The sequence below is a fragment of the Mesorhizobium sp. M0715 genome (assembly GCF_040320355.1).
GTDB lineage: Bacteria > Pseudomonadota > Alphaproteobacteria > Rhizobiales > Rhizobiaceae > Mesorhizobium.
In genome coordinates this window covers 1-57,671 of sequence record NZ_JAMYPL010000010.1, presented here as the reverse complement: position 1 = coordinate 57,671, position 57,671 = coordinate 1, and the positions used below count along the sequence as shown (strand labels likewise).

Below are 57,671 nucleotides of genomic sequence, written 5' to 3'. Positions count from 1 at the left end.
TCCACCATGCGCAAGCGGATTTCATCGCCAAGGATTTCGTCGGCAAGCTGGTGGTGGTGCCGGATGCCATGTGGGGTTCGGCTATCTGAACGACCGATGTCTCAACCCTGCTGGGCCGCCCGCAGCAGCATGCCGAACAGGTCGCGCGGCTCGTCGGGGTCGGCCAGCATGTCGAGTTCCTGATAGAGGCCGGTCGAGCGCAGTTGATCCCTGACGTAACGCAGTGCCGAAAAATCCTCGATGGCGAAACCGACCGAATCAAACAGCGTGATCTGGGTCGCATCGCGCCGGCCTTGTACGGCGCCCGACATCACCTGCCACAGCTCGGTCACCTTGTGATCTGGTGCAAGCTGCTGGATCTCGCCCTCGATGCGCGTCTGCGGCGGATATTCGACGAAGATGTCGGAGCGCAGCAGGATATCGCGGTGCAGTTCGGTCTTGCCGGGACAGTCGCCACCGACGGCGTTGATGTGCACGCCGGAGCCGACCATGTTGTCGGTGAGGATGGTGGCGCACTGCTTGTCGGCGGTGACGGTGGTGATGATGTCGGCCCCTTCTACCGCCTCTTGCGCGGTGCCGCAGGCGACCATGTCGAAGCCGAGGCCGGCCAGATTGCGGATGCATTTTTCGGTGGCCTTGCGATCGATGTCGTAAAGCCTCAGCCTGTCGACGCCGAGCAGCGCCTTGAAGGCTACCGCCTGGAATTCGGCCTGAGCGCCGTTGCCGATCAGCGCCATGCAGTCGGAGCCAGTCGGCGCCAGGTACTTGGCGGCCAGGGCCGACATCGCCGCCGTGCGCAGCGCGGTCAGGATGGTCATTTCCGACAGCAATACGGGGTAGCCATTGTGGACATCGGCGAGCATTCCGAAGGCGGTCACCGTCTGGCGGCCCTCGCGCATGTTCTTGGGGTGCCCGTTGACATATTTGAAGCCATAGACCTCGCCGTCGCTGGTCGGCATCAGCTCGATGACGCCTTCGGCGCTGTGCGAGGCGACGCGCGGCGTCTTGTCGAACAGTTCCCAGCGGCGGAAATCGTCCTCGATGTAGCCTGAGAGTTCGACGAGGAAGCGCTCGACGCCGATCTTCAGCACCAGCTTCATCATGTGGTCGACGCTGACGAAGGGGACGATGTTGAGATTGGGAATCATTTTTTCTTGTCCTTGCCGCATGCAGCCGGTCAGTCCTGGCGATGCGCGTTGTGCGTCTTCATCATCGTTGCCAGCGCAGGGTCATTTTGCTCCAGCGCCCTGATGGCTCCGCCTGTGTCGTAGAGGCGCTCATCCTGACCCATCTTGAACTTGGCCTCGAGCCGATCGATCGGCAGGTCAAACCCTATGACACCAGGTATGCGCCGCTCCATGCCGCCAGGGCCGAGCTCGCGCATGCGCCAGCGATCCTCGCGATCTTTCTCCAGCACGTCGACAAGCTGCAAGAGATGCCGGGCGGTGGCATGATCGTCGAGCGGAACCGGATGCCCATGGCAATGCACGACAGCAAAATTCCAGGTCGGCGCGCTGTCGCGCACCGGGTTGCGCGGATACCAGGACGGCGAGATGTAGCCATGTGGGCCGTGGAAGATAGCGACCGTCTCCCAGCCTTCGCTGATCAAGGTGCTGTGCGGATTGGCCCTGGCGAGATGCGAGACCAGCGTTCCGTTTTCACCACGCGCGCGATCGAGCACGAAGGGAAGATGCGAGACGACAAGGCCCTGCGGTCCCGCTGTCACCACCGTCGCGAAGGCCGCAGCCTCGATCAGGCCGAACACCTCGTCCGACGACAGCGGCGCAAATTCAGGCTTGGTATACATCAGGTCAGCTTCGCTGAGCGCGAACCGCCGGGATCAGGCCTTGCGGGCGAACCAGCAGTACCGCGATGACCCCCGACAGCACGATGGCATCGCGGTAGGGCGCGATCGCTCCCGGAAGCGTCGCCTGCAACAAAACCTCGATGATGCCGAGCAGAAAACCGCCGGCGACAGCACCGGGCAAGCTGCCGAGCCCGCCGACGACGGCGGCGATGAAGGCCTTCAGCACCGGCGTAAAGCCCATCAGCGGATCGACTGAGGCACGCTGCGCCACCCACAGCATGGCCGCCAGCCCGGCAAGCAGGCCGGAGAGCAGGAAGGCGGTGGCGATGATGCGGCTGGCCGGAATGCCCATCAGGCGCACGACGTCGAAATCTTCCGCCGCGGCGCGCATCGCCGTGCCGGTCACCGAGCGGCGAAGGAAGACTTCCAGCGCAATCAGCGCCAGTGCGGAGACGACGATGGAGATGCTGGGACCGACGCCGATGGTGAAATCGCCGAAGGAGAAGGCGCCGGTCATCCAACCGGGCATGGCGACAGCTTGCGGCCGCGCCGAAATGCCGTTCTGGAATACGACCTTCAACAGGCTGGAGACGGCAAAGCTGGTCAACAGCAGGCTGGTGACGCTGGCGCCGCGCATCGGCCTGAAGGCGATACGCTCCATGGCGACAGCGGCGAGCGCGCCGCAGGAGACGGCGACAAGCACGGCTACCGGGAAGGGAAAGCCGAGCACCAGCGAGGCCAGAAGCGCGTAGCCCGACAGCGTCATCAGCTCGCCATGGGCGAAGTTGATGAGGCCGACGATGGAAAAGACGATCGCCAGCCCGAGCGCCAGCAGCGCATAGACGCCGCCGAGGCTCACCGCATTGATGATCTGCTGCGCGATCATGCTTCTCAAGCTCCCAAATAGGCCTGGCGGACGAGGTCCGAGGAGGCGAGTTCTTTTGCCGTGCCGGCCAGCACCACTTCGCCATTGGCGAGCACGACGGCGCGGTCGGCGATTTCGAGCGCCAGCGCCACATTCTGTTCGACCAGAAGGATGGTCAGGCCCTTGCGGCGCAGTTCGGCGATCAGGTCGAAGACGGTGTCGATCAGTTGCGGGGCAAGGCCGAGCGAGGGCTCGTCGAGCAGGATCATGCGCGGCTTGCCCATCAGCGCGCGGGCGATGGCCAGCATCTGCTGTTCGCCGCCCGACAGATTGCCGCCCTTGACGCGATGGTAGCGGCGCAGGATCGGGAACAACTCCAGCATCTCCTCCTCGCGCAGCCTTGCCTCGGCCGCCGGCTGATGCACCGCGCCGCCGAGACGCAGATTGTCGGCCACCGTCAGGCTGGCGAAGATACGGCGGCCTTCGGGAACCAGCGCGACGCCCTTGCGGGCTATCGCCTCCGGCGCCAGGCCGGTGATGTCGACACCGTCGAAGACCACCTTGCCGGATGCCGCCGGCACCAGCCCGGCGACGGCGCCGAGCGTCGAGCTCTTGCCGGCGCCGTTGGCGCCGACCAGCGCGATGATCTCGCCGCTGCCGACGGTGAGGTCGACGCGGCGCACCGCCTCGACCTCGCCGTACCGGATTTTCAGGGCTTCGACGCTCAGCATGACATCACGGCGCGGGAACGTCGGCAGCGTCGGGGATCAGTGTCTGGACATGCTTGCCCTCGCCGCCCTCGTAGCGCATCAGCGCCACTGGCCGCAACGGCATGCGATCGGTGCCGGCATAGGTGATCTTGCCGGTGATGCCTTCGAAATCCTTGAGGCCGGCGATGGCGTCGCGGATCGCCTTCGGGTCGTCGGAGCCGGCCGTCTTGACCGCCTGGTCGAGGATCAGGCCGATCTCGTAGCCATTGACCTCATAGGTCGATTCCGGTGCGTGGCCGGCATATTTGGTGAAGGCGGCGTTGAAGGCCTCTAGCTTGCTGCCCGGCTCGGCATAGCCGGCCGCGGTGTAGACGACGCCGTCGACCAGCTTGCCGAGCGCCTTGATGGTCGGCGTGCCGATGGCATCGGCGCCATAGACCGGGATGGTGACGCCGGCGCCGCGCAATTGCTGGATGAAGGCCGGGAAATCCGGCTCGTAGGCCGCCGTCATGATCAGGTCGGGCTTGTCGGCCAGGCCCTTGATGTTGGTGATCTCGGCGGAAAAGTCGGGCTGGCCCATGCTGAAGGTGCCGCGGCCGACAATGGCGCCGCCCTTCTTCTCGAACACTTTGCCGAAATATTCCGGCAGATTGGCGGTGTAGGTGGAGTCCGGCGAGGTCAGCAGGAACACCTTCTTCTTGCCTTCGGAGACGGCAAAGTCGGCGACCGCCGTCGCCTGCACATTGTCGGCCGGATAGGTGCCGAACATGACGTCGCCGACCGCGCCGGTCAGCACCGGGGCGGAGCCGCACAGCGTCAGGGTCGGAATGCCGAGCGGCTGGGTGAGCTGGCCGGCGGAAATCGAGGGATCGGCATCGCACGGCGTGATCATGATCTTGGCGCCGGCGTCGATCAGCTCCTGGGCGACGGTGGCGGTCTGCGCGGTATCGGAGCGCGTGTCCTTGATCAAAAGCTTGACGGTGTATTTGCCGCCGAGCCCGCCCTTGGCGTTGAGTTCGTCGAGCGACATGCGCAGGCCGGCAAGTGCCGGCTGGTCGTAAGGGGCAAGGCCGCCGGTCTGCGCGGTCGCGGCACCGATGATGATCTCCTCGGCGCTGGCCGTCGAAATGGCGGCGATGCCGAACACGGCAGCGCACAGGGCGGCGCGATGGAGGCGATAGAGGCTTGGCATGTCGGTTCTCCTTCTGGATTTTTATGATTGGTTGTCGTTGCAGGTCATGCGGTCTGGTTTTCAGCTGTTGCGGTCTTGGCACGCGCCGTGCGGCTGCCGAGATAGGCGGCGATCACGGCGGGGTTCTTCTGGACGTCGCCGGGCGTGCCGTCAGCGATGACGCGGCCATGATCGATGACGACGATGCGCTCGCACAAATTCATCACCAGCCGCATGTCGTGTTCGATCAGCACGACGCCGATGCGGCGCTCCGCGCGAACCGTCGATAGAATCGAGACCAGTTCGGCGGTCTCGACGGCGTTCATGCCGGCGGCCGGCTCGTCGAGCAGCAGGAAGCGTGGCCTCAACACCAGGGCGCGTGCCACTTCGAGCCGGCGGCGCTGGCCATAGGCAAGCCTGGCGGCCGGCTGATCGGCAAATCTCTCCAGCCCCATGCGCGCAAGCTCGCTCATCGCCGCCGCCTCGGCATGGCCGAGATCAGGTTCCACCTGGCGTGCTGCGACAACGACATTTTCGAGCACCGTCATGTGCGGAAAAACGCGGATGTTCTGGAAGGTGCGGGCAACGCCGGAGCGGGCGAAGCGAAAGGCCGAAGCCTGCCGCACCGCGCCGCCGACAGACACCGTGCCGGTGCTTGGCTGGACATCACCGGCCAGCATGTTGAGCAGCGTGGTCTTGCCGGCGCCATTGGGACCGATAATGCCGGTGATGCTGTCTGTCCCGAAGCTCAAACTGACGTCATCGACGGCAACGACGCCGGCATAGCGGCGCGACAGATGGTCGGCGGTGAGCCGGTCACTCTCGACATGCTGCGGAGGTGCCGCCGAAGCCGTCACGGCCTGGCGTCCCGGCCGGCGCAAAAGGTTGAGCTCACGCTCGCCGAACAGACCGGTCGGGCGTCGCCAGATGACCAGGATCATGGCGATGGCCAGCACGCCCTGGGTCAAGCCGAACAGGACAGGCAGATGCAGGCCGAGCACCTCGCCGCCGCCCTCGAAGCGGCGCACCACTTCGACCAAAACGATGGTGACGATGACGCCGGCGAAAGCGCCGAGCGACGAGGTCATGCCGCCGACGATCAGCATGGCGAGCATGGTGAAGCCGAGGTCGAAATAGAAATCGCGCGGCGAAAACGCGCCAAGGAATTGCGCCATCATGGCGCCGGCGGCCATGGCGGCGACGACGCCCGCCACCCAGGCGGCCAGACGCGCCGTGCGCTGGTCGACGCCGACGGCGGCCGCACCACGCTCGTCATTGGCGGCGGCGCGGGTGGCAAGGCCGAAGGAGGTTTCGCGAAACAACCTCGCCGCCACCAGCGCCACCGAAGCGACAGCGGCAGCCGTCCACAGCCCGACCTCGCGCGGCACGCCGTAAAATGGCTGGCTGCCGCGGGTGATTTCGCGTCCGGCGACCAGCAGCGTGTAGACGATGATCAGCATGGCAAGCGTTGCGATCGAAGCGCTCGATCCGGAAAGCCTGAGCAGCGGCGTGCCGGTCAACAGGCCGACGATGACCGCGAGAGCAAGGACGACGGCCAGCGCCGCGACAAAGGAGAGTTGATGGCCTGCGAGGAATTGCGGCAGGTCGCGCAGCGCCGTTCGCTGCAATGCGGTCGGCATGGTGAGGATGCCCGTAGCGTAGGCGCCGAGGCCGACAAAGGCGGCCTGGCCGAACGAGACGATGCCGCTGTTGCCGGAGAATATCTGCAGGCCAAGCACCGCCGTCAGCATGATCGCTGCATAGGTGACCACACGTTGCATGGCGGCGCTGCCGAAGACAAAGGCGGCAAGCGCCACCAGCAGCAGCACCGCGACCATGCACAGGGCATCGGCGGTGGCGTTGCGAAACGCGGCCGGCATGAGGCCGCGTGAGTTGCTCTCGCTCATCGTCGGCGACGCCATCACGCGGCCCTGAAGCGATCGGGCGAAAACGGCGCCAGGATCGGCTGTGCTCCCTCGGTGACCAGCCTGGCCACGGCCTCGCCGACGGCTGGACCGGTCTTAAAGCCGTGGCCGGAGGATCCGGCAGAAACGACCAGCCCTTCGACCCCAGGCATGGCGCCGATGACAGGCAGATCGTCGGGGCTCATGTCGTAGAGCCCGGCATAGCCGGGGCGGATGCCAAGTTCGGCCATGGCCGGCAAGCGGGTGGCGAAGGTCTCCAGGATCTCGACCGATTCAGCTTCCTCGACACCTTCCATGTAGTTGTCGGGATTTTCGACAAGGCGCGGACGGCCTGCATGCTCATGGCGCAGGCCGGTGCCGCCGCCGGCCCAGGTGCCGGCCAGGATGACGCCGTCATTGTCGGGCCGTGCATAGTTGCAGGAAATGTCGTCGCACCAGGCGAACGGCATGACCTGCCTTGCCTTGCCGGCAGCGTCCAGCACGGCCATCGGATGGCGCTCGACATGCAGCGGCAGATCGAGGCCCACTGTCGCCAGCAGCCGGCGCGTCCATGGCCCGGCGGCCAGGACGACGGTACCGGCTTCCAGCACCGTTCCATCGGTCAAGGTGACGCCGGTGATGCGGTCGCCCTGCCGCTGGAGGCTCTCGACCAACGTGTTCTGCATGATCCCAGCACCGTTGGCGCGGGCGGCACGGGCGATGGCGTTGGTGGCGCCGAAGGCATCGGCGTAGCCATATTCCGGCTCCCACAGCGCCATTGCGACATTGTCCAGGACAAAGCCGGGTGCCGCGTCGGCAAAGGCCTGCGGCGACAATGTCTCGATGCGCGCGCCCTCGCCGCGGATGCGTTCGGCTGCCGCCGTCCAACTCACCTTGTTGTCGTTGCCGCAGACCCACATCATGCCGATTTCGGTGACAAAGGATCCTTCGCCCGCGATTTCCGGCAGCGACACCAGGATCTCTCGGCCACGGATGGACAGCTGCGACAGTTCCGGCATCAGGTAGAAGGCGTGCAGCAGCGCCGACGATTTGCCCGACGGGCCGCCGGCGGGGTGGGTCTGCTCGACCAACGTGACCTTCACACCGGCCTTGGCCAGATGATAGGCGGCGCTCGATCCGACAATACCGGCACCGACGACGATGACGTCGCTTCCGTTTCGCATGGCTGTTCCCCACAGTCTCTTGGCTGCTTTCCGACAAGGTAGGGCCAGCGATCACACAATGTCAACATCTCTTCATTGTTGACCAAGATTTAAATCTCTGTAATAAACTCGACAAAACAAGAGAACATGGATTTCGGGGAGGCCCATGGCGATACGCGATGTTCTGATGCGCGGGGATCTTGCGCTGACGCCGTCGGAAGAGAAGATCGTCCGGCTGCTGTTGACGGACTATCCGACCTCCGGCCTCGGCACCGCTTCGTCGCTTGCGCGGCGCGCTGGCGTCAGCGATCCGACCGTGGTGAGGCTGGTCGTAAAACTCGGCTATGAAGGGTTTCCGGATTTCCAGGCGAAGCTTCTGGCCGAAGTCGAGGCAAGACTGCACTCGCCGCTGCTGATGATGGAGGCCAAGCGGCAGAGCGGTTCCAACGACAGCGCCGTGCTGGCCTATCTCGATAGCGTCACCACGGCCTTGCAGAAAGCCACCGCCGCGACACCCATCCAGACATACGAACGGGCGGCCCGCCTGCTGATGGAGGTCAAGGGCGAGGTCGTGCTGGTTGGCGGCCGGTTCAGCCGCCACATCGCCGGCATGCTGGCCGGCTATCTCGTGCAGTTTCGCTCCGGGGTTCGCGATCTTGGTGTGCTCTCCCCGCAGACCTTCGACACGCTCGCCGACCTCGACCGCCGCGACGTGCTCGTCGTGTTCGACTATCGCCGCTATCAGCTTGATGTGATGGCCTATGCGAGCCAAGCGGCGGCGCTCAATGTGCGCATCGTCCTGTTCACCGACCAATGGCTGTCGCCGATATCAGATCTCGCCGAAGTCACCATCGTCAGCCCGCTCGAAGTCGCCTCGCCCTACGACACGCTGGCGCCGGCGATCGCCCAGATGGAGGCGCTGGTCGCCCATATCGTTTCGACGCTGGGCGACGAGGCCCGCGCCCGCATCGAGCGGCTCGAAAGGGTGCGACATGCCAATGCCGTGACGCTCGACAGCGACCCGCAAGAGAACGGCGCGCGCAAGATACCCGGACCCCGCAAGACGCCGGGACCCAAATCAGCAAAGCAGGACGACAAAGCATGACCCAGGCCCTACCCAAACGAGACGAAGCCTTCCGTGCCGGCGAAACGGCACTGCTGCTCGTCGACATGCAGCGCATCTGGCTGGAGCCGGGCGCCGATCCGTCGCATCCGGAGCGTGGCCCCGATCACTATTTCTACCGGCAGACATCCTCGCGGACGATCCCCAACCAGGAGCGCCTGCTGGCCGCGGCGCGGGCCAATGGCGTCGAGGTGCTGCACACCATCATCCAGAGCCTGACCGAAGACGGCCGCGACCGCTCGCTCGACCACAAGCTGACGCCGATCCATATTGCACCCAGCCTCCCCGAGGGACTGCCGGTGGCATCGCTGGCGCCGGTTGGCGACGAGATCATGCTGCCGAAAACGTCGTCGGGCATCTTCAATTCGACCAATGTCGACTATCTCCTCAAGAACCTCGGCATCCGCTATCTCGTCGTGGTCGGCGTGCTGACCGATCAATGCGTCGACATGGCGGTGCGCGACGGCGCCGACCGCGGCTATCTCGTCACCTGCGTATCGGATGCTTGCGCCACCATCACCCAGGAACGCCACGACATCGCGCTCAAGGCCTTCGGCGGCTACTGCTGGGTGGCCGACACCGACACGGTCGTCGACCGCTTCAACGCTTTGGGAAAACCGGCATGACATCGACCGTCGAGCCTCTGGTTGCCGTCGTCACCACGGATCTCTCCGCCGTCACGCGGGGCCGTTTCGTTGCCGAAAGCAAGTTGCAGAAGACCGCCACGACCGGGGTCGGCTGGCTGCAGGCCAATCTGTCGCTGACGCCGTTCAACTCGATCGTCGATCCCAACCCCTGGGGCTCGTCGGGCGACCTGCGGCTGATCCCCGATCTCAAGGCGCGCTTTCGCACGACACGCACCGGATCGGCGACGCCGTTCGACATGGTCGCCGGCGACATCGTCGAGCTCGACGGCAGCCCATGGCTCGGCTGCACCCGCACGATGCTCAAAGAGGCGTCGGCCGATTTGAAAGCCGCGACCGGCCTGTCGGTCATCGCCGCCTTCGAGCATGAATTCAACGTCGCCGACGGCGGCTTCGCGCCGGCGCATTCGATGTCTTTCGCCGCGCTCAGGCGAACCGACCCCTTCGCGCCCAACCTGATGGCGGCGCTGGAGGAGGCCGGCGTCGCACCCGAAGTGGTCATCGCCGAATTCGGCGACGAGCAGTTCGAGGTGACGCACGAGCCGGCGGACGCGCTGACGGCAGCCGACCGCGCCGTCGCCATCCGCGAAATCACGCGCGAACTGGCGCGCAATGCCGGCTGGCGTGCGAGCTTCGCGCCCAAAACCGCGCCAACTGCCGTCGGCAACGGCGTCCACATCCATTTCAGCTTCGTCGACGAGGCCGGCAAGCCGGTGACATACGATCCGGCACTGGCGGGCGGCCTTTCCGCCAAAGCCGGCGCCTTCTGTGCCGGCGTGCTGCGCCATCTGCCTGGAATGACCGCGATGACGGCGTCGAGCGTGTCGTCCTTCTACCGGCTGAAGCCGCACAGCTGGAGTTCGTCCTATACCTGGCTCGCCGACCGCGACCGCGAGGCGTCGCTGCGCATCTGCCCGACAGTGACGATGGGGGGGCGCGATCCGGCGCGGCAGTACAATATCGAGTACCGGGCGGCGGACGCCACCGGCAATCCCTATCTGTCGCTGGCGGCGATTATCCGCGCCGGGCTGGAAGGGCTGAAGGCGGGCCTGCCGTCGCCACCTTTGGTCACCGGCGACCCGACGCTGATGAGCGAGGCGGAGCGCGCAAGTCTCGGTCTAGTGCGCCTGCCCGAAACCCTGCCCGCGGCACTGGACGCGTTGCTGGCCGACGGCACCGTGACGGGATGGTTCGCGCCTGTCTTCATCGACACTTTCGTCGGCCTCAAACGACATGAAGCCGAGCGTCTTGCCGGTCTCGATCCGGCCTCCATCTGCGATCTCTACCGGACGCTCTATTGATGACCGCACGGACCGAAAAAGATTGGCCGGAGGCCGTCGAGGTCCTCAACGAGCACGGCCGTTCCGATATCGTGCTGTTGTGCGAGCATGCCTCCAACCACATGCCGGCCGAGTATCGACAGCTCGGCCTCGATGCCAATCATCTGCAGCGCCACATCGCCTGGGATATCGGCGCCGCCGAGGTGACCCGCCTGCTGTCCGCGAAGCTCGATTCACCAGCTTTCCTCAGCGGCTACTCCCGGCTGCTGATCGACCTCAACCGGCCGCTCAATACCCAGGGCAGCATTCCGGTGCTGTCGGAAGATACCGGCATTCCCGGCAATGTCGGCATCGACGCGACGGAGCGGACCCGGCGTGCCGAGATCATCTTTTCGCCGTTTCATGACCGGGTGACCGCGCATCTCGACTGCCGGGCACAGGCAGGCCGGCGGACGCGGATCGTGACGATCCATTCCTTCACGCCGGTCTTCCTCGGTGTCAGCAGACCCTGGCATGCCGGCGTGCTGCACGACCAAGCAAGAGATCTCGCCGAAGCGATCCTTTCGGGCCTGCGCACCGACGCCGGGCTCAATGTCGCGGCCAACGTGCCCTATGTGATCAGCCGTGACGCCGACTACGCCGTGCCCATCCATGGCGATGATCGCGGCATCGCCGCCGTCCTCATCGAGATCCGGCAGGACCTTTTGTCGACACGGCGCGGCATCGAGGAATGGGCGGACCGGCTGGCGGCGGCACTGCCGGCACAGAAGGCGGAGAAAGTGTCGTGAGCAATCTCAGCTTGCGCGAACGTGACGCCGCGACCATCGCCCAGATCGGCAAGCTGCGTTTCTCGCCGCTCAGCGTCATCGGCGGCCGGGGCAACCGGCTGATCGAGGAAGACGGCCGCTCCTTGCTCGACCTTTCGGGATCGGCCGGTCCGGCGGTGCTCGGCTACGGCCATCCGGCCATCGTCGAAGCGGTCGAGACGTCGATCCGCGACATGGCCGGCGCCAGCCTGCTGCTCTACCCGAACGAGCCCGCCGTATCGCTGGCGGAGCGGCTGCTGGCGATTACGCCCGGAGAAGGCGAACGGCGCGTCTGGTTCGGCCATTCCGGGTCGGATGCCAACGACTGCGCGGTGCGCGTGCTGCAGGCGGCCACCGGCCGTTCGCGCTTCATCTCGTTCATCGGCTCCTATCACGGAAATCTCTCCGGCTCGATGGGCATCAGCGGCCATACCGCCATGACCCACACGCTACCCCGGCCGGGCGTGCTTCTGCTGCCTTATCCCGATCCGTTCCGACCGAATTTCAGCAGCGACGACGTGCTTGCGCTGCTCGACTACCAGTTCGAGACCACCTGCCCGCCGCATCAGGTCGCGGCGGTGTTCATCGAGCCGTTGATGTCGGATGGCGGGCTGATCGTGCCGCCGCCTGGCTTTCTCAAGGCATTGCAGGAGCGTTGCCGCAGGCACGGCATCAAGATTGTCGTCGACGAGGTCAAGGTCGGGCTCGCTCGCAGCGGCATGATGCACTGCTTCCAGCATGAAGGACTGACGCCGGACCTCGTCGTCTTCGGCAAAGGCATCGGCGGTGGCTTGCCGTTGTCGGCCGTGATCGGCCCTAAGGAGATCATGGACCATGCGCCGGCCTTCGCGCTGCAGACAACCGCCGGCAATCCGGTGGCGACATCGGCCGGCAACGCGGTGCTGAAGACGATCGAGACGGACGGCCTGGTCGAGCGCTCGGCGCGGATCGGCATGCTGTTTTCCGACGCGCTGCGAGCCCTTGCCGCCAGGCATGAGATCATCGGTGATGTGCGCGGGCGCGGCCTTGCCATCGGCGTCGAACTGGTCAAGGGCCGCACGACACGTGAGCCGGTTGCGGCGGCGACCACGGCCAAGATCATCTATCGCGGCTATGAGCTGGGTGCAGCCTTCACCTATGTCGGGTTGAAGGCCAATGTGCTGGAGTTCATGCCACCGCTGACGCTGACGGAAGACGAAGTGGCGGAGGGCGTGGCGATCGTCGACCAGGCGATCGCCGACGTCAACGCCGGCGAGGTCTCGGACGCGGACGTCGCCTCCTTCATGATGTGGTGAACAGAAAGGCGCGGCCACGGCTGCGGCAGAAATTGCCTAGAGCAGTTCACCGTTTCACGGAAACGGCGACCCGCTCTAACTCCTTGTTTTTACGCAATCCGGACGGAAAAGCGTTTCACACTTTTCCTGAAATTGCTCGAGGCAGCCCCGACTGATTGTTGCGCAGCAACTATTCCGCGATACGCACGATCAGCTTGCCGAAATTCCTGCCTTCGAGAAGGCCAAGAAAGGCCTGTGGCGCATTTTCGATGCCATCCACGATATCTTCCCTGTATCGAACCCGGCCGGATGCTATCCAGTCGGCCATCTCGCGGTAGAAGGCCGGGCGCTGGTCGACAAATTCGCGCTGGATGAAACCCCTGATCGTCAGGCTGCGGTGCAGCACTTGCTGCATCAATGTCGGCAACCGGTCGGTGCCGGCATCCGCGATGACGTTGTACTGCGCGATCAGCCCGCAGACCGGCACACGCGCAAACTCGTTCAACAGCGGAAACACCGCGTCCCAGACAGGACCGCCGACATTCTCGAAATAGATGTCGATGCCGCCGGGGCAAGCTGCCTTCAACTGCTCTGCAAAATCGTCGGCCCGGTGATCGACGACCGCGTCAAAGCCCAGCTCGTCTCGCACGAAGGCGCACTTTTCGGCACCGCCGGCAATGCCGACGGCACGCGCTCCCTTGATGCGCGCGATCTGGCCGACGGCCGACCCGACCGCACCGCTGGCGGCCGCCACGACGACCGTTTCGCCAAGCTTCGGCTGTCCGATGGTGAGCAGACCGGCATAGGCGGTGAAGCCCGGCATTCCGAGCACACCCAGTGCGGTCGTGATGGGCGCCGCCGCGGGATCGAGCTTGCGCAGCCCAACACCGTCGGACAATGCAAAACTCTGCCATCCGGAGTGGGACAGGACGATGTCGCCTTCAGCAAATTCCGGATGGCGAGAGATCATCACACGCGCGACGGTGCCGCCCTCCATCACACCGTCGACGTCGACCGGCCTGGCATAGGATTTGGTGGCGTTCATACGACCGCGCATATAGGGATCGAGCGACAGATAAAGGATCTGCAACAGCAGTTCGCCCTCTCCCGGCTGGTCAAGGTCAACCGTCTCGATGCGGAAATGATCCGGCTTCGGCCGGCCTTGCGGTCGCGCCGCGAGCACGATGCGGGTGTTGGACTGGATTGACATGGAGACCTCTCCGCGAAGGATGTTCTACTCGAAAAACCGGTTGGGCGGCCGCTTCAGGCCGAGATTCTCGCGCAGTGTCGACCCCTCATATTGCCGCCTGAAGATGCCTCGCCGTTGCAATTCCGGCACCACTTTCTCGGCAAAATCATCGAGCCCTGCCGGCAGGTAGGGAAACATGATGTTGAACCCGTCGGAGCCCTCGGCAACCAGCCATTCCTCCATCTCGTCGGCGATTGTTTCAGGCGTGCCGACAAAAGCAAGCCCGGAATAGCCGCCCAGCCTTTGCGCAAGCTGCCTAACGGTCAGGTTCTCCTCGCGCGCCAGTTCGATGACGCGCTCGCGGCCACTCTTCGAGGCATTGGTCTCGGGGATTTCGGGCAAGGGCGCGTCGGGATCAAAACCGGACGCATCATGTCCGATCGCGATCGACAGCGAGGCGATGCCGCTCTCGTAATAGACGAGGCTGTCGAGCTTAGCCCGTTTGGCCTGCGCGTCCTCGACGCTGTCGCCGACCACGACAAAGGCACCGGGCAGGATTTTGATGTCGTCGCGCGAGCGGCCAAGTTTCTCCGCACGGCCTTTGACGTTGGCGAAGAAACGCTGCCCCGAGGCGAGATCGGCATGGGCGGCGAAAATGACTTCCGCCGTTTCGGCAGCCAGCTGTCGCCCCGCCTCCGAGGCGCCGGCCTGGACGATGACCGGCCAGCCTTGGATAGGCCGCGAGATGTTGAGCGGACCGCGCACCGAAAGATGCTCGCCCTTATGGTCAAGCACATGCAGCTTTGCGGGGTCGAAATAGAGCCCGCTTTCGGCGTCGCGGATGAATGCATCGTCGGCGAAGCTGTCCCACAGGCCGGTGACGACATCGTAGAATTCCCGTGCCCGCCGATAACGCTCATCATGCTCGACATGCTCGTCGAGGCCGAAGTTCAGCGCCGCGTCAGGGTTGGACGTGGTGACGATGTTCCAGCCGGCGCGTCCGCCGCTGATATGGTCCAGCGAGGCGAAGCGGCGGGCAACATGATAGGGCGCGTCGAACGTCGTCGATGCGGTAGCGACCAGCCCGATATGGTCGGTGACGGCGGCGAGCGCCGACAGCAGCGTGAATGGCTCGAACGACGTGACAGTGTGGCTGCGCCGCAGCGCCTCGATCGGCATGTTGAGAACGGCCAGATGGTCGGCCAGGAAGAACGCGTCGAATTTCGCCGCCTCCAGCGTCTGGGCGAAGCGTTTCAGATGCGCGAAATTGAAATTGGCATCGGGATAGGCGCCCGGGTAACGCCAGGCGCCGGTGTGCAGACTGACGGGGCGCATGAAGGCGCCGAGGCGCAATTGTTTTCGTGTCATGTGGCGGATATCTCGGACGTTGGAGATTGAACAAATCTCGACGAGGATCGACCTCCATCAAGGCACGGGGAAGGTATTGCGTTCCCCCGCCACGCGCTTCCGCAGCATTCGCTTCCCCGCCGCCAGCGCAAAATGGCACAGCGCTCCGCCGGCGAGCTTTATGGGCTCAGTGTCGCTGCGACCGGCGCAGATATGTCTCCAGCCAGAGGCTGTAGCGTGAGCCGCCGAAGCACAGCACGAAATAGATCAGCGCAGCGAACAGATAAGCCTCGTCGTAGTAGCCGAGCCACTGCGGATCGGCCGCCGAGGATCGGGCCGCATTGAGCAGGTCGAAAATGCCGATGACGGCAAGCAGCGATGTCGCCAGCAGGAAGCCGATCGCCAGATTGACCATGCCGGGAATGACCAGACGCAGCGCCTGCGGCAGGACAACGAGCTGCATCGTGCGCCAATAGCCGAGGCCAAGCGCGGTCGCGGCCTCGTGCTGGCCCGCCGGTATTGCCTGGAGGCCGGCACGAACGACCTCGGCGACATAGGCCGACCAGAACAGCGTGATCATGATCATCGCCCGGACATTCTTGTCGATCAGCTGGCCATTCGGAATGGCCATTGGCAGGATGAGCATCGCCACATAGAGGATGGCCACCATCGGCGTGCCACGCATCAGTTCGATAAAGGCGATCGCAAGCGTGCGCAGGCCGCCCATGCCGGAACGCCGCGCCAGGGCGAGCAGGATCGCCAGCGGCGTCGCCAGTCCGAAGCAGACCGACCATACGAACAGCGTCACGGCCAGCCCGCCCCACTGGTTCGATGGGACGGCGGGAGGCACCAGCGTGCCGGACATCAAGATCCAGCTGGCGACGACGACGACAGGCCAGGCGACGAGCAGTCCCTTGCGCCAAAATCGCGGCTGAGCGGTGATGACGAGGAGCCCCAGCAGCAGCACCATGACGACGAGCGGGCGCCATTGCAGCGCCGGCGGATAGAAGGCGAACAGGATGAAGCGGAATTTCGCCCCCACGAACGCCCAGCATGCGCCGTTGGCGAGTGCACAGTCGGCTGAGGTTCCGGTCCATGTCGCGTCGAATACGCCCCAGCGCAGCAGTGGCGGTACGATCCAGCCCAGCAACGCCACCGTAACCAGGGTGATGACTGAATTGAGCGGGGTGCCGAAAAGCCCGATCTTCAACGTCCGCAGCGTTGCCGACGATCGCCACGGTCGTAGGTAAACAGCGTCGGAGATGCTCATGTCCTCGCAATTCCTCTGAGAGCGACACGCCGGTTGTAGTGGTTCATGGCGGCCGATACGGACAGGTTGATCGCCAGATAGATGCCTATCAGCAGTGTCAGCGCTTCCAGCGACTGCCCGGTCGTGTTGGCGGTGGTGTTGATGATGCTGACGAGATCAGGGTAGCCGATGGCAACCGCAAGGCTGGAATCCTTGGTCAGGTCCAGGTAGCTGGAAGTTGTCAGCGGCGTGATGACGCGCAAGGCCTGCGGCAGCACGACGAGCCGCATGATCTGGCCGCTGTGCAGGCCAAGCGCCCGGGACGCTTCCCATTGGCCACGGTCGACCGACTGGATGCCGGCTCGCACGATCTCGGCGATTGCCGCCGAAAACTTGACCACCAGGCCCGTCAACAGTGCCGTGAATTCCGGCGTCAGATTGTAGCCGCTGCGAATGTTGAAGCCAGCCAGCGCCGGTATCTCCCAACTCGCACCGGCTCCGGTTAGAGGAAAGGTCAGCACAACGCCAGCCAGCAGCCCCGCGGTTGCGATGCCCAGCCGCCTGGCAGGCAAGCTGCCCTCGCGCCGCGCCCTCCAAAGGAAAGCCATATAGGCCAAGGCGAGGCCGACAAGCAGCCAGAGCGTCGGCGCCGACACACCATGAAAGGCGAGCCCGGGAACGAACACGCCCCGGTTGGTGAGGAAGAAACTGCCGAAGACCGAGAGCGCCTGGCGTGGCGAGGGAAACGATTTTGCCAGCGAAATCCAGAAGAACAGCTGAAGCAGAAGCGGCGTGTTGCGGACGATCTCGACATACCAGCGCACGAGCGCGGCCAGCAACAGATTGCCTGAGAGGCCGGCAACACCGAGAGCAACGCCGAGGATCGTGGCGAGCAGACATCCAAGCGCTGCCACCGTCAGCGTGTTCAGAAGACCGGCCAGGATCGCGCGCGCATAGGGGTCGCCCGCCCTGAAGGCGATCGGCGCCTCGCCGATCTCGAAATTCGCCGGCCTGCCGAGGAAGTCGAACCCCGGCGTGATGCCGATGCGCGCCATGGTCGCGGCGGTGTTGTGGCCGAGCAGCCAGAACAGGGCGATGACAGCCGCGATCACCGCGATCTGGGTCAGCGGCCAGTCGCCCCACCACCTGGACAACTTGCGTAACATGCCGGGTCCGTCTGGACCCGGCACGGTTTCGTCCGTCAATGACATTGGCTGAAGGGTCTCAGCGGAACGGCGGTGAGTACAGCAGACCACCGTTGGTCCACAGGCTGTTGTAGCCGCGCTCCCAACCGAGCGGTTTCAGGTTCCGGTCATAGATTTCGCCGTAATTGCCGACGGTCTTGACGATATTATAGGCCCATTTCGGATCGAGGCCGATCGCCTGGGCGAGCGACGGGTCTACGCCGAGAAAGCGCTGGATGGCCGGATCCGGCGATTTCAGGAACTCGTCGACATTCTTGCTGGTGATGCCCCATTCCTCGGCCTGGATGGTTGCGTTGACCGTCCAGTTGACGATTTCGAGCCAGCGGTCGTCGCCACCGGCGATTGCCGGTGCGAGCGGCTCCTTCGACAGCCGCTCGGGCAGGATAATGTAGTCATCGGGCTTCTTCAGCTGGGTGCGCTTGCCAACGAGATCGGACGAGTCCTGCGTGATGGCGTCGACGCGCCCTGTCTCCAGTGCGTTGATGAATTCGCCGGTATCCTCGATCGTCACCGGTGTGAACTTCTTGCCGGTCTTGCGGAAGAAATCGGCGATGTTCAACTCGCCGGTCGTACCGCTCTGAACGCCGATCGTGGCACCGTCCAGGTCGGCAGCCTTGGTGACGCCGAGGTCCTTGCGCACAAGGATGCCCTGGCCGTCGTAGAAAACCGTCGGACCGAAATGGAAGCCGAGCTGGAAGGCACGCGTGATCGTTACCGTCACGCCCGACAGCAGAATGTCGAACTCACCGGCCTGGAGCGCCGGCAGGCGCTGCTGCGGCGAAGAGTTGGTGAACTCCACCTTGTCCGGGTCGCCAAAGACAGTGATCGCCAGGGCGCGTCCATAGTCGGCGAAGAAGCCTTGCCAGCGACCGTTGCTGTCCGGCGAGAAGAAACCGGGTGTCGTGCCGACACCGACCTTGATGGAGCCACGCTCCTTGATCTTGTCGAGCGTCGGGCCCGCATAGGTCGCGGTCGAAAACAATCCCGCCGCCACCACCAGCGTCGTCGCCAGTGCCGTCCTCCAACCGGCGCCAAGCCGCATTGCAATCGTCATGTCAGTCAACTCCTGAGGTTCATTGTTGTCAGCCGATCGCGGAACGTCCCCCGCTCTGTTCGACTGCCCCGAAGTTAACTCTATAATTTTTGTAGACTAAGGAACGGCAATCCAATTTTCTGCCTGTCCGGAAAGCAGATTGCTTCGAAAATGCCCATTGGCGGCGAATGCGAACCTGCACCGTTCCCGAATGTGTTCCCTCGCGAAAGACACGTTCCAGCGCGGCTGAAGAAGAATATCCCGGGACAAAAAAATGGCCGGGCTCGAATACGGCCCGGCCAAAAGAAGGTTAAACCTTCAGAGGGGAACACCGTTCAGCGGAATGGGAGGAAACCGCCGAACGATTTTACCTGTTTGAGCCTATTTTGGTTACTTGGCGACGAATGGAATTCCAAAAATATACAAATGAGCAAAAATTCGTGCTCAGCAGCCGTTACGAGCCCGCGGTTCCGGTCTGGAGGAGATCAGCGTAGTGGCGGCGTGCCACGTCGGGATGTGAACGCAGCCGGCTTTTGAGCACGTTGGTTCCGACATCGCGGAACAACGGGTTGTCGGGATCGCTTGCCGGTCCGCGCGCCTGCGCCGCCAGTTCCTCGGAAAGGCCGAGAAGCGGGATGGTCGCATCGAGCCGCGCGCTGAAGAAGAAGGGGACAGAAATCCGCTCGACGCCGGCAGGCGGCGTCACGACGCGGTGCACGGTGGCCCGCAGATATCCATTCGATGCCAGTTCGAGCAGTTCGCCGATGTTGACGACCAGCGTTCCCGCCAGCGGATCCACATTCACCCAGCTTCCGTCATATTCGACCTGCAGCCCCTTGTTGTCGTCCTGCAGCAGCAGTGTCAGGAAACCGCCATCCTTGTGCGCGCCGACGCCCTGGTCGCCTTCGGTCGCGTCACGGCCGGGATAACGCACGATCTTCATGCGATGATTGGGCGAGTCCCGGTAGATCGCGTCGAAGGCGTCCTCGGGCTGATCGAGCGATAGTGCGAAAGCTTTCAACAGCCGAATCGCCACCGCGGTCGCCTTGGCCTGCCATGCAAGCAGTGCCGGCTTGAGTTCCGGCAGTGCAGACGGCCACTGGTTCGGTCCCTGCAACCTTGTCCATGGTGCAATTCCAGGTCCCTGCGCTATGGGCTGGCGCTCGACGCCTAAATCGAGTTGCTCACGCCAATCGGCCGCGCCCCTGGTCAGTTCGCCGCCGGCGCGGGTGTAGCCGCGGAACTGCTGGGATTTGACCATTTCGATCGCCAGCTTGTCGGCCTCCGGCAGCGCGAAGAACCGGCGCGAGGCATCCAGCACGTCGTCGATCTCCGAGGCGGAAATTCCGTGGCCGCTGAGATAGAAGAAGCCAACGTCTCGCGCCGCCGTGCGCAGGTCCAGGAGAAAGGTACGATATTCGGAGGCACCTTGTTCGAGACGGCTCAGATCGAGCACCGGCACAATTCTGGGCATGGTCAGGTTCCTTCTTTTTTCTGCTTTGGATTTTGCATGAAGCTCCCCCACAGAAGCGCGAAGCTGGAAATGATCGCTCCGGCCCACAACAGTTCGGGCGAATAGCGCCGGATGCCGAGGAAATGCCAAGTCTTGCACAACGACATGGCAAGCGAGCAGCGGTCAGACGTCTGCAGCAGACATGGCAGGGTGCGCTCGATTGGAAATCCGGTGTTCGACATGACCTGTGCGTAGACGATCGCCCACCAGACGAGAGCAATGAGCGTCAGGACAATTCCCGCCGCTTCCAGCCAGCGCGGCGAAAACAGTTTTCTGACCGATGCCGACGTATTTTCGGTCATGCCGAGAACCCGAGAATCTCGAGGATGTGCTGGCGTTGGGCTACGATGCGCGGATCGTCACGCCGACGGGGGTAGGGCAGATCGACCGCGACCTCGGCCTTGATGCGTGCCGGGCGCTCGGTCAGCACGATGACGCGCCCGGACAACAGCAGCGCCTCTTCGACATCGTGGGTGACCAGAATGACCGTGTATTCGGCCTGCCGCCAGAGCGCCAAAAGCTCCTCCTGCATGGTCAGCCGGGTGAGTGAGTCCAGCCGGCCCAGCGGCTCATCGAGCAACAGCAGGCGCGGGTCGTTGATCAGGGCACGCGCCAGCGCGGCGCGTTGCGCCATGCCGCCGGACAGCTGGTGCGGAAAGGCGGAGGCGAAAGCCTCGAGCTTGACCAGGCGAAGCGCACCATCGATCCGCTTCTGACTGCCAGGCAGGACGCCGCGCGCTTCCGGCCCGATGGCGACATTGTCGCGAACGGTCCGCCACGGAAACAGCGTCGGGTCCTGAAACACCAGGACGCGCGACGGATCCGGTCTGGCGACGATTGTCCCGTTTGCCAGCACCTCACCGCTGCTTGGCCGTTCCAGCCCTGCCGCCAGCCGCAGCAGGGTCGACTTGCCGCAGCCGGATGGACCGAGCAGCGCCACGAACTCGCCTGGCGCCACGGCCAGGTCGATCTGGCGCAGCACCGGCAAGGGTTGCCCATCCAGATCGTACTGATGCGAGACGCCGTGAAAGTCGACGGAAAGACCGGCAGAGTTATCGACCGCGACGCGAGTGGTGCCGAAGGCTACCATTGTACGACACCCTTCTGCCAACCGAGCAGCCGGTCGCGCGCGACGAACAGCAGCTTGACCAGACCCGAGCAGAGCAATGCCATGACGATCAGCATCGCGTAGACGTTGGCGTAGGCCGAATAGGCCGTCTGGAACTGCAGATACCAGCCCAGACCGTATTTCGCGCCGAGCATTTCGGCGACCACCAGCACGGCAAAGGAATAATACAGCCCCATGAACAGGCCGACGAAGACATGCGGCAGAGCGGCCGGTATCGCCACGCGAAGAACCAGATAGCGGCTGCTGGCGCCAAGCGTACGCGCCACGTCGTAGAAGGAGCGGTTGACCGAGTTGACGCCCGACGCGGTCAGGATCGCGACCGGTATGCCGGATGCAAGCGCGACCAGGAACAGGCTCGCCTGGAACGTCGTCGGGAACAGGAAGAAGGTTGCCGGGATCCAGGCGCTCGCCGGCACGGGGCCGATCAGCTTCAGCACCGGCATGCCCCAATAGGCGAAGTTTTTGGACCAGCCTAGCGCCACGCCGCCGATGAAGCCGACAATGATGCCGCTGAAGAAGCCGATGGTCCACAGCCGCGCGGTGTAAGCGATGCAGATGAGGATGCGTTGCCAGTCGACGATATAGACATGCAGGAGGCCGTGCGGCGGCGTGAAGAATGGTTTCGGCATCCAGCCGAGCTTGGCGGTGATCAACTCCCAGACCGCGAACCAAAGGCCCAGCACAATCAGCCATGGACCGTAGTGCATCAGCCCGCGGCCAAATCCGCCAAGCTTTTCGACGCTGAATGCAAGACCGGCCAGGATCATCGCTCCGGCGACCAGCAGGGCGACGAAGACATCGCGGCTACCCCACGGAACGACATCGGGGAAGGCAATCGTGACATTGGCAGCGAGCAGCCAAGCCGAGGCGGCATAGAGCCCGTGCTTCCACACCGGCCCGGCAGAAGCGGAAGAAACACTCTTTTCGCCTGCGTCCTCGTCGATCGCTGCGCTCATCACCGCAACCGTCAGGCCAGAATGTCGACCGTCACCCGCTGCGCGAGTTCCGCCGGGTCGGTGGTGGGATCGAGCACCTTGATCAGCGACAGATCAGCGGCCGCATGCTTCACCTGATCCTGCAGATCCTTGCCGACCGGATGGTTGTGCAACACCCATGACGCAATCTCGTCGCGGATATCTTCAAAGGGGAAACCCGGGTTGAGATTGTCGACGAACCACTTTGCCACCTCATCTGGATGCGCCGCGGCATATTCGTGGATCTCGATGTCGGCCTCGGCCAACCGCCGGATGGCATCCTTGTTGGCATCCAGGAAAGCCGAATTGACGCCAAGCACACAGCAGACTGCACCTTCGAACGAGCCGGTTTGCGTGTTGGCGACTTCCACAAGGTCGAACTTCTTCTTGTGGGAATAGGCCCACGGATCGAGATGCGCCAGCGCATCGGCCTGACCCTTGCCAACCGTTTCGCCGACCAGATCGAACGGCACGTTGAGCCAGTTCACATCATTTTCGGGATCGAGGCCTGCCTTGGCCAGCGCAACCTGGAAGGAGTGCTTTGGCGGGCTGGCGACGTCATAGGAGACGATGGTCTTGCCCTTCAGACCTTCGAGCGTGGTGACGCCGGAGGCCTCGGACGCCAGCAGCCTTGTACAGCCGCCATGTGAGCCGACGAACAGCTTGACGTCCAGCCCCTGCTCCAGCGGCTTGACCCAGTCATAGAGCAAGCCGGCGCCGGCATCCGTCTTGTTGGTGGCGATCGACTGGATCAGCGTCTGGCCGCTGGCACCTTGATAGTAGAGTTCGATGTCGAGATCATGCCTGGCATAGATGCCCTTCGAAAGGGCGAAGGCGATCGGCGAATGGCAGGCCGCGAACTCGGTCCATGACAACCGCACCTTGGTCGCATTGCCGGCTATGGCGTAGCTGGTCGGCCTGGCGAGCAGGGCCACAGCCGCGGCGCCAACACCGAGTGTGCCGGCGGCGCGCAACACGCCGCGCCGCGAGATTTTCGATGTTGCCCCGATTTTCCTGCTGGAAGTCATTGTACCCTCCTGTGACCGGATCGATGTGGAGCCGACGATTTGTTCGCCAGCAGAAATGCCTCAGGCGGCCTTCAATTCGCGATCGCCGACGGCCTGATCGAGCGCCTGTTCAAGATCGCGAATGATGTCGTCAGGATGCTCGATGCCGACGGAAAGCCTGACATAACCGGGCGTCACGCCGGTCGCGAGCTGCTCTTCCGGCGAAAGCTGCGAGTGGGTCGTGGTCGATGGATGGATAGCCAGCGAGCGCGCATCGCCGATGTTGGCGACGTGATAGAGCAGCTTCAACCCGTTGATGAAGGAACGTCCAGCCTCGCGGCCATCCTTGAGTTCGAACCCGACCAGCGCGCCGTAGCTGCCCTGACGGAAATAGGCGTCGGCCCGGCGCTTGCTCTCGCCGCTTTGGTAGCGTGGGAAGATGACGTTGCTTACCTTTGGATGACCGCGCAGAAACTCCGCCACCTTGATGGCGTTCTCATTGTGTTGACGGAGGCGCAAGGGCAGCGTCTCCAGGCCCTGCAGCAGCTGGAAGGCATTGAACGGGCTGATCGCGGCACCGACGTCGCGCAGAAGCACGGTGCGGATGCGCAGTACATACGCCACCGGTCCAAGCGCTTTGGCCGCCTCGACCCAAACCTTGCCGTGATAGCTTGGATCGGGCTGGTTCAGCGTCGGGAAGCGTTCGGCATGGTCTTCCCATGGGAAGTTGCCGCCATCGATGACGATGCCGCCGATCGAGGTTCCGTGGCCGCCAATGTATTTCGTCGCCGAATAGACCACGACAGCCGCGCCATGGTCGAACGGCCTGATGCTCAGCGGTGCCGCGGTGTTGTCGACGATCAACGGCACGCCGAGCGACCGGCCGATGTCAGCGACTTCCTTGATCGGGAAGACTTGCAGCTTCGGATTGGGCAGCGATTCCGCATAGTAGGCGCGTGTCCGCGCATCGGTGGCACGGCGGAAATTCTCAGGGTCGGACGGATCGACGAACCGTACTTCCACCCCCAGGTGCTTCAGGGTCGCGGCAAAAAGGGCCCAGGTGCCGCCATAGAGATCGGTGGCGGAGACGATGTTGTCGCCGGCGCCGGCAAGATTCAGCACCGAATAGGCTGAAGCCGCCTGGCCGGAGGACACAAGAAGGGCAGCAGCACCCCCTTCCAGCGCCGCGATGCGGGTCTCCAGCGCATCCTGCGTCGGGTTCGAGACGCGCGTGTAGATATGGCCGATCTCATCGAGGGCGAACAGCCGGTCGGCATGGCCGGTGTCCTGGAACTGGTAAGACGTGGTCTGGTAAATAGGTACGGCAACGGCGCCGGTGGCGGGATCGGCGCGCCAGGAGCCGCCGTGAAGGGCAAGGGTCTCGGGAGAAAGATTTTCCAGGGTCATTTATCGTTCCTTCCTGATGGTTGTGGCGGTCAAGCGACCGGGACAGCTTCGGCGCGTGCCTGGACGGCCAGCAGATCGGCGTGATGGCGCCGCGCGACGTCGGGATGCGAACGCAACCGGCTCTTCAGCGCGTTTTGCCCGGAATTGCGGTAGAGCGGATTCTGCGGATCGCGGGTGACCCCGTTCGCCTGCGCCTTCAGGTGCGGCGCCAAATCCAGGAGCGGAATCTCGGCATCGAACGGAGCGCCGAGGAAGAAGGCGACCGACAGCCGGTCGGTGCCGGCTGGCGGCGTTACGACCCGGTGCACGGTGGCCTTCAGGTAGCCATCGGTCGCCATTTCCAGCAGTTCGCCGATGTTGACGACAAAGGTGCCGGCGCGCGGCTCGGCGTCAATCCAATCGCCATCGGCGCTTTCGACCTGCAGCCCCTTCTGCCTTTCCTGCAGCAGGAGCGTCAGGAAGCCGCTGTCCTTGTGCGCACCGACGCCTTGCTCGCTTTCGGTCGCGTCACGGCCGGGATAGCGGATGATCTTGATGAGGTGGTTCGGCGTGCCGGCATAGATGGCTTCGAAAGCACCCTCATCCTGCTCCAGGACAATGGCAAAGGCTTTCAGCAGGCGCGTCGAAAGATCGGTGAGGCGATCCTGCCACTCCAGCAGAAGCGGCTTCAGCTCGGGCAAGGCGGTCGGCCATTGGTTTGGTCCCTGCAGGCGCGTCCAGGCCGGCAACGAGGCATTGCGCGGCAGCGCCGGTGCCTCCGAGCCGATGTCGACCTGCTCGCGCCAGTCCCTCTGGCCTTTCGTCAGTTCCTGTCCAATCCGGTTGTAGCCGCGGAAATGCGGCGAGTTGACCATCTCTATCTGGAGCTTGTCCTTGTCCGGCAAGGCAAAGAAACGTCGTGACGTGCCAAGCACATCGTCAATCAGCGATTGTGCGATGCCATGTCCGGTCAGGTAAAAAAAGCCAACATCGCGTGCAGCGCGCCGCAGTCCCTCGATGAATTCTTTGCGAGATGCCGGATCGGCTTCATAGCGGGAAAAATCCAGCACCGGAATCGTTTGTTTACCAGCAGAACTGCTCATTTCGACCTCTTGTTTGGTGATCGAAGCGTCGCACCGCAGGCGATGGAAACAAAGAAAACGCCATCCCTTTCGGTGGCAGGTGGGGAAATTCCAGTATCGCTCGGGCAAGACGGACAGCGCGTTTTTGTTAATTCTACAAGATTGGTAGATTTGCCCTGCGACCGGTATCACGCCTCTATTCCGCGGCGGCCCGGTCGATCTGGCTGCGGCTCCGCTCCCAGGACAGGCCTGGGACCGCCGCCAGCAGCGCACGCGCATAGTCGGATCCGGGACGTGTCAAAACCTGTTCGGCGGGACCGTCCTCGACGATCTTGCCGCTCTGCATGACGACGATGCGGTCGGCGATCGCCGAGGCGACACGAAGATCGTGCGTGATGAACAGCATCGACAGGCCAAGATCGCGTTTGATTTCCGCCAGAAGGTCGAGAATCTGCGCCTGTATCGAGACATCCAGGGCCGAGACCGGTTCGTCGGCGACGAGCAGGTCGGGCTCAAGCATGAGTGCTCGCGCCAAGCCAATACGCTGCCTTTGGCCGCCTGAAAAGGCATGCGGGAAACGATCGGCCGCACCGGGGTCAAGTCCGACGCGGACAAGGAGGCGGGACATGCTCTCCTCCGCCCTCTCGCGTGAAAGGCCGTTGACTATGGCGGCTTCGGTAAGGATGCGGCGGACGCGATGGCGCGGATTGAGGGAGGCGAACGGATCCTGAAACACCATCTGGATACGCGGACGTAAAGTGCGCTCCCGTGTCGTGCCAGCGAGATCGCCACCGTCGAAGCTCAGGCTGCCTTCATCCCAGTCGGCCAGTCCGACGACGCATTGGCCGAGCGTCGTCTTGCCCGAACCGGATTCACCGACGAGGGCGACCGTCTCGCCGCGCCCAATCGTCAAATTGGCACCGTCCAGCGCCCTGGTGGCGGAGGCCTGCCGCCAAGGGGCGCGGCGATCACGATAGGTCTTGCTCAGCCTTTGGACAACGAGAAACGGATCCCCTGCGTCCCGTCTTTGAATTGCACTGGTATGAAGAACCGGAACGGCTTCGATCAGGCGGCGTGTGTAGGGCTGCGATGGCGCTTCGAGGACGTCGTCTGCTCTGCCGCTCTCAATCACCCGGCCCTCCTTCATCACCATGACGCGATCGGCGATATCGGCGACCACGCCGATATCATGGGTGATGAACAGAACGGCGAGGCCGAGCCTTTCGCGGATTTCAAGGATCAGCCGCAGGATTTCCGCTTGCGTCGTGACGTCGAGCGCGGTGGTGGGTTCATCGGCGATCAGCAGGTCCGGATCGTTGGCGATCGCCATGGCGATCATCACCCGTTGCCGCTGTCCGCCCGAGAGCTGGTGCGGGTAGCGGTGAATGATCGTCTCGGGATCCGGAAGCCTGGTTGCCCGCGCCAGTTCCAGCACGCGAGCGGTGCGCGCCTTGCGGTCGCCGCCATCATGCGCGGCGAGCGCTTCCTCGATCTGGCGGCCGATGGTCAGCACCGGATTGAGCGCGCTCATCGGTTCCTGGAAGATGAAGCCAATGCGCTTGCCGCGCAGCAGGCGGAACGAAGCCTCGCTGATCCCGGCAATGTCGCGGCCATCGAAACGGATCGCACCGGCGGCGATCCGGAGCTGCTTGGCAGGCAACAGGCCGGCAATGGCCGCGGCCAATACCGATTTGCCGGACCCGGATTCGCCGACCAGGCAGAGCACTTCGCCACGATCGATACGCAACGACACGTCTTCGACGGCCAATGCTCGATCGGCGTGCTCCGGCAAGGCGATGGAGAGACCCGCGATCTCGACCAGAGCCGTCATGCGCGCCCACCGCGATTGCTGTTGCGAGGGTTGAGCCAATGGTTCAGGCCGTCGCCGACGAGGTTCAGGGAAAGAACGGTGAGGAAGATCGCCAGGCCCGGAATGGTCGACAGCCACCAGTTGACGCGAAAGGCGGTCCTGCCGGTGCCGAGCAGATAGCCCCAGGAGACGAACTCGCGATTGCCCAGACCAAGGAAGCTGATGCCCGATTCGATCAGGATGACGGTCGCCGTCATCAACGAAGCGGCAACGATCACGGGCGACAGCACGTTGGGAAGGATGTGCCCCCAGATGATCCGGGCAGTCGACAGCCCGCCAACCCGTGCCGCCCGCACGAAGTCCTGGTTGACGAGGCTCAGCACCTCGGCCCGGACCAGCCGGGCGATCTGCGGCCAGCTGACGATTGCGATGGCCAGGATGATCGAAGCCAGCGAAGGCGCGACGATCGCAACGATGACGACCGTCAGCAGGAAGCTCGGGATGGTCTGGAAGAACTCGGTGAACCGCATGGCGACGTCGTCGACCCAGCCGCCGAAATAGCCGGCGACAGCACCTATCGCCGTGCCGAAGGCGACGGCGAGCAGCGTCACCGCCAGAGCGATCAGCAGCGTGACCTGCGCCCCGTGGGCGATGCCGGCCGCAAGATCACGGCCGAGCATGTCGGTGCCGAACAGATGACCCGGGCTGAAGGGCGGCAGGTTCGGGCGCGCAACCATGCGCCAGGGATCGCCCGGAAAGAGGATACCGGCGAAGATCGCCATCAGGAGGATCGCGATCAGGATCAGCGCGCCGGCGACGGCGCCCGGATGCCTGAGGAACGGGGTTCGCGGCAAGGCCATCGCCTCAAGCTCCCATTTCGATGCGCGGATCGGCGGCAACGTAGAGAAAATCCGCGGCCAGGTTGATGACGACGACGATTGTCGAGGTGATGAAGAAGATCGCCAGCAAGAGGTTGTAGTCCCGCTGCATGAGGGCATCGAAGGCGAGACGCCCGACGCCCGGCCAGGCGAACACCGTCTCGATCAGGATCGACCCGCCAATCAGTTGTCCGGCCTGCAAGGAGGCGAAGGTGATGATCGGCAGCAGCGCGTTCCTCAGCACATGCTGGCGCCAGATCAATCCCGGTTTCAGGCCCTTGGCCCTGGCGGTACGGACAAAATCGCGATCGAGCACGTCGAGCACCGAGGCGCGCGTCACGCGCATGTAGATGGCCATGTAGAACAGGCCGAGCGTCAGAGCCGGAAGAATGAGATGAACGGCGACATCCCCGACAAGCGAGAGATCCGACCCGCCCTCGCCCACCGTCTGCATGCCGTAGGACGGCAGCCAGTTCAGCCAGACCGAAAACAGCAGGATCGCCATCAGGCCGGTCCAGAACAGCGGCATGGCAAAGAACATCACCGAAATGCCGGTCAGCACGGTGTCGAGCAGACTGCCGGCGTGCCGAGCGGCGATAGACCCGAGCGCAATGCCGGTCCCCAACGCAAAGCAAAAGGCGGTCAATGTCAGAAGCAGTGTGGCCGGCAGCCTTTCCGCGATGATATCGACAACAGGACGCTGGTCGCGGTAGGATTGGCCGAAGTCGAGACGCGCCAGCGACTTGGTGTAGATCCACAATTGCTCGGGCACGGAGCGATCAAGCCCGAGATCGTGGCGCAGTTCCGCGACAAAGGCCGGGTCGGCCGCACCCTGGTCTCCGGCCAGGACGGATGCCGCATCTCCCGGTGCGAGGCGCAGCAGCACGAAGTTGAGCACGATAACCCCAAACAGGATGAGAACCGCGCGGGCGGCCCGTCCTGTCAGGAAGCCAAGACGATCCATCCTACCCAGCCCCGCCAGCTATTTCGCCAGCCAGACATCGGCGAAGTTTTCATCTGTGCCGAGACCGGTCGCGATCAGATTGTGAACCTTGGTTCGGTAGAGCGTCGGAAAGACGATGTCGTGCGTCCAGATGAGCGGCACGTCGGCGGAGATGATCTTCTGGGCTTGCGAATAGAGCGCCTTGCGCTTGTCGAAGTCGTTCTCATGGGCGGCGTCGGCCAGCAGTCTGTCGACCTCGGGGTTGGAATAGCCATGCACATTGCCGCCGGTCGTGCCCGCATTGTCGCCTTCGAGCGTGGTGTAGGCATAGCTGATGCCGATTGCCGGGTCAGGGGTGGTGTAGACAAAGTTTTCGGCAAGATCATAGTCGAAGGTGGTCAGCCGCTTGAACCAGCCCGGCACGTCGGTCGCCACGATGTTGACCTTGATGCCGACAGACGCCAGCGCCTCCCGGACATATTCCGCCTCGCGCTGCCACAGCTCGCCATAGGGCAGCGGAACGAACTGCAGTTCGAAGCGCACGCCGTTGGCGTCGGGCTTCAGGCCGGCCTCGTCGAGGATGGCGTTTGCCTTGGCCAGGTCGAATTCATATTTCGTTTCGACCGATGTGTCCTTGAACCGCGACAGGCGCGACAGCGGGCCGTTGGTCTCGTGGCCGAATCCACCAAAGATCGTGTCGATGATGAACTGGCGGTCGATCGCATGCGCGATCGCCCGGCGCACCCGCGCATCGTCGAGCGGCTTGTGGCGGTTGTTGAGGTGGATGTAGCCGACCGGTTGAAGAAATTCCCAGCCTGCCTCGGTCAGTTGCACGCCATCGAGCCCGGCCAACCGCGTAATGTCGAAGTTCTCGACGTCGCCTGCGCGCAGCACATCCACCTGACCGGTTTCGAAAGCGATGGCGCGGCTGTTGGCGTCAGGGATGACGTGGAAGAAGATGTCGTTCAGATGGGGCTTGCCGGCATCCCAATAGTCAGGGTTGCGGACAAGGTGGATGAAGGACCCCTTCTTCCACTCGGCGAATTTGAACGGCCCGGTGCCGATGAACTTGCTGTTTGCCTCGGCGGTGCGAAAGTCGCTCACCCCTTCATAGAGATGGGCCGGCAGCACGGCGGTGTTGTGGACGTAGATGAAGGCCGGGTACGGTGCCTTGAGCGTGAACACCACAGTGTGGTCGTCCGGCGTGGCGATGTCCTTCACCTCCGCCAGGTTGAGTCGCGACCGGGCCTGAAGTGCCGGCAGAAACTTCTGGAAGCTGAACACCACGTCCTTGGCCGTGAACGGCTGGCCGTCATGCCATTTTACATCGCGGCGCAGGTTGAAGGTGTAGACGAGGCCATCATCCGAAATCGACCAGCTTTGCGCCAGGCGCGGCAGCGGCTTCAGATCGGCCGAATAGGTCAACAGGCTCTCGTAGATCTTGTTGCCGACATAGGTCGTCGGCCCGAGACGGTTGACGCCGATATTGACCGTCGGCGGCTCGGGCTGGACGATCAGGTTGAGCGTCCCGCCCGCCTCCTCTGCCGCAAGTCCGGTCAGCGTCAGAAGCGTGGCTGCCAGAGACAGCATGATGGTTCGCAACAGGCGGGAGATCATCGTGAATTCACCTTGTCGAATGATTTATCGCGGAGCCTGAGATGTCGCTCCGCGGGAGTGTGGCTCCGCCGGATGGCGCAGCTGACCTGCCTCTTGCGAGTTGCGGCGTACTTTGTGCACTAAGATTATAGACAAAGGGGATTATGATAAGGGAACATGCTTCATCGATGTCAGCCAGAGCGAATATTTTTCCCAATATCCGTGCTGAAATGAGAGCGAATTGCCTGATGGCGGGCGGTCACGACAGGCTCGCCGGGTCGCGCCATCTGGTTGTGATGTCGACGGCGAAGGTGCAGAACACGAACGATGCCGCGGCGAAGATCGTCGTCCCGATGACGACCGGAAAATCGCCTTCAAGCGCCGAGTTGATCGCCAGCCGGCCGACGCCGTCCAATCCGAAGATCGTCTCCGTGACGATCGCCCCACCCATGATGACGGCAAGCTCCAGGCCACCCAGCGTGATCACCGGATTGAGCGCGGCCTTCAACGCATGATCGTAATAGACCCGCCATTCCGGAACACCCTTGGCGCGCGCCGTCCTTATGTAGTCCTCGCCCAGAACCTCAAGCATGCTTGCGCGGATCAGCTGCTGGAAAATGCCGATCTCGGCAAGTGCCAGCGTCAGCCACGGCAGGGCCAGATGCCGGGCCCATTCGAACGGATCTTTCGTCAGCGGCACATAACCGCTGCTTGGAAACCAGAAGACCCCATGGTTGGAGAGCTGGAAGAACAGGAAATAGGAGATCAGGATGCCGGAGAGGAACGTCGGCACCGACAGGCTCGCATAGGCGAAGCCCGATATCAGCCTGTCCAGCCAGGAGCCCTGCCGGCGCGCGGCAATCACGCCAAGCAGGATCGACAGCGTCATCCAAATGACGACGGCACCAAGGGCGAGCGAAAGCGTCACCGGCACCTTGGACAGGATGAGGTCTGTCACCGGTGTCTGCTTGCGGAAGGAGTAGCCCAGCGCCGGCGGCCAGTGAGCGATCCCCATCGGCGCGCCCTGGATGTCGGGGCCGCGGTAGAGATAGTACCACAACTGCAGATACCATGGCTCGTTGAGCCGCAGCGCGTGTGCTATGGCATCGATCGCCTGCTGGCTGGCGTTGCGCGGCGCCAGCATCGCGGCCGGATTGCGATAGGCTATGCGGGTGATGAAGAACGCGATCACCAGCACGATCAGCAGCGTCGAGAGCGCCCGGAAGATCAGCCCGCCTGTGTGCCGGATCATGGCGTCACCCGCTGCGGCGATGGGGGTCGAGGACGTTGCGCAGGCCAGCGCTCAGCGTGTTGAAGCCGGCCACAGTCAGAAACAGCGCGATGCCGGGTCCGAGCAGGAACCATGGCTGCAACTGGTAGAGGGATGAGCGCTGCGCCTCGGCGATCATATTGCCCCAGCTCGGCTGCGGCGCCTGCACGCCGACGCCGAGGAAGGAGAGCGTCGCTTCGGCGATGATGTTGGTCGGCAGTTGTACCGCCCAGTAGACCAGGATGACCGGCGCGATGTTGGGCAGGATCTCGCGCATGATGATCCTGGCCTTCGAGGCGCCGATCGTCTGCGCGGCTTCCACCAGCGGGCTGCGGCGCAGGACAAACACCAGGCCACGCGTCAGCCGGGCAAAGTAGGTCCAGGAAAACAGGGTTATGATCAGCACCACCACCAGGGAGGGCGCAACAAACGGCTTGCCATCGACGCCCCGGTTCAGCGACAGGAGGCTGAGCGCGGTGACGATGAACGGGAACGACAAAGCGACGTCCACCGCCTGCGAAATGACGCGGTCGACGCGACCGGCAAGAAATCCGCTGACGAGGCCGATGGCGGTGCCGATGATCATGGCAAGCGTGGTCGCCGGGATGGCGATGGCCAGCGATACGCGCGCGCCGTAGAGCGTTCTGACCAGCACGTCGCGGCCGTTGCCGTCGGCGCCAAGTGGAAATTCGAACGTGGGGCCAGTCGGCAGTCCCATCTCGGTCAACGCCGTATCGCGGAACTGCTCCGTCACCCCGTGCCCCAGCAGCCACGCGACCACTGGCGCCAGCAGCGCACCGGCGGTGACGAAGCCTATGATCAGCGCGCCGATGCGAAAGGACCGTTCGCGCAGCAGCGCTCGCACAAGCAGCGACCTGTAGGAATTCACCACCTCGCCATGCCCCAGCAGGACGTGGTCCTGGACGGACGCCAGGGCACGGATCTCAGGCATGCGCGGCGATCCGCTCGGGAACCGGGTTGCGCCGCAGGACCTTGCCGGGGATCGCGTCTATCAGCCTGACCGTGTAGGGATGCCGGGGAGCGCCGAAGACACGGCCTGTCTCGCCGGCTTCCACGATGACGCCCTTCTCCAGCACGATGACGCGGTCGCACAGTTCCGACACGACGCCGAGATCATGCGAGATGAAGAGCAACGACAGGCCTCGCTGCCGGCGAATGGTCTGCAGCAGCCTGATGATCTTCGCCTGCGTCGTGATGTCGAGTGCCGATACCGGCTCGTCGGCGACGATCAGCGAGGGTTCGAGCGCGATGGCGCGCGCAATGGCGACACGCTGCCGCTGGCCACCTGAAAGCTGGGCCGGGAAACGATCCAGCACGTCGTCGGGAAGTTCCACGTCGCGCACCAGATCCTGCACGCGCCGGCGTATCGCCGCGGCGTCCAGTCTGGTGCCGATGATGAAGGGTTCCGCCAGAATGGACCGGATGCGCCGCCGCGGGTTGAGGCTTGCATAGGGGTCTTGAAAGATAACCTGTATGTCCGACCGCAATTGCCGGTCGATGGCGATGCCGCCGACACCCGAACGCGAATAGATACGCTCCCGCAGGGAGATGCTGCCCTCGTCCGGCCGGTCGAGCCCGGCGATCAGCCGGCCGATTGTCGACTTGCCGGAACCGGATTCGCCGACGAGGCCGACGATCTCGTTTTCGCGGACGGTGAACGAGATATTCGTGAGCACCGGCCTGATCAGACCGCCTGCGGCGGAGCGGCCTGCGAACGAACGCGCGATTGCCGAGACGGAGAGCAAATCGGGCATCGACGGCAGCGCCGGGAGTAGCGATGATCGCGCCGCGCGGGCCACCAGGCCGCCAAGCCGCGCCGCACCGAGCAGCTCCCTGGTGTAGGCTTGGCGCGGTGCCCTGTAGATCAGCTCGGCCGGCGCCTGCTCCACGACGTGCCCCGCGCGCATCACCAGGACATCGTCGGCAATGTCCGAAACGACGGCCAGATCGTGGCTGACGAAGATCATTGCCGTGCCGTGGTCCTGCTGGATTCGTTTCAGCAGATCGAGGATCGACGCCTGCACGGTCACGTCGAGCGCGGTCGTCGGTTCGTCGGCGATGATCAGACCGGGATTGAGCGCGATCGCCGCTGCGATCATCACGCGCTGGCGCATGCCGCCGGAGAACTGCCTGGGATAGTCGTTCACGCGGGCCGCAGGATCGGGGATGCCGACATCGGCCAGAAGATCGAGAACGCGCTGACGCAGCTCCCCGCGTCCCACCTTGCGGTGGGCGGTGATCGCTTCGGCGATCTGCTGGCCGATGGTCTTTAGCGGATGAAGGTTGCTGAGCGGGTCCTGGAAGATGAAGCCGATATCGGCGCCTCTCCGCCGGCGCAGGTCGCCGGCGGAGAGGCCCAGTATCTCATCGCCCTTGTGCAGCACGCTGCCGCGAACACTCGCCGCCGGTGGCAGAAGGCCGGTGGCGCCGAGCAGCGACACGCTCTTGCCCGAGCCCGATTCACCGACGATGGCGAGTGTCTTGCCTGGCTCGACTCCAAACGAGACGCCATGCACCACTTCCACCGCGCCGAATGCGACGCGCAGATCGGCGACAGAGAAGATGGGCACGCGCGCCTCCTTTTGCCAATCCGGCCTTGCTACTGCTTGAGGGCTATGTTGGTGATGTCGGCATTCACGGCCAGCGACGACCACACCCAGTTGGCGAGGCGATCGGAAGTGACCACGACCTTGCGCTTCTCGAACAACGGGATCCATGGCAGATCGGCGGAGACGAGTTTGTCGGCCTTCGTCCAGATCGGTCCCGGATCGTCGGAGGGATAGGCCTGCGCCGCGAGCTTGTTGAGTTCCGGATTGCTGTAGCAGATGGCGTGGACGTTGCCGGTGCCGCAAGGTGCCGCGTCCGAATTCAGCCAGCCGCCGAGGAGCATGCGCGTGCTCGGTCCCTGCCAGTCCGGGGAGAATGTGCCGCCGAGGGACACGTCCCAGCGGCTCTTCGGATCCTGGATGAAGGCGTACCACTGCGTCGGCGGGATCGGGATCAGGTTGAGCGTGATACCCGCTGCTTCCAGATCCTCCTTCAGCGTCACGGCAATCGCTTCGAACTGCGCGTTGCCCCTGTAGATCGCGTCGAACGCAATGCCATTCGGATATCCCGCTTCGGCGAGCAGTTCCTTTGCCTTGGCCGGATCACCCCTGTAGCTTTCGGTCGGATACGGGTCGAACTTCTCGTAGCCGAGAATGGTCGAGGTGATGATCTGGGTGAGCGGCACCGCGCCGATCGAGCCAGCCTGGGTCTGCGCCAGATGTTCGCGGTTCACCGCATAGGTCAGCGCCTGCCGGACCTTCAGCTTGCGCAGCGCCTCGGCCCCGTCGCTCTTGACCTCCGGCCGCTGGTTGAAGGTGATGAAGTTCGCCGATCCACTGTTCGTCACATGGATGTCGGGGCTCTTCTGCGACAGGAAGCGCTGGATCGTCGGAATGGGCGGGATGTCGAGATAGAGCGACAGATCAGCCTCACCGGCGATGATCTTCTGGACGACGCTGTCCTCGCTGTTGGCGGTGAAATCGATATCGATCTCATCGGCATAGGCCCTGCGCGCCTGGTCGGACTCCGCCTTGAAATTCTTTGCCTTCTTCAGAACCAGCTTCTGACCCTGCTCATAGGTGTCGACATAGTAAGGGCCGCTGGACGGCAGGTTCTTGCGCGACTCCAGCGAGTCCGGGAAATATTTGGACGCGATCTCGGGCGCCACCGGGGACACGAAATTCATCGAAAGGATGTTGAGGAAGTCGTAGTTCTTGGTGTCCGACTTGATGACCAGCGTGTGCTCGTCGGGAGCCGAGACGCCGGCAATCTCGTGCGTGTCGGTGAAAGCCTTGGTCGCAGCGAGATCGCCTGTCGGCACTTTCGCGAATTCCTTGCAATAGTCGACGAAGCCGGAGATCACGAGGTTGAAATAGTTGATGGCGGCGACCTGCTTGTTGGGATCGCAGAAGCGCTTGACGCCATAGACGAAATCACTGGCGACGATCTTGCGCTCGATGCTGCCGGAGAAGAACACGTCGTCCTTCAAATGGAAGGTGTAGACCTTGCCGTCGTCGCTGATGTCCCAGGACTTGGCGAGATCCGGCACGAGCGTGGTGTCCTCCTTGAGGCCGGCTGGCGAGCCGGGATAGGTCACCAACTGGCGCGTTGTTGCGCGCAGGATTTCCCAGGAATCGATGCTGTAGCCGGTGAGCGGATCGAACGCATCGAGATCGGACTGGATCGAAGCAATCCGCAGGACCCCGCCATGTTTCAGATCTTCCGCTTGCGCGGATGAACCAAGAACAGAAATCGACAGAATGCCACCTGCAATTCCCAATAATAACTTACGCGCAACATGTTTTGTCATTACTTCTCTCCGATTATAAATAATTCTTCAAAATACCATTGCATTTAGCAAGAATAATTTTGAGATAAAATTACCCATTTTTCAAACACACTTTCAAAATACATTTTATATTAGCTCCGCCTGTCAAAACATTGTTCCGGAATGAGGCAAGGCCGGCGCCGTGAACAGCGTGTCGAGCGTTTCGACCGCAGCCCGGTCGAAGTCGCCGAGGCGCCCCGTCTGCGCGAGCTGCCACCACTTCACGCCGCCGAGATAGGCCGCCGAAACCGCGGCCACGTCCGTCACCACGGCGGCGGACAGATTGGTGCGCTCGGCTCCTTCTGGCGAGAGGCGCAGCCTGGTCGCGTTCTCGGGCAGGATGGCATCGGAGACTTCCAGCACGACGCTGCCCTGCCCGGCATAGGACCGGGCTGTTAGAGCCTTTTCAGCGTCCAGGAGCCGCAGCCATGTTTCGTCGCGCGCCGCCGAAACGCGAACGCTTCGAAAATCCTCGAACAGCCACGGCAGCAGATCGTCCGCGGGACGGCTCCAGAAGACGATGCGATGCGGCAGGTCGACCGCCAGCAGATGTGCGACCAGCGCGACATAGGCGGCCGGACTGTAGGCCACGATATCATCGACCACGATGGTGCGTTCCGAGCTGGTGAACCAGCTGTCGAGGCCGACAGGGTGATAGCGCACGAACCCGGTTTCCGAACCCTTGTCGCCGTGAACGGCGACGTAGTTAGGCGTGCCGCTGTGCGTCTGGCGCAACGCCTGAAAATCCCACCAATAGGCCGAGCGTGTGATGACGCCCGCGCGCGAAACAGGCTGACCCGCGTAGATGCGCGCCTGTATCGCCCAGGCATCGTCGCTGTCGATCAGCCGAATCTTGTCGGAGTACGTCAGCCCTGCCCGCAGGCGCGCGCGCTGGGTGTCGACTTCCAGGCTGACAGAAGTATTGGCGATCGCATAGCCAAAGTTGCCGTAGATGCGCGCGTCGGAGGCCCGCAAGGTGGCCGCCGCCTCGCCCTGTTCGCGCGCGGCGCGCAGCTGCGCCTTGAACAGCGCCGTGGCGGCGCCACGCCGCGTATGGGTGGGCAGCACGCCGACATGGGTGACCGCGGCCTGCGGCAACCAGGCGCCGCCGGGAACCGCGATCCGTCCCGAATAGGAGTCGGTTGTGCCAACGAGTGTCTCGCCGTCGAAGGCGCCCCAGGTGCGATCCGGCTCGAACAGTCTGTCGATCAGCGCGTCGTCGATCGGGCCGAGCGGCGGCAGGCCGACCATGGCCGTGCGGAAGGTGCGTGCGGCCTGCGCGAGTTCGGCCTTCCCGGCCAGCAGGCGCACATCCGATATCATGATGCCTTCCGCGTGGGCACGGCTTCAGGCTTGTGCGCTTCCGGCTGCGGCGGCTGCGCATAGGTTCGCGGTCTCGGCAGCGTTTCGGCCAGCAGATATGTGCCGACCTCGCGCGCCCGGTAGGAGACCGGATCGTGGACGGTATGGGTGCGCGCGTTGCGCCAATAGATGTCGAGGCCATATTTGTTGGCCGTCGAGCGCGCGCCCGTCGCTTCGAAGATGCGCGCCGTCACGTCGAGCACGACGTCGTTGGCGACGATCTTGCCCTGGTCGATGATCGTTGCGAGTTCGCCCCATTGCTGCGCCGTCACCGACGCTCCGGCATGCAGTGCCGCCTCGTAAAGCGCCGCGGCCTTGTCGGCGATTGCTATGCCCGCCGCAATGCCGGCGGATAGCCGGCCGAACAGCACCAGATGGTAGGGATCGTCGATCGCCCGTTCCAGCCCGGACTCCGGCCAGGGCCGGCCGAAGCGGCGGACATGATCGGCGGCGGCGGCAAGAGCGCCCTCGGCGATGCCGAGATAGAAATTGATGAAGATGAGCTGGCTGAACAGGACGCGCAGGCCGTCGCGCAATTCGACATCGCCCTCATAATCGTCGAGGGCGCTGAGCAACTCATCCTCGAAGACTTCGACACGGTCGAAAGTGACACTGCCGCTCGCCGTCAGTCTCTGGCCGAGATTGTCCCAGTCGCCGCCGAAGCTGATGCCCTTGCGCGTCGGCGGGATCTGATAGTGAGCGCGTTTGCCGTTGTCCCAGAGGCTGACGGTGATGACTTGGGCCACCGAGGCGCCGGTTGCGAAGGTGCGTCTGCCGTTCAGGAAGCGGCGGTCGCCGACATGCTCGATCTCGTTCCACTGGTCGCGCGGGTTGCTGACGCCGCCCTGGAACCAGCCTTGTGCGCCGACGCCACGCGCCGTCTTTTCCCACTGCTGACGCGTGCCGAGAATGTAAGTCCAGACACCGTTGGAATAATGATACGCGATCAGTTGTCCGATCGAGCCGTCGGCGGCCGCGATGATGCGGCTGATCTTGAGCGCCTGGACGAGGTTTGCGCCGGCGCCGCCGAATTCGCGTGGCGCAGCCAAGCCGAGCAGGCCGCTTTCGCGCAGCAGCGCCAGTTCTTCCACCGGGTCCTTGTTTGCCCGGTCGCGTTCGAGCGCCGTTGCCGCGAGTTGCCGCGCCACGTCGCGGGCCTTCTCGGCCCAGGTCTCGAATTCGGCGTCGCTGAGGCCCGGATAGATCTGAATGTCCGACATTGTCTTCTCGTCATGCTCCATTGTCGCGACCACCAAAGGCCGCACATGTTTCAGGCTGCGAGCAGCCCCTTCGATTTCAAGACCGCCAGCGCGCCTTCGGCGAAATGATAGGCTTCCTCGACATGCGGCTGGCCCGACAGGATGAAGTGGTCGAAACCGACGGCGTGGTACTCCTCGATGAGCGACGCCACCTGCTCGTGGCTGCCGACGATCGCGATGCCGGCGCCGCCGCGAACCAGGCCGTAGCCGGCCCACAGATGCGGCGATATTTCGAGATCGCGCACGCTGCGCGCGGTGAGCGCCGCGGTGCCGCTGTCGCTATGCAACGCGTTCATCCGGCGCTGGCCGGCCGATTCCGTGCGCGCCAGGATTGCCTGCGCCTGCGCGATCCGCTCCGGCGTCAGTCTCTCCAGCAGCCTCTCGGCCTCCTCCCAGGCCTGCGCCTCGGTATCGCGACTGATGACATGCAGGCGTATGCCGAAGCTTAGTTTGCGGCCCTGCGCGGCGGCGAGTTCCCGCACATGGCCTATCCGGGCAGCCTCGGTTGCCGGGCTCTCGCCCCAGACCAGATAGGTGTCGACATGGCGCGCGGCGACCGCTTGCGCAGCACCACTTGCGCCACCGAAGAAGATATCGGGAAGCGGCCATTTGCCGAAATCGATCTGGGCGCCTTCGATGTCATAGTGCTTTCCCCTGAAATCGAAGCGCCGGCCCGAACCGGCTGGCAGGACCACGCCGCGCAGGATCTCGAGGAACTCTCCCGTGCGTTCATAGCGCTGGTCGTGGCCGAGATGATCGCCGAAGCGTTTCTGCTCCAGCGGATCGCCTCCGGTGACGACGTTGAGCAGCAGCCGCCCACCCGATATGCGCTGAAGGGTCGCCGCCTGGTGGGCGACCAGCGTCGGCGAGATCAGGCCGGGACGGAAGGCGACGAGGAACTTCAACCGCGTGGTGACCTGCGCCAGTGCTGCCGTGACTATCCAGGCATCCTCGCACCAGGTTCCGGTCGGCGTCAGCACAGCTTCGAAGCCCAACGTCTCCGCGGTCTTGGCGACCAGCGAGAGATAATCGAGGCTCGCTTCCCGAAACCGCGATCGTGACGGGCCGTTGCCGAGAGGGGAATCATCGCCAGAGCCGACGATTTCCCGGCTGTCGCCGTTGGTCGGCAGATACCAGTGGAGATGGATGCCGCTCACTCGGCCGCCTCGACGATGGTACCCCAGTTCGAGCGGTCGCGTGCGGCTGTTCCCGGATGGTCGTCGCGCAGCAGCCGCTGGCCCGCTCCCTGGAAGCGCTCGCGGATCGTGGTGCCGGGCGCGCCACGTTCCCGGATGCGACCCCGCCGCCGCAGCTCCGGGACGACGAATTCGATGAAGTCCTCGAACGTGCCCGGACTGACGACATAGGCCAGGTTGAAGCCGTCGACGCCGGATTCATCGGCGATGCGTTCGAGCTCGTCGGCGATCCTCTGCGGTGAGCCGACCAGCTTGGGATGGATGCCGCCGAGCCCGATATACTCGGCGATCCCGGCCACGGTCCAGCGCCGGTCGGCATCGATCCGCGTCAGATTGGCAAGGGCTGAACGGCCGGCATTTGTCTCGATATATTCGAGCGGGTGGTCGAGTGGGTATTGCGACCAGTCGACGCCGGTCCATGCCGAAAACAGCGCCAGGGCCGCTTCGACACTGGTGTAGGATAGATAGTCCTTGTGCTTGGCCTCAGCCTCTTCGTCCGTGGCTCCGGTGATGACGGTGACCGCGGTGATAAACTTTATCGCATCCGGCGCCCGTCCGAGTTCGACGGCGCGGGCACGGATCGCCTCGACCGAGCGGCGGATGGAGGCCGTGCTGGTGCCGCCGAGGAACACCACCTCGCCGTTGCGAGCAGCGAATTCGCGCCCGCGCGGCGAGGTTCCCGCCTGGAACAGAAGCGGCGTGCGCTGCGGACTGGGCTGCGCGAGATGCGCGCCGGGCACGGAGAAATATTTGCCGAGATGGCCGATCGGATGGACTTTGGAAGGGTCGGTGTAGAGCCCCTTCTCGCGATCGTGCACGACCGCCCCGTCCTCCCAGGATCCCTCCCAGAGCTTGTAGGTGACATCCAGGAATTCCTGCGCCAGATCGTAACGCTCGTCATGGTCGATCTGGCGTTCCAGACCGAGATTCTTCGCCGCCGATTCCAGAACCGAGGTGACGACGTTCCAGGCGATGCGGCCCTTGGTCAGATGATCCAACGTGGTGAACTTGCGGGCCAGGAGATAGGGCTGCTCGTAAGTGGTCGACACGGTGATGCCGAAGCCGAGATGCCTGGTGGCGGCGGCCATTGCCGAGACCAGCAGCAGCGGGTCGTTGACCGGCGACTGGGCTGCGGTGCGCAGCGACGCATCCGGTGTCCCCCGGAAGACATCGAGGTGGCCAAGCGCGTCAGCGAGGAACAGCGCGTCGAAGCCGCCGTCGTCGAGCAGCTTGGCCAGCGAGGTCCAGTATTCGAGGCTGGTGTAGGTGTTGGCGCGGTCGCTCGGATGACGCCAGAGGCCCGCCGACACGTGACCGACCACGGTCATACCGAAGCCGTTGAGGATGAGAGGCTTGACCGCCTTATGGGTGGAACTTACCATGCTTCGGCTCACGAATAGTAGGTTGGCGGCGGCACACGGCCGTTAAGCGCGAAGTCACCGACTTCCAGCACCTTGTAGTGGACGGGATCATGCAGGCTGTGGGTGCGGACGTTGCGCCAGTAGCGGTCGAAGCCGAACGAGCGCGCCGTGGAGCGGGCGCCGGTCAGTTCGAATATGCGCGACGTCACCTCCAGGGCGACCTCGGTCGAATGCACCTTCGACTGGTAGGCGATTGCCGCGGCATGGCCACGCTCTTCCGCGGTGAGATCCCTGCCTCGCTCGAAGGCGCGCTGCACGGCCTCGCCGGCGGCGTCCGCGAGCGCCTGCGCGGACGCCAGCGCGATCGAAAGCCGGCCGAAGCGCTCGACAACCAGCGTGTCCTCGGAGGCTTTCTTTGCCGGCGAGGACAGCCATGGCCTGCCGCGTTGGGTGACGTAATCCCTGGCGTCTTCCAGGGCGGCAAGGGCGGTGCCGAGATAAAGTTCGCCGAAGGCTGCATGAACGATCGGCACATGCAGCGTGGCATGCGGCGGATGAACCGTATCATCAGGCCAATGCCCGACCAGATCGTCGGCGGATGCGGCGACATTTTCGAGCGCCGCACTGCCGCTCACCGTTAGCCTCTGGCCGATATTGTCCCAGTCATTGCCGAAGCTGAGGCCTGACGTGGGGTTGGCGACGATGAACTGGCCGATATGACCGCTGGCATCGGTGCCGGCGATCCGCGTGCTCCCGGCAAAGCGCACCCAGACCTGCAGCGTGTCGGCCACCTGCGCACCACTGGTGAAAGGCTTGGCGCCGTTGAGCACGAAACCGCCGTCCACCTGCCTCGCCTCGACAAGCGGCTCATAGGCGGCCTGCGCGATGCCGGCATGAAACCAGCCCTTGGAGAGAAAGCCTTGAAGCCGTCTTTCGATCAGGGACTTGTTGTCGCCGTCCAATCCGATTGCCGTGCCGAAGAGATGGTAGATGACGATCTGGGCTATCGATGTATCGCCCCTGGCCAGGATGCGGACGATCCTGAGCACTTCGGTCGGCGTCGCGCCACCGCCGCCAAATCGCTTGGGAATATAGATCGTCAGCAGGCCGGCCAGACGCAAAAGGTCTATCTCGGCATGCGGGGCGGCCCCGGCCAGATCGCGCGCTGCAGCTGTTCGCTTGAGTTCGCGCACGACCTCCTCGGCCTTCTCGGCCCAGCCTTGGAAATCGCTGCGCTGTTCATGCTGAACGGTGGCGTGGATGGTCATGATACCAAAGCCTCCGGCTGACGGCCCTGCGAGAAAGCGTGTTGCGCCGCCGGATGATCGGCGGGCGGGCGGCTGTCACGCCCGAAGAGCCTGGAGCGCAGCGAGGGACCGAGATCCTCGCGAATGCGCCCGCGCCGCCGCAACTCGGGAACGACATGGGCGGAGAAATCGATGAAGCTGCCGGGGCTGACCACATGCGTCAAATTGATGCCGTCGGTATCGGTGGCTTCCAGCCATTGCTCGAGCTCGTCCGCAACGGTCTTCGGACCGCCGACAAACGACTTGCCGCGCCCAAAACCGCCCTCCGGGGAAAACGCCTGGCGCAAGGTCCACTGGCGGCCCGACGACGGGTCGTCGAACATGCGCAGCAGGGAGCGGTTGGAATCGGTTTCGGTGTAGCGGATAGGCTGGTCGAGATCGTGCCTGGAAAAATCGATGCCGGTCGTTGCCGAATAATGCACCAGCGCGCCTTCGACATCGTAGTGCGACCTGTAGTCAGCGAGCTTGGCGGCCGCGGCGGCGTCGGTTTCATCCGTGATCACCGAGACCGCGGATATGAACTTGATGCTGCCTGGAGCCCTGCCTTCATCGCGGGCAAGCCGCTTCACCTCAGCGACATTGCGGCGGATGCCATCGACATCGGCACCGGCGACAAAGACCACCTCCGCGTGACGAGCGGCAAAGCGCTGGCCGCGCGGCGAACCGCCCGCCTGGAACAGCACCGGCACCCTCTGCGGACTGGGCTCCGAGAGATGCGGACCCGGAACATTGAAGTAGCGACCGGAATGACCGATCGGATGGACCTTTTCCGGATCGGTATAGAGACCGTCCGGGTTGGCGGCGCTGCCGCGATCACGCACCAGGGCACCGTCTTCCCAGGAACCCTGCCAGAGCTTGTAGGCGACATCCATGAACTCGTCGGCGATCTCGTAGCGCTCGTCATGCGCCACCTGCCTGTCGAGACCGAGATTGCGCGCCGCGCTGTCGAGCTGCGAGGTGACGACGTTCCAGGCGATCCGCCCCTTGGTGAGATGATCGAGCGTGGTGAATTTGCGCGCCAGCAGATATGGCTTTTCGTAGGTCGTCGAAACGGTGACGCCGAAACCCAGCCGGCTTGTCGCGCCGGCAAGCGCTGAGACCAGCAACAGCGGATCGTTGACGGGGGACTGCACGCCCTTTGCCAGCGAGGCGTCGTATCCACCGCCATAGACGTCGAGAAGGCCCAGCGCGTCGGCGATGAACAAGCAATCGAAGCCGCCCTCCTCCAGTGCTTTGGCAAGTTCGATCCAGTAGTCGAGCTCGGCATGTCGATAGGCCTGGTCGGCCGGATGACGCCAAAGGCCGTAGGCGACATGGGAGACGGCATTCATGGTGAAGCCATTGAGAATAATAGGAGATTTTGCCATATGACAACCCAGACAAACGCGCTCAGCACGGGATCGATCTTTGTCTATGGATTTAGTGTAATTCAAAGCATCGCGCGTGGAGATTTTTCCTAAAGATCGCGGTGTTTGTGACAATCCATTACTGGATGGTGTCGAAGCGGCCAGTGTCGAGCCGCATCACCAAGGTTGTCGTCAAGCCATGCGGACAATCCATGCCCAGCTTCGCCGAACTGCGGCAGCGCATGGCTGCCCTGGCGCGATGCGACCCAGGGCGTTTCTCAGCAATGTGGCATATAAGCACCGCGGAAGTGCAAAACCGGCGCGATAGTTTCAGATCCTGCCAGCCGAACTGAGGGGCCCGCTCAAGCCAGCTCGAACCGCTCGATGGCGCGCATGATGCCACGCAGCTCGGCGAGGCCTTTCAGCCGGCCGATCAGCGAATAGCCGGGATTGATCCTGGTCTTGCCGATGTCGTCGGCGAGCAGATGGCCATGGTCGGGCCGCATCGGAATACGCCAGTCGGCACGGCCCTCTCGGCGGCGGCGTGCCTCTTCCTGCATCAGAGCGAGAATCACATTCGCCATGTCCGTGCCGCCCTCGAGATGCTCGGCCTCGTGGAACGAGCCGTCATCCTCGATGGTGATGTTGCGCAGATGGGCGAAATGGATGCGGTCGGCGAATTCCTTGACCATGGCGACGATGTCGTTGTCGGCGCGCGTGCCATAAGAGCCGGTGCAGAACGTCAGGCCGTTGGCGGGGCTGTCGACGGCGTTGAGGATGAAACGCGCATCCTCGGCGGTCGAAACGATGCGTGGCAGGCCATAGAGCGAGAAGGGCGGGTCGTCGGGATGGATACACATGCGCACCCCCTCCTCTTCGGCCACAGGAATGATCTCGCGCAGGAACCAGGCAAGATTGTCGCGCAGCTCCCCTGGCCCGATCGCGTCGTATTCCGCCAGGGCCTCGCGAAAACTGTCCCTGTTATAACTGCGCTCGGTTGCCGGCAGGCCGGCGATCAGATTGCGCTCGATCCTGTCGATCGCCTCGCCGCTCAATTCCTTCAGCCGCGCTTCCGCCTCGGCGATGCGGGCGGGGGTATAGCCGGCCTCGGCATTGACGCGCTTCAGCACAAACAAATCGTAGGCCGCGAAATCGATCGCGTCGAAACGCAGCGCATAACCTGTCGTTGGCAGCCGATAGGCGAGATCCGTGCGCGTCCAGTCGACCACCGGCATGAAATTGTAGCAGACCGTCGCAATGCCGGCCTTGGCGAGCGCGCGGATTGAGTCGCGATAGTAGCCGGCGTAGCGCTCGCGTTCCGGCGTGCCGATCTTGAAGGAGTTGTGGACCGGAATGCTCTCGACCACCGACCATGTCAGGCCGGCGGCCTCGATGACACGCTTGCGCTCCAGAATGCTCTCGAGCGGCCAGGCGCGACCGTCGTAGATATCGTGCAAGGCGCTCACCACGCCGGTCGCACCGGCCTGCCTGACATGATCGAGCGTTACCGGATCGTTCGGTCCATACCAGCGCCAGCACTGTTCCATTGCCGCTTCCTTCTGCGAGAGAACGGCAACCTATTGTTGGACCACAATGGGTGTCAAACTAGGAACGGTTTCGGACAGCGAATGAAGGAGTTTTCCCAATGAAGGATTTCGACGGCAAGGTGGCTTTGGTGACGGGCACGACCGGGATTGGCCTCGCAACCGCCAGACGCCTCGCTGCAGGGGGTGCTGCGATCGTCGCCTGCGGCATCGACCGCGCGGCCAACGCTGCGCTGAAATGGGAACTGGAAAGCTCCGCAGCCGGGGCGCTGGTCATAGGCGCCGACGTCTCCGTGCCCGATCAGGTTCGCGACGCGGTCGCGACTGGCGTCGAGCGGTTCGGCGGCCTCGATATCATCGTCAATTCGGCGGCGGTGCATCCGTACGGAACCGCGACCAGCACCGATTTCGAGACCTGGAACAGGGCGATGTCGGTCAATGTCGGGTCGATCTATCTGACAGCGCATTTCGGCATCCCGGAAATGGTCCGCAGGGGCGGCGGCGCCATCATCAACGTCGCTTCGGTGCAGGGCTTTGCCTGCCAGCAAAACGTCGCCGCCTATGCCACCACCAAGGGCGCCATCCACACGCTGACGCGTGCCCTGGCCCTCGACCATGCGCGCTCCGGCATCCGCGTCAATTCCGTCAGCCCGGGCTCGATCCGCACCCCGATCCTGGAGAAGGCCGCCCGCGGCGAGAACGGCACGGATGCCGATGTCGAGGCCGCCTACAAGCGCTTCGGCGAAGCGCACCCCATCGGGCGCATCGGCGAGCCGGAGGAAGTGGCTGAACTCATCGCTTTCCTGTGTTCGTCGAAGGCCGGCTTCTGCACTGGCGCGGACTACAAGATCGATGGCGGCCTGACCGCCGGCATCGGCGTGAAGTAGATCGCGAAGATTGGGGCTTGTCCGTTACCGGGACCAGCCGGCATCCGACAATTGGTTTGCCGATCTTCTTGCAGATCACTGCCCAGGCAAATCGAACACCGCACGGGCCACGCCGAACACGAAAGGGGGGCGGTGCGATCGATGAAATAATAGGCATTCTTGCCGATTGACAAAAACATCAACAGGCGACCAAGATCATATGACCATCAACGATATTGGTCCCGAGGTTGCCCCTCGGCATTGGCGTAAAGGAGAGCCAGATGCCCCTTCAGCAGAGAGTGACCCATCGTCCGAAACAACGTTCCGCCGCTCCCATCCTTGCCACCGCACTGCTAGGCCTCGGCCTGATCACAGTGCCCGGCATCGGCCACGCCGAAGGGATCACGCTCAAGATCTTCGGCGGCTCGGCGCTCGACGAACTCGCGCCGCGCCAACCGCCGGACGAGCAGAAGAAAATCCAGCAGCAGGTTATCGACGGCTTCCTCAAGGCCAACCCCGACGTCGCCGCGGTCGAGTGGGATGCCCAGGGGCCGCAAACCGATTCCATCCAGCGCGTGATGACCGCAAAACTTGCAAACCAGGAAATGGATCTGATCGCCTGCCCGGCCTTCTACACCAATGGCGCCTATGTCAGGCGAAAACTGGTGATGCCGATTACCGACAAGATCAAGCCGTTCCAGGACAGGATCGACGCCGCCGCACTTGGCGCCTTCACGGTCAACGGCCAAGTCTACGGCGTGCCGATCTCGACGCTGTCGACATCGACGATCTTCTACAATGTCGATCTCTTTCAGAAGCTCGCCATTCCTGTCCCGCCAACCTATGACGACCTGAAGGCAGCCGTGCCGAAGTTCAAGACCGCGGGCGTGATCCCTCTGCTGCATCAGGGCTCTAACACCGTGATGTGGCCGATGTGGTACTTCGAGACCTTTTCGCAGGCCTCGGGCGACCCGGTCGGCAAGACGCAGAAGAACCTCGAGGGCACGGCGAAATTCACCGACGCGCCCGATGTCGAGGGGTTCAAGCTGATCAAGCAATGGGTCGATGATGGCATCCTTTCCAAGGATTCGCTTTCCGTCGACCAGGACGGCATGCGTGCGGCCTTCGCCGCCGGCAAGAGCGCCATGTATTATGGCGGCACCTGGGAAATCCCGTCGCTGCAGTCGAGCGTCAAGGACTTCAAATGGGGCGTCTTCGCCTTTCCGAAAATGGACGGAACGCCGGGCGCGCCTGGCCATGGCGGCGGTGCCGACAACGGCATGTGCGTCGCCTCCTCGATCCCGCCCGAGAAGCTCGATGCCGCGGTCAAGTTCATCGAATATTTGACAAGGCCCGAGGTCGCGACGCTCTACCTCGCGCCGGAACAGCCGATCGCGGCCTCGATCAAGGGCGTGCCGCAGGTCGACGATGCCTATGCCGTCGAACTGCGCAAGCAAGCCTTCCCGAACACGATCAAGTTCCTCGACTGGATCTGGCCCTCGGAGGTCGCGAGCGCCACGTCTTCGGCAATCGCCGGCATCGTCGGTGGCACGACCACGCCCGAAGATGCCGCCGCATCGATCCAGGCCATTTTCGACGACCTCAAGGCCCAGGGCAGTTGGCCGCCCAAATGAGGCCCTGAAGTAGCGCCTGCAAGCGAGCGCACATCCGGTCGGGCTGATGCGCCAGGCAAGAAAAACAGAGGCTGCCTGCTTCGGGCAGCCTCGCCCATCGGAGAGAACACATGACGACACATCGCGCCGAACGGCAGCGCTTCTCGATCGGTTATCATCTGAACAGCTGGGACCTGACCGGCCTTCCGCTACGGCCAGCCATCAAGTTCCTGGCAGACCAGGGCTTCGGCTGGTTCGAGATCCTCGCCTTCACCAGCCTGTCGGACCAATACGCCCGCAAATACATGCAGCTCGGCAACCAGGCGCCGATGGGGGTGACCACCGACACCGACATCTTGCGGCGCTATGCGCTGCTGTCGGAAGGCCAGAGCGAGTATGGCATCAAGCTCTCCTCCTTCTACGTCAATGCGATCTTCACCAACCCCGTCGCCTGGCCCTATGAACGGGATGTGCTCGTCGCGCTGACCAGGATGTTGAAGGGGTTCGGCTCACCGGTGCTGGTTCTCGGCGGCGGTCCATCGGAAGCCGCTGCCGGGGCGCACACGGCCGACGACTACCGCGCCTTTTGCCGGGCGCTCGAGGATATCGGCAGGCGGACAAAGGACCTTGGCATCGAGACGGTCTATCACCCGCACCTCGACACCTTCATCGAGCGCCGCGACCAGCTCGATCGCATGATGGATGAACTGGATACCGATCTGGCCGGCCTGTGCATCGATCCGGCGCATCTTGCGCATACCAATTCCGATCCGGTCGACGCGGTAAAGACCTACATTTCGGCCGTGCGCTACATGCATTTCAAGGACACCAGGGTCGATCCGGCGCTGAAGGGCTATGACCGCTATGGCGCCTTTTGCGAGCTCGGCGCCGGGGTCGTCGATCTCGCTGGCATCGTCGACGTCCTGCTGGATGCAAACTACGATGGGCTCGCCATCATCGAGCTGGATGCGTCCAGGAAAACGGCAGAGCAAAGCACGCTCGAGAGCATCGCCTATGTCAGGGACACGCTCGGGCTGGTGCTGACCCCGCAAGGCGCGAAGGCCGCGTGAGCACGCGACCGCAAAAGGCGGCTCCTGTTTCGAGCCGATCCGGCACCTGGCGTTTCGATGCCGGGGACGGGGCTACGGCCTTCGTCATGATCCTGCCCGCCGCGATCCTCTTCGGTCTTTTCTACCTCTGGCCGTTCGTCAACGGCTTCTGGCTCAGCCTGCACAATTGGGACGGGTTTTCCGACCCGACCTGGGCAGGCTTTTCCAACTACATGCGCCTGGCGCATGATCGCATCTTCCTCGGTGCGCTGCGCAATAATCTGATTTTCGTCGTTGCCGTCGTCGTCCTGAAGAACGTGCTCGGCCTCGGGCTGGCGCTGCTTCTGAACCGGGCGCTGCTCGGCCGCGCCTTCTTTCGCGCCGCCGCCTTCATCCCGGTGACGATGTCCTTCGTCGCCGTCGGCCTGCTCTGGTCCTGGATCTACAATCCCGTCTTCGGCCTGCTCAACAGCGGGCTCGATCTCATTGGCCTCGCCGGGCTGAAACGATCATGGCTCGGCGACGCCGACATCGCGCTCTACTCGATCATCGTCGTCGATGTCTGGAAATGGCTCGGCTTCCATGCCGTCATCTATCTGGCCGGGCTGCAGACGATCCCCTCGGAGCTTTATGAATCGGCGAAGATGGACGGCGCCGGCCCCTTGCAGCGCTTCCGGCACGTCACCGTTCCGATGATGATGCCGATCATCTTCATCAACACCATCCTCGGCCTTTCCGGCGCCTTCGTGCGCAACTTCGACATCGTCTATGTCCTGACCAAGGGTGGTCCGAACCACGCCACCGAAGTGGTGCTCACCTACATGATGAGCAAGGCCTTCCAGGACGGCGCCATGAGCTACGCCGCGGCGATCGGCTATGTGCTGTTCATGATCGTCGGGCTGGCCAGCGTCGGCCTGCTGGCCCTGATGCGGCGGCAAAGGCTCGACGTCTGATGAGAGCAGCCGCCAACCCTCCGCTTCCCCTGGATGATGGCGCCGCCGGCTCTCGCCGTCGCGGGCTCATGCAGCGCCTCGGCATGCGCGGCATCCTCGAACTTGGCGGCATCTATGCCGCGCTCATTCTCGTGCTCTTCGAGACCCTTTATCCGCTGCTTTGGGTGCTGTTCGGTTCGCTCAAGACCAAACAGGAAATGCTCAGCAATGTCTGGGGTCCGCCATCGAGCCTGGTGCTGCAGAACTATGCCGATGCCTGGCGGATCGCCGGCATGGGATCGCGCATCGTCAACAGCATCTTCGTCACCGGCTCGGCATTGATCATCCTGGTGGCCGTCGCGACGCCGTGCGCCTATGCGGTGGCGCGTCTTCGTTTCCCCGGACGCGGTCTTGTGGTCGCAGTCGCAGTTGCGGCCATGCTGGTGCCGCCGCAGGTGATGGCCATTCCGCTGTTCCTGGTGGCGCGCGATCTCGGCCTGATAAACAGCCGGCTCGGCATTGCCTTCATCTATGCCGCGACGTCGCTGCCGCTTTCGGTCTTCATCCTGCGCAGCTTCTTCATCACATTGCCGGCCGACCTCGAAGATGCCGCTCGCATCGATGGCGCCAGCCGGCTCGAGATCCTGATCCACATCATGCTGCCCCTGGTGCGGCCGGGCGTGGCGCTGATCCTCATCTTCGGCTTCATCGAGATCTGGAACGATTTCTTCCTGGCCTTCCTGCTGTTGCGCGACCCTTTAGTGCAGACCATTCCGCTTGGACTGGTCAGCTTCTTCCAGCAATACGACTCGCTCTGGACGCTCTATTTCGCCGCGTTGACGATCACGACACTGCCGGTGATCGTCGTCTTTGTCGCCATGCAACGGCAGTTCATCGCCGGCCTGACAGCCGGCGCCGTGAAGGGTTGACATGCAGGATCGCGTCATTGGCGTTGGCGTCATCGGCTGCGGCGAGATCGCCCAGTTGATGCACTTGCCTTATCTCATGGAATTGCCGGCGTTTCGCATCGCCGCCTTGTGCGACATCTCTCCCGGCACGGTCGACAAGGTGGCGGAACATTATGGCGTCACTGCCAGATATACCGACCATCGCGCGCTGCTTGCCGACCCGAATGTCGATGCGGTCGTGATCTGCACCTACGATCATGGCGAGATGGTCGCCGATGCAATCCGAGCCGGCAAGCACCTGATCGTCGAGAAGCCGCTTGCCTTCACGCCGCAGGAGGCGCGCCCGCTGGTCGAGCAGGCCGAGCGGAGCGGCCTCGTCGCCCTTGTCGGCTACATGAAATTCTATGATCCCGGCTATGAGATCGGGCTGGAGCGCATCGCCGCCATCGGCCGGCCGAAGTCGATCCATGTCCACGATTTCGCGGGCCGCTTCGACCGTTATGGCCAACTCTACACGCAGACCAGGGTCACCGACGTGCCGGCCGATGTGTTAGCGGCGGGACGCGAAACGGTCGCTCGGCGCATCGAGGCGGCGCTCGGTGTGGACCATGCCGGCTATCGCGATCTCTATCTTGTACTGCTCAGCCTCGCCAGCCACGACCTTGCCGTCATGCGCGGCGCTTTCGGCACGCCGGACCGCGTCGTGCATGCACAGCAGACCGGTCCCAACCAGCTGCTGGCCGTGCTCGATTATGGCGGCGTCCCTTGCCTCTTCGACATGGCACTTGCCCAGTATGAATGGTGGGACGAGTGGATCCACGTGCATGGTGAGCGCGACGAGGTGCGGATCGAATTCCAGAACCCCTATTTCCGCAATGCCTCGGCGACCGTCCGGCTGCGCGAAACCACAGGCGAAGCTGCATCCGAACGCGCTCTGCCTGGCGTTCCGGATACGTCGTTCCGCCGCGAATGGCTGCATTTCGCCGATTGCGTCCATGGCGGCGCGAAGCCGCGCACGCCGCTTTCGGGCGGGCTCGCCGATCTCGATCTTGCCGTTCGGATCATCCAGGCAATGCCGCCGAAAAGACTTTAGCGAAATTTCGGAAACGCGCCGCCAGCCGGCGCGTTGGCCCAGCTCTGCAAGGTCTGGCCGCCGTCGATCAGCCAATCCACGCCTGTGACGTGCCTCGCCTCGTCGGAGGCCAGGAAAGCCACGGCGGCCGCGACATCGTCCGGCTGGCCGATGCGGCGCAACGGAATGCGGTCGGCGAAATGCTGGACGCTGCTCTTGAATTCGCCGTCGCCGGAAACCGGTACGCCAAGCGTCGTCTCGATCACGCCGGGGCAGATGGCGTTGACGCGTATGCCGTAAGGCGCGGCATCGAGCGCTGCGACCCGCGTCAGGCCGACCACCCCGTGTTTGGAAGCGACATAGCCGGCACCACCCAAAAGGACGTCCCAACCGGCCATGGACGAGCCCATGTTGACGATCGAGCCACCGGTCCCGGCCTCGATCATCGCCCGAAGCGACGCCTGCAGCACGAGGAAGATGCCGCGCAGATTGATGCGGATGGTCGTATCCCAGTCCTCGACCGGCAGGTCGTGAACGGGAGCGACGACGCCGGAAATGCCGGCATTGTTGAACACCACGTCGAGGCCGCCGAACGTCTCGACGATCGTTGCGACGGCGCGCCGCACATCCGCTTCATCGGTGACGTCAGCCTCGATCGCCAGGGCGTCGTCGCCGAGGGAGCTGGCCAATTGCCGCGCCGCCGCGTCATTGCGGTCGACAATGGCGACCCGCGCGCCTTCGTCAAGGAAACGCCGCACCGCTGCGCTGCCGATCGCGCCGGCGCCGCCGGTGACGAGGACCTTTTTCTGGTCGAACCGTTTCATCCCAGGGTCTCCGGCTTTGGATAGGAACGCCATGAATACTGTGGTTCGAAGCCGATCGTTTCGCGCGCATGGATCGTGTCCAGAACGGCGCCGAAGCCGGCGATCGGCCGCGACAGAGCGACATCAGGATAGACCCGGCGCACGAGCGCTTCGGTCTCCTCTTCCATGAATGTGTCGGCGGCGCTCAGGAGGACGCGCAGATGGCCGTCGCCTTGCCATTCAAGCGCCCGCAGGAAGCCCTGCCCGGCGTCGCGCGCATCCAGATAGGCCCACAGGTCGCGGGCACTGTCGGCAGTGGCGCGGCGCGGCCCTACGCCGTCGAAAAAAGAACCCAGCGTCTGGATCCACGGCATGCGGATACTGACCGCCGAGAAGGCCCCCCGGCGCACCGCCGCGTCGACGATTTCCTCGCCCAGCCATTTCGACAGGCCGTACGGGTCCTGCGCGCCGACCGGATGGTTCAAGTCGACCGGCAGATAGGGCGGCCGCACAGGTTTCTCGAAAAAGGGATAGCCGAAAACGCTGAAGGACGAGGCATAGACGAAGCGCCTGGCGCCGGCCATGGCAGCTGCCTCGACCACATTGTAGGCGGTCGCGATGTTGGTCTTGAACACCTCGCCGCCGGCCCGGCCGGTCGGCCGCGGAATGGCCGCGACATGCACAACGGCATCGCAATCGCGCACCAGCTGCAGTGTCGATCCCAGATCGGTCAAATCGGCGGTTGCGTGGCGCCATGCGACCTCACCCGGCACCACGGCATCGACACCAAGCACATCGTGGCCGGCCGCAACCAGAGCCTCGGCCACATGGCGGCCAAGCAGGCCGCTGGCTCCGGTGACGATGGTTTTCATATCTCGGCCTCGGCTCCGCAATTAAGCGGCTTGAATATTGTTGATGGTCACACAAATCGAGCACATGCCTGACAAGCGTTGTCAAGGCCATTTCGCGATGGACAAATAGCGCATACGCTTGTCGGAGCGCGGTGCGCAAGGCCGACCAGCACGCTTTGCGTCGAACGGGATTGACTTGGCATCCGCTAGGGTTTTTTGTATGAGCATCAACGATCGGTCAAAGGAGCTCGCCATGTCCGTGGACAGTTTTTCCTCACATCGGCACGATGACGCGGTGCGCCTCGATCCACGCCGTGCGGCCGTTGTCGTCATCGATATGGTCAATGAGTTCTGCAAGCCCGGCGGGGCCATGGTCCTGCCTGGGTACGAGACGCTGGTAGCGCCGCAACTGGCCGTGATCGAAGCCGCGCGCGCCGCCGGCGTGCCGGTGATCTGGGTCCATGACAGCCACCGGCCGGGCATGCGCCGCGAGCGCGAATGGCTGAAGCGCACACCGCATTGCCTGGATGGAAGCTGGGGGCCGGAGATCATCGAGGATCTCGGCGCCCGCGACGATGAGATCCATGTGATCAAGCGGCGCTACTCGGCCTTCTTTCAAACCGACCTCGACCTGACGCTGAAAGACATGCAGACCGATCAGTTGATCATCTTCGGCGTGGTCACCAACATCTGTGTGCGCTCGACCGTCCATGATGCCTTTTTCGAGGGCTATGAGGTGGTGGTGCCAAGCGATTGCTGCGCGGCGACGGGACCACGCGAGCAGGAAAGCTCGCTCTACGACATAGCGACCCATTTCGGCGTGGTCAGCGATTCGGCTGATGTCGTCGCAGCCCTCCGCGACGGGACGTCGCTTCAACCAGCGGAGGTCGCGGCTTGAGCTTTTTCCGAACCGGCGACATCCAAGACAGCGGCGATAGGAGTCCGGTGTGACGACTGAATCCGAAAAAGACGCGACGCCGAAAACGCCGAGCGGCGATGCACCCCCGAGCCGCGAGCAGGTGCTGCAGCAATACGCCGGGACCGGCTATGAACTGGACCGCCACCCGGCGCACGTCATCCGCCGGGCGCATCAGCGCGCGACACTGCGCTTCCAGCAGGTCATGGCCGGCGAAGACCTTTCGCCAACGCAATTCGCGGCGCTCGCCACGATCCTCAAGCATGGCGAAGTCTCGCAGAACCATCTCGGCCGGCTGACGGCGATGGACCCATCGACCATAAGCATCGTCATGCGCAAACTGCTCAAACACGGGCTGATCACGCGCAGCGCCTCCGAAACCGACCAACGCCTGACGATGATCGCGCTGACCGGCAAAGGGACCGACTATACGCTGGAGCGGCTCGAACGCAGCGTCGAGGTCGGGCGGCGGTTCCTGTCGCCGCTCTCACCGGCCGAGCAGGCGACGCTGCTTCGCCTGCTCCAGCGCATCAACGACGACGACCCAACGAATGGCGACAGCGGCAAATAAGCCGCGTCCAGTCCTTTTTTCCATAACAGCAAAAGTGAGAACCGATGTCGTCCGACCTCCAGTCGTCTGCCAACACGCTCGTCGTCCGCAATATCGGTCTCATGCTGAGTGGCGATCTCGCACAACCGATCATCGACGCCGACACCATCGTCGTGAGCGATGGACGCATCACCAGCATTGGCAAGGCAGGCGACATTGATGGCGGCAGCGCGGCGACGATCATCGATGCGATGGGCTGTGCGGTCTCGCCGGGTCTTATCGATAACCACGCCCATCCGGTGGCCGGCGACTGGACGCCTCGGCAGAACCAGATCGGCTGGATGGATTCGACTGTGCATGGCGGCGTCACCACCATGATCTCGGCGGGTGAAGTCCACACGCCGGGCCGACCGCGCGACCTTGTCGGGCTGAAGGCGCTGGCGATCGCTGCCCAACGCACCTTCTCCAACTTCCGTCCGAACGGCATGAAGATCCTGGCCGGGGCACCGATCCTGGAACCCGGCCTTACCGAGGAAGACTTCCGCAGTCTCGCCGAGGCCGGCGTGACGCTTGTCGGCGAGGTCGGACTTGGCGGCGTCAAGGACGGGCCGACCGGCCGGCAGATGATCGCCTGGGCGCGCAAATACGGCATGACCTCGATGACCCACACGGGCGGTCCATCCCTGCCCGGCTCCGGCCGCATCGGCGCGGATGTCGTGCTGGAGGTCGACGCCGACATCGTCGCGCACGTCAATGGCGGGCCAACCGCCCTGCCCGACGCGGAAATACGGCAGATCTGCGAGAAGGGCTCGAGGGCGCTTGAAATCGTCCATAACGGCAATTTGCGCACCGGACTGTTCGTGCTCGACCTGGCAAGGCAGCGCGGCGAACTTTCGCGCGTCATCCTCGGCACCGACAGCCCGGCCGGATCCGGCGTGCAGCCGCTCGGCATCCTGCGAACCCTGACCATGCTGGCTTCGCTGGGTGGTATCGCGCCGGAAGTGGCGTTCTGTCTTGCCAGCGGCAACACGGCGCGTGTGCGCGGACTGGATGATCGCGGTTTGATCGAGGTCGGTCGCGCCGCCGACCTGATCTTCATGTATCAGGCGATCGGCGGCGCCGGCGACGGGCTGCTCGACAGCGTGGCGCTGGGCAATCTTCCAGGCATTGGAATGGTCGTCATCGACGGCGTGGTGCGGACCGGCCGGAGCCGCAACACCCCGCCGGCGATGCGGGTGCCGGAAGTCCTGGCGGCCTGACGGTCAGCCGACGCCGTCAATCCCGACAATCTTGTCCTTGGTCAGCCCGCCGACGCGCGGGTGCGGCCTGCCGGAATCGGTCACGGCGATAGCGACGACGATCTCGTCGGCACGCGGTGCGTCGGGCACGCGAACCTCCATGCCGTCGAAATGGCTGCGCACCCGCGCCGCATCCTTGTGACCGAGCGGAATATCGAGTGGCACGCCAAGGCCGCCGCGCTTCTTCGATGAAGGAATGAGCGCGGCGCCCTTGCCGAGCACGTCGCGGAACGGGGCACCGAGCTTTGGATGAAGGATGGCGGCGGCATGTTCGAGCTCGCCATCGGCGCCGACGGCGGCGGCCTTGCCGAAGCTCTCGACCCGGTCGCCGGCGATGCCCAGAGCAGCGACGGCGCGCTTGGGCAAGATATCGCCCAAGGCTTCGCCTATGGCGCTCAGTGCCGACAGGTCCTCGATGTAGGTACCCGCATAGGGGTTGCGGATCACCGCGATGGCTGCGGCACGCCGCGTCGGCGGATCGACGGGTCGCCCGCCTTCGATCCGGGTTTCCTCGACGATGGTGATGATACGGCGGATTTCCGGGTTCATCGCAAGCCGTCCTCGCCCTTGATGTCGGGGGCGGCCAGGGCCCCCCCCCCGGGATGAAAGCCGGGGCCCGGGGGGATAGGCCGCGGGTACGCCCCGAGGGTTAATAAAAAAAACCCGCCCCCCCCACCGGCACCA

Annotated in this window: 52 protein-coding genes (1 of these 52 running past the window's edge); 15 read left to right on the top strand and 37 right to left on the bottom strand. The window is 63.8% G+C overall.

The features are described 5' to 3' along the window. Positions 1–89, top strand: partial view of an alcohol dehydrogenase family protein gene (locus tag NKI21_RS14695; protein WP_023809054.1) — the 3' end only. The gene continues 1,015 nt to the left of window position 1, outside the view; only the last 89 of its 1,104 coding nucleotides appear in the window; the start codon falls outside the window, past its left edge; its stop codon occupies positions 87–89. 12 nt (positions 90–101) lie between these two features. Here NKI21_RS14695 and ocd read toward each other — a convergent pair whose 3' ends face one another. Genes ocd through NKI21_RS14660 form a run of 7 tightly spaced genes read right to left on the bottom strand, consistent with a single transcriptional unit; the run spans position 102 to position 7,641 of the window. Further along, entirely contained in the window at positions 102–1,148 is a 1,047-nt protein-coding gene (gene ocd, locus NKI21_RS14690; protein WP_352795664.1) for an ornithine cyclodeaminase, read from the bottom strand. Between the two features lie 29 nt (positions 1,149–1,177). Continuing rightward, positions 1,178–1,807, bottom strand: coding sequence for an FMN-binding negative transcriptional regulator (locus NKI21_RS14685; protein ID WP_352866080.1), 630 nt, complete (start codon positions 1,805–1,807; stop codon positions 1,178–1,180). Positions 1,808–1,811: 4 nt separating this feature from the next. Beyond that, the gene (locus NKI21_RS14680; protein ID WP_027035600.1) at positions 1,812–2,693 is read right to left on the bottom strand and encodes a branched-chain amino acid ABC transporter permease; all 882 of its coding nucleotides are present in this window, start codon (positions 2,691–2,693) and stop codon (positions 1,812–1,814) included. 5 nt (positions 2,694–2,698) lie between these two features. Continuing rightward, positions 2,699–3,403: an ABC transporter ATP-binding protein gene (locus tag NKI21_RS14675; RefSeq protein WP_023809058.1), complete on the bottom strand. Its 705-nt coding sequence runs from the start codon at positions 3,401–3,403 to the stop codon at positions 2,699–2,701. A 4-nt stretch (positions 3,404–3,407) separates the two neighbouring features. After that, complete coding sequence (locus tag NKI21_RS14670) at positions 3,408–4,574, bottom strand: ABC transporter substrate-binding protein (protein ID WP_023809059.1); 1,167 nt, start codon at positions 4,572–4,574, stop codon at positions 3,408–3,410. A gap of 44 nt (positions 4,575–4,618) precedes the next feature. Continuing rightward, entirely contained in the window at positions 4,619–6,460 is a 1,842-nt protein-coding gene (locus NKI21_RS14665; protein WP_245486042.1) for a branched-chain amino acid ABC transporter ATP-binding protein/permease, read from the bottom strand. 14 nt (positions 6,461–6,474) lie between these two features. Then, entirely contained in the window at positions 6,475–7,641 is a 1,167-nt protein-coding gene (locus tag NKI21_RS14660; protein WP_023809061.1) for an NAD(P)/FAD-dependent oxidoreductase, read from the bottom strand. Between the two features lie 145 nt (positions 7,642–7,786). On the opposite strand from NKI21_RS14660, the gene NKI21_RS14655 reads away from it, so the two are divergent. The 5 genes from NKI21_RS14655 to NKI21_RS14635 are packed head-to-tail and all read left to right on the top strand — an operon-like array spanning position 7,787 to position 12,768. Next, positions 7,787–8,725, top strand: a complete 939-nt coding sequence (locus tag NKI21_RS14655) for a MurR/RpiR family transcriptional regulator (protein ID WP_023809062.1) — start codon at positions 7,787–7,789, stop codon at positions 8,723–8,725. Further along, positions 8,722–9,369, top strand: coding sequence for a cysteine hydrolase family protein (locus NKI21_RS14650; RefSeq protein WP_023809063.1), 648 nt, complete (start codon positions 8,722–8,724; stop codon positions 9,367–9,369). The genes NKI21_RS14655 and NKI21_RS14650 overlap by 4 nt, the downstream gene beginning before the upstream one ends. Next, positions 9,366–10,688, top strand: coding sequence for a type I glutamate--ammonia ligase (locus NKI21_RS14645; protein WP_352440721.1), 1,323 nt, complete (start codon positions 9,366–9,368; stop codon positions 10,686–10,688). Before NKI21_RS14650 ends, NKI21_RS14645 begins: the two co-directional genes overlap by 4 nt. Then, complete coding sequence (locus NKI21_RS14640; RefSeq protein ID WP_352440722.1) at positions 10,688–11,455, top strand: N-formylglutamate amidohydrolase; 768 nt, start codon at positions 10,688–10,690, stop codon at positions 11,453–11,455. Before NKI21_RS14645 ends, NKI21_RS14640 begins: the two co-directional genes overlap by 1 nt. Beyond that, positions 11,452–12,768: an aspartate aminotransferase family protein gene (locus NKI21_RS14635; protein WP_352440723.1), complete on the top strand. Its 1,317-nt coding sequence runs from the start codon at positions 11,452–11,454 to the stop codon at positions 12,766–12,768. Before NKI21_RS14640 ends, NKI21_RS14635 begins: the two co-directional genes overlap by 4 nt. Before the next feature lie 169 nt (positions 12,769–12,937). Here NKI21_RS14635 and curA read toward each other — a convergent pair whose 3' ends face one another. The 27 genes from curA to uxuA form a co-directional block, all read right to left on the bottom strand. Beyond that, positions 12,938–13,957, bottom strand: a complete 1,020-nt coding sequence (gene curA / locus NKI21_RS14630) for an NADPH-dependent curcumin/dihydrocurcumin reductase (RefSeq protein WP_352440724.1) — start codon at positions 13,955–13,957, stop codon at positions 12,938–12,940. Between the two features lie 24 nt (positions 13,958–13,981). Further along, a complete protein-coding gene (locus tag NKI21_RS14625) occupies positions 13,982–15,304 on the bottom strand; it encodes an LLM class flavin-dependent oxidoreductase (protein WP_352440725.1) in 1,323 nt (440 codons plus the stop codon). Between the two features lie 166 nt (positions 15,305–15,470). Beyond that, positions 15,471–16,553 (bottom strand): amino acid ABC transporter permease, encoded by a 1,083-nt coding sequence (locus tag NKI21_RS14620; protein WP_032908639.1) that lies wholly within the window; start codon positions 16,551–16,553, stop codon positions 15,471–15,473. Next, a complete protein-coding gene (locus NKI21_RS14615) occupies positions 16,550–17,698 on the bottom strand; it encodes an amino acid ABC transporter permease (protein WP_352440726.1) in 1,149 nt (382 codons plus the stop codon). Before NKI21_RS14615 ends, NKI21_RS14620 begins: the two co-directional genes overlap by 4 nt. A 58-nt stretch (positions 17,699–17,756) precedes the next feature. Continuing rightward, complete coding sequence (locus NKI21_RS14610; RefSeq protein ID WP_127293017.1) at positions 17,757–18,779, bottom strand: amino acid ABC transporter substrate-binding protein; 1,023 nt, start codon at positions 18,777–18,779, stop codon at positions 17,757–17,759. Positions 18,780–19,224: 445 nt separating this feature from the next. Continuing rightward, entirely contained in the window at positions 19,225–20,244 is a 1,020-nt protein-coding gene (locus NKI21_RS14605; protein WP_128302598.1) for an isopenicillin N synthase family dioxygenase, read from the bottom strand. 2 nt (positions 20,245–20,246) lie between these two features. After that, positions 20,247–20,585: a hypothetical protein gene (locus NKI21_RS14600; protein ID WP_023809074.1), complete on the bottom strand. Its 339-nt coding sequence runs from the start codon at positions 20,583–20,585 to the stop codon at positions 20,247–20,249. Further along, entirely contained in the window at positions 20,582–21,373 is a 792-nt protein-coding gene (locus NKI21_RS14595) for an ABC transporter ATP-binding protein (RefSeq protein ID WP_023809075.1), read from the bottom strand. The genes NKI21_RS14600 and NKI21_RS14595 overlap by 4 nt, the downstream gene beginning before the upstream one ends. Further along, positions 21,367–22,368, bottom strand: a complete 1,002-nt coding sequence (locus tag NKI21_RS14590; RefSeq protein ID WP_352866072.1) for an ABC transporter permease — start codon at positions 22,366–22,368, stop codon at positions 21,367–21,369. The genes NKI21_RS14595 and NKI21_RS14590 overlap by 7 nt, the downstream gene beginning before the upstream one ends. An 11-nt stretch (positions 22,369–22,379) precedes the next feature. Further along, a complete protein-coding gene (locus NKI21_RS14585; RefSeq protein WP_023809077.1) occupies positions 22,380–23,414 on the bottom strand; it encodes an ABC transporter substrate-binding protein in 1,035 nt (344 codons plus the stop codon). 60 nt (positions 23,415–23,474) lie between these two features. Beyond that, the gene (locus tag NKI21_RS14580; RefSeq protein ID WP_023809078.1) at positions 23,475–24,800 is read right to left on the bottom strand and encodes an O-acetylhomoserine aminocarboxypropyltransferase/cysteine synthase family protein; all 1,326 of its coding nucleotides are present in this window, start codon (positions 24,798–24,800) and stop codon (positions 23,475–23,477) included. A 29-nt stretch (positions 24,801–24,829) separates the two neighbouring features. Continuing rightward, on the bottom strand, positions 24,830–25,882 hold the full coding sequence (locus NKI21_RS14575) for an isopenicillin N synthase family dioxygenase (protein ID WP_023809079.1): 1,053 nt from the start codon (positions 25,880–25,882) through the stop codon (positions 24,830–24,832). Positions 25,883–26,057: 175 nt separating this feature from the next. Next, positions 26,058–27,692, bottom strand: coding sequence for a dipeptide ABC transporter ATP-binding protein (locus NKI21_RS14570; RefSeq protein WP_352440728.1), 1,635 nt, complete (start codon positions 27,690–27,692; stop codon positions 26,058–26,060). Next, positions 27,689–28,531, bottom strand: coding sequence for an ABC transporter permease (locus NKI21_RS14565; protein ID WP_023809081.1), 843 nt, complete (start codon positions 28,529–28,531; stop codon positions 27,689–27,691). Before NKI21_RS14565 ends, NKI21_RS14570 begins: the two co-directional genes overlap by 4 nt. A 4-nt stretch (positions 28,532–28,535) precedes the next feature. Continuing rightward, positions 28,536–29,513, bottom strand: coding sequence for an ABC transporter permease (locus NKI21_RS14560; RefSeq protein WP_023809082.1), 978 nt, complete (start codon positions 29,511–29,513; stop codon positions 28,536–28,538). An 18-nt stretch (positions 29,514–29,531) separates the two neighbouring features. After that, the gene (locus NKI21_RS14555) at positions 29,532–31,109 is read right to left on the bottom strand and encodes an ABC transporter substrate-binding protein (protein WP_352440729.1); all 1,578 of its coding nucleotides are present in this window, start codon (positions 31,107–31,109) and stop codon (positions 29,532–29,534) included. 238 nt (positions 31,110–31,347) lie between these two features. Then, positions 31,348–32,340: an ABC transporter permease gene (locus NKI21_RS14550; protein WP_023809084.1), complete on the bottom strand. Its 993-nt coding sequence runs from the start codon at positions 32,338–32,340 to the stop codon at positions 31,348–31,350. 4 nt (positions 32,341–32,344) lie between these two features. Further along, on the bottom strand, positions 32,345–33,310 hold the full coding sequence (locus NKI21_RS14545; RefSeq protein WP_352440730.1) for an ABC transporter permease: 966 nt from the start codon (positions 33,308–33,310) through the stop codon (positions 32,345–32,347). After that, positions 33,303–34,949 carry a dipeptide ABC transporter ATP-binding protein gene (locus NKI21_RS14540; protein ID WP_352440731.1) on the bottom strand — a complete coding sequence of 549 codons (1,647 nt, stop codon included), beginning with the start codon at positions 34,947–34,949 and terminating at the stop codon, positions 33,303–33,305. Before NKI21_RS14540 ends, NKI21_RS14545 begins: the two co-directional genes overlap by 8 nt. A 29-nt stretch (positions 34,950–34,978) precedes the next feature. After that, positions 34,979–36,736 (bottom strand): ABC transporter substrate-binding protein, encoded by a 1,758-nt coding sequence (locus NKI21_RS14535; protein WP_352440732.1) that lies wholly within the window; start codon positions 36,734–36,736, stop codon positions 34,979–34,981. A 123-nt stretch (positions 36,737–36,859) separates the two neighbouring features. Continuing rightward, the gene (locus tag NKI21_RS14530) at positions 36,860–38,077 is read right to left on the bottom strand and encodes a GNAT family N-acetyltransferase (protein ID WP_352440733.1); all 1,218 of its coding nucleotides are present in this window, start codon (positions 38,075–38,077) and stop codon (positions 36,860–36,862) included. After that, positions 38,074–39,336, bottom strand: coding sequence for an acyl-CoA dehydrogenase family protein (locus tag NKI21_RS14525; protein WP_206637988.1), 1,263 nt, complete (start codon positions 39,334–39,336; stop codon positions 38,074–38,076). The genes NKI21_RS14530 and NKI21_RS14525 overlap by 4 nt, the downstream gene beginning before the upstream one ends. 50 nt (positions 39,337–39,386) lie before the next feature. After that, positions 39,387–40,532: an LLM class flavin-dependent oxidoreductase gene (locus NKI21_RS14520; protein ID WP_352866064.1), complete on the bottom strand. Its 1,146-nt coding sequence runs from the start codon at positions 40,530–40,532 to the stop codon at positions 39,387–39,389. Then, entirely contained in the window at positions 40,529–41,953 is a 1,425-nt protein-coding gene (locus tag NKI21_RS14515; protein ID WP_352440735.1) for an LLM class flavin-dependent oxidoreductase, read from the bottom strand. Before NKI21_RS14515 ends, NKI21_RS14520 begins: the two co-directional genes overlap by 4 nt. 8 nt (positions 41,954–41,961) lie before the next feature. Further along, positions 41,962–43,200 carry an acyl-CoA dehydrogenase family protein gene (locus tag NKI21_RS14510; RefSeq protein WP_352440736.1) on the bottom strand — a complete coding sequence of 413 codons (1,239 nt, stop codon included), beginning with the start codon at positions 43,198–43,200 and terminating at the stop codon, positions 41,962–41,964. Then, a complete protein-coding gene (locus tag NKI21_RS14505; protein ID WP_128302611.1) occupies positions 43,197–44,606 on the bottom strand; it encodes an LLM class flavin-dependent oxidoreductase in 1,410 nt (469 codons plus the stop codon). Before NKI21_RS14505 ends, NKI21_RS14510 begins: the two co-directional genes overlap by 4 nt. Positions 44,607–44,947: 341 nt before the next feature. After that, a complete protein-coding gene (gene uxuA, locus NKI21_RS14500; RefSeq protein ID WP_128302612.1) occupies positions 44,948–46,132 on the bottom strand; it encodes a mannonate dehydratase in 1,185 nt (394 codons plus the stop codon). 98 nt (positions 46,133–46,230) lie between these two features. On the opposite strand from uxuA, the gene NKI21_RS14495 reads away from it, so the two are divergent. The 6 genes from NKI21_RS14495 to NKI21_RS14470 all read left to right on the top strand — a co-directional run bounded on the left by NKI21_RS14495 (position 46,231) and on the right by NKI21_RS14470 (position 52,590). After that, positions 46,231–47,016, top strand: a complete 786-nt coding sequence (locus NKI21_RS14495; RefSeq protein ID WP_128302613.1) for an SDR family NAD(P)-dependent oxidoreductase — start codon at positions 46,231–46,233, stop codon at positions 47,014–47,016. A gap of 260 nt (positions 47,017–47,276) precedes the next feature. Further along, a complete protein-coding gene (locus tag NKI21_RS14490) occupies positions 47,277–48,629 on the top strand; it encodes an ABC transporter substrate-binding protein (protein ID WP_352440738.1) in 1,353 nt (450 codons plus the stop codon). 110 nt (positions 48,630–48,739) lie between these two features. Continuing rightward, positions 48,740–49,678 carry a sugar phosphate isomerase/epimerase family protein gene (locus tag NKI21_RS14485; RefSeq protein ID WP_352440739.1) on the top strand — a complete coding sequence of 313 codons (939 nt, stop codon included), beginning with the start codon at positions 48,740–48,742 and terminating at the stop codon, positions 49,676–49,678. Continuing rightward, positions 49,675–50,610: a carbohydrate ABC transporter permease gene (locus NKI21_RS14480; protein ID WP_352440740.1), complete on the top strand. Its 936-nt coding sequence runs from the start codon at positions 49,675–49,677 to the stop codon at positions 50,608–50,610. Before NKI21_RS14485 ends, NKI21_RS14480 begins: the two co-directional genes overlap by 4 nt. Then, positions 50,610–51,518 carry a carbohydrate ABC transporter permease gene (locus NKI21_RS14475; RefSeq protein WP_352440741.1) on the top strand — a complete coding sequence of 303 codons (909 nt, stop codon included), beginning with the start codon at positions 50,610–50,612 and terminating at the stop codon, positions 51,516–51,518. Before NKI21_RS14480 ends, NKI21_RS14475 begins: the two co-directional genes overlap by 1 nt. 1 nt (position 51,519) lies before the next feature. Next, on the top strand, positions 51,520–52,590 hold the full coding sequence (locus NKI21_RS14470) for a Gfo/Idh/MocA family oxidoreductase (protein ID WP_352440742.1): 1,071 nt from the start codon (positions 51,520–51,522) through the stop codon (positions 52,588–52,590). Here the strand turns inward: NKI21_RS14470 and NKI21_RS14465 are convergent. After that, complete coding sequence (locus NKI21_RS14465) at positions 52,587–53,393, bottom strand: SDR family NAD(P)-dependent oxidoreductase (protein WP_352440743.1); 807 nt, start codon at positions 53,391–53,393, stop codon at positions 52,587–52,589. The genes NKI21_RS14470 and NKI21_RS14465 overlap by 4 nt on opposite strands. Further along, the gene (locus NKI21_RS14460) at positions 53,390–54,244 is read right to left on the bottom strand and encodes an NAD-dependent epimerase/dehydratase family protein (protein ID WP_352440744.1); all 855 of its coding nucleotides are present in this window, start codon (positions 54,242–54,244) and stop codon (positions 53,390–53,392) included. Before NKI21_RS14460 ends, NKI21_RS14465 begins: the two co-directional genes overlap by 4 nt. A 232-nt stretch (positions 54,245–54,476) precedes the next feature. Here NKI21_RS14460 and NKI21_RS14455 point away from each other — a divergent pair, with 232 nt between their 5' ends. The 3 genes from NKI21_RS14455 to NKI21_RS14445 are packed head-to-tail and all read left to right on the top strand — an operon-like array spanning position 54,477 to position 56,948. Next, a complete protein-coding gene (locus NKI21_RS14455; protein WP_127319596.1) occupies positions 54,477–55,121 on the top strand; it encodes a cysteine hydrolase family protein in 645 nt (214 codons plus the stop codon). 49 nt (positions 55,122–55,170) lie between these two features. Beyond that, positions 55,171–55,710 carry a MarR family winged helix-turn-helix transcriptional regulator gene (locus NKI21_RS14450; RefSeq protein ID WP_352440745.1) on the top strand — a complete coding sequence of 180 codons (540 nt, stop codon included), beginning with the start codon at positions 55,171–55,173 and terminating at the stop codon, positions 55,708–55,710. A 44-nt stretch (positions 55,711–55,754) separates the two neighbouring features. Beyond that, positions 55,755–56,948 carry an amidohydrolase family protein gene (locus NKI21_RS14445; protein ID WP_352866057.1) on the top strand — a complete coding sequence of 398 codons (1,194 nt, stop codon included), beginning with the start codon at positions 55,755–55,757 and terminating at the stop codon, positions 56,946–56,948. A gap of 3 nt (positions 56,949–56,951) precedes the next feature. Here the strand turns inward: NKI21_RS14445 and NKI21_RS14440 are convergent, their stop codons facing one another. Further along, positions 56,952–57,536: an amino acid synthesis family protein gene (locus tag NKI21_RS14440; RefSeq protein WP_352440747.1), complete on the bottom strand. Its 585-nt coding sequence runs from the start codon at positions 57,534–57,536 to the stop codon at positions 56,952–56,954. Positions 57,537–57,671: the final 135 nt, after the last annotated feature.

Coding starts and splice junctions, on each gene's coding strand:
- NKI21_RS14460 (WP_352440744.1), bottom strand. CDS start 54,244: ATGAAAACCATCGTCACCGGAGCCAGCGGCCTGCTTGGCCGCCATGTG.
- NKI21_RS14660 (WP_023809061.1), bottom strand. CDS start 7,641: ATGCGAAACGGAAGCGACGTCATCGTCGTCGGTGCCGGTATTGTCGGA.
- NKI21_RS14445 (WP_352866057.1), top strand. CDS start 55,755: ATGTCGTCCGACCTCCAGTCGTCTGCCAACACGCTCGTCGTCCGCAAT.
- NKI21_RS14575 (WP_023809079.1), bottom strand. CDS start 25,882: ATGAGCAGTTCTGCTGGTAAACAAACGATTCCGGTGCTGGATTTTTCC.
- NKI21_RS14515 (WP_352440735.1), bottom strand. CDS start 41,953: ATGGTAAGTTCCACCCATAAGGCGGTCAAGCCTCTCATCCTCAACGGC.
- NKI21_RS14680 (WP_027035600.1), bottom strand. CDS start 2,693: ATGATCGCGCAGCAGATCATCAATGCGGTGAGCCTCGGCGGCGTCTAT.
- NKI21_RS14645 (WP_352440721.1), top strand. CDS start 9,366: ATGACATCGACCGTCGAGCCTCTGGTTGCCGTCGTCACCACGGATCTC.
- NKI21_RS14525 (WP_206637988.1), bottom strand. CDS start 39,336: ATGTCGGACATTCAGATCTATCCGGGCCTCAGCGACGCCGAATTCGAG.
- NKI21_RS14465 (WP_352440743.1), bottom strand. CDS start 53,393: ATGAAACGGTTCGACCAGAAAAAGGTCCTCGTCACCGGCGGCGCCGGC.
- NKI21_RS14485 (WP_352440739.1), top strand. CDS start 48,740: ATGACGACACATCGCGCCGAACGGCAGCGCTTCTCGATCGGTTATCAT.
- NKI21_RS14580 (WP_023809078.1), bottom strand. CDS start 24,800: ATGACCCTGGAAAATCTTTCTCCCGAGACCCTTGCCCTTCACGGCGGC.
- NKI21_RS14585 (WP_023809077.1), bottom strand. CDS start 23,414: ATGACTTCCAGCAGGAAAATCGGGGCAACATCGAAAATCTCGCGGCGC.
- NKI21_RS14455 (WP_127319596.1), top strand. CDS start 54,477: ATGTCCGTGGACAGTTTTTCCTCACATCGGCACGATGACGCGGTGCGC.
- NKI21_RS14610 (WP_127293017.1), bottom strand. CDS start 18,779: ATGCGGCTTGGCGCCGGTTGGAGGACGGCACTGGCGACGACGCTGGTG.
- NKI21_RS14625 (WP_352440725.1), bottom strand. CDS start 15,304: ATGACACGAAAACAATTGCGCCTCGGCGCCTTCATGCGCCCCGTCAGT.
- NKI21_RS14510 (WP_352440736.1), bottom strand. CDS start 43,200: ATGACCATCCACGCCACCGTTCAGCATGAACAGCGCAGCGATTTCCAA.
- NKI21_RS14665 (WP_245486042.1), bottom strand. CDS start 6,460: ATGAGCGAGAGCAACTCACGCGGCCTCATGCCGGCCGCGTTTCGCAAC.
- NKI21_RS14570 (WP_352440728.1), bottom strand. CDS start 27,692: ATGACGGCTCTGGTCGAGATCGCGGGTCTCTCCATCGCCTTGCCGGAG.
- NKI21_RS14615 (WP_352440726.1), bottom strand. CDS start 17,698: ATGTTACGCAAGTTGTCCAGGTGGTGGGGCGACTGGCCGCTGACCCAG.
- uxuA (WP_128302612.1), bottom strand. CDS start 46,132: ATGGAACAGTGCTGGCGCTGGTATGGACCGAACGATCCGGTAACGCTC.
- NKI21_RS14550 (WP_023809084.1), bottom strand. CDS start 32,340: ATGATCCGGCACACAGGCGGGCTGATCTTCCGGGCGCTCTCGACGCTG.
- NKI21_RS14505 (WP_128302611.1), bottom strand. CDS start 44,606: ATGGCAAAATCTCCTATTATTCTCAATGGCTTCACCATGAATGCCGTC.
- NKI21_RS14565 (WP_023809081.1), bottom strand. CDS start 28,531: ATGGCCTTGCCGCGAACCCCGTTCCTCAGGCATCCGGGCGCCGTCGCC.
- NKI21_RS14470 (WP_352440742.1), top strand. CDS start 51,520: ATGCAGGATCGCGTCATTGGCGTTGGCGTCATCGGCTGCGGCGAGATC.
- NKI21_RS14640 (WP_352440722.1), top strand. CDS start 10,688: ATGACCGCACGGACCGAAAAAGATTGGCCGGAGGCCGTCGAGGTCCTC.
- NKI21_RS14495 (WP_128302613.1), top strand. CDS start 46,231: ATGAAGGATTTCGACGGCAAGGTGGCTTTGGTGACGGGCACGACCGGG.
- NKI21_RS14600 (WP_023809074.1), bottom strand. CDS start 20,585: ATGACCGAAAATACGTCGGCATCGGTCAGAAAACTGTTTTCGCCGCGC.
- NKI21_RS14560 (WP_023809082.1), bottom strand. CDS start 29,513: ATGGATCGTCTTGGCTTCCTGACAGGACGGGCCGCCCGCGCGGTTCTC.
- NKI21_RS14675 (WP_023809058.1), bottom strand. CDS start 3,403: ATGCTGAGCGTCGAAGCCCTGAAAATCCGGTACGGCGAGGTCGAGGCG.
- NKI21_RS14545 (WP_352440730.1), bottom strand. CDS start 33,310: ATGCCTGAGATCCGTGCCCTGGCGTCCGTCCAGGACCACGTCCTGCTG.
- NKI21_RS14605 (WP_128302598.1), bottom strand. CDS start 20,244: ATGCCCAGAATTGTGCCGGTGCTCGATCTGAGCCGTCTCGAACAAGGT.
- NKI21_RS14530 (WP_352440733.1), bottom strand. CDS start 38,077: ATGATATCGGATGTGCGCCTGCTGGCCGGGAAGGCCGAACTCGCGCAG.
- NKI21_RS14685 (WP_352866080.1), bottom strand. CDS start 1,807: ATGTATACCAAGCCTGAATTTGCGCCGCTGTCGTCGGACGAGGTGTTC.
- NKI21_RS14590 (WP_352866072.1), bottom strand. CDS start 22,368: ATGAGCGCAGCGATCGACGAGGACGCAGGCGAAAAGAGTGTTTCTTCC.
- NKI21_RS14490 (WP_352440738.1), top strand. CDS start 47,277: ATGCCCCTTCAGCAGAGAGTGACCCATCGTCCGAAACAACGTTCCGCC.
- NKI21_RS14555 (WP_352440729.1), bottom strand. CDS start 31,109: ATGATCTCCCGCCTGTTGCGAACCATCATGCTGTCTCTGGCAGCCACG.
- NKI21_RS14650 (WP_023809063.1), top strand. CDS start 8,722: ATGACCCAGGCCCTACCCAAACGAGACGAAGCCTTCCGTGCCGGCGAA.
- NKI21_RS14440 (WP_352440747.1), bottom strand. CDS start 57,536: ATGAACCCGGAAATCCGCCGTATCATCACCATCGTCGAGGAAACCCGG.
- ocd (WP_352795664.1), bottom strand. CDS start 1,148: ATGATTCCCAATCTCAACATCGTCCCCTTCGTCAGCGTCGACCACATG.
- NKI21_RS14595 (WP_023809075.1), bottom strand. CDS start 21,373: ATGGTAGCCTTCGGCACCACTCGCGTCGCGGTCGATAACTCTGCCGGT.
- NKI21_RS14670 (WP_023809059.1), bottom strand. CDS start 4,574: ATGCCAAGCCTCTATCGCCTCCATCGCGCCGCCCTGTGCGCTGCCGTG.
- NKI21_RS14620 (WP_032908639.1), bottom strand. CDS start 16,553: ATGAGCATCTCCGACGCTGTTTACCTACGACCGTGGCGATCGTCGGCA.
- NKI21_RS14475 (WP_352440741.1), top strand. CDS start 50,610: ATGAGAGCAGCCGCCAACCCTCCGCTTCCCCTGGATGATGGCGCCGCC.
- NKI21_RS14535 (WP_352440732.1), bottom strand. CDS start 36,736: ATGACAAAACATGTTGCGCGTAAGTTATTATTGGGAATTGCAGGTGGC.
- NKI21_RS14655 (WP_023809062.1), top strand. CDS start 7,787: ATGGCGATACGCGATGTTCTGATGCGCGGGGATCTTGCGCTGACGCCG.
- curA (WP_352440724.1), bottom strand. CDS start 13,957: ATGTCAATCCAGTCCAACACCCGCATCGTGCTCGCGGCGCGACCGCAA.